50 protein-coding genes and 1 tRNA gene (1 of these 51 running past the window's edge) are annotated in these 56,897 nt (G+C 72.3%); 32 read left to right on the top strand and 19 right to left on the bottom strand.

Annotated features, from left to right (window positions below; all coding sequences use genetic code 11):
- The 3 genes in view from MKK69_RS03390 to MKK69_RS03380 are tightly spaced (each overlapping or abutting the next) and all read left to right on the top strand, a layout consistent with a single transcriptional unit that may run on beyond the window.
- A protein-coding gene (locus tag MKK69_RS03390; RefSeq protein WP_243965458.1) for a DUF3489 domain-containing protein crosses the window boundary here: on the top strand, positions 1-151 show its 3' portion. The gene continues 464 nt to the left of window position 1, outside the view; the window shows 151 of its 615 coding nt (coding positions 465-615); its start codon lies beyond the left edge, outside the window; its stop codon occupies positions 149-151.
- On the top strand, positions 151-753 hold the full coding sequence (locus MKK69_RS03385) for a DUF2924 domain-containing protein (protein WP_243965457.1): 603 nt from the start codon (positions 151-153) through the stop codon (positions 751-753). The genes MKK69_RS03390 and MKK69_RS03385 overlap by 1 nt, the downstream gene beginning before the upstream one ends.
- A complete protein-coding gene (locus MKK69_RS03380; protein ID WP_243965455.1) occupies positions 750-2,375 on the top strand; it encodes a recombinase family protein in 1,626 nt (541 codons plus the stop codon). Before MKK69_RS03385 ends, MKK69_RS03380 begins: the two co-directional genes overlap by 4 nt.
- Before the next feature lie 331 nt (positions 2,376-2,706).
- Here the strand turns inward: MKK69_RS03380 and MKK69_RS03375 are convergent.
- Positions 2,707-2,782: transfer RNA gene (locus tag MKK69_RS03375), tRNA-Ala, on the bottom strand.
- Between the two features lie 122 nt (positions 2,783-2,904).
- Here MKK69_RS03375 and MKK69_RS03370 point away from each other — a divergent pair.
- Genes MKK69_RS03370 through MKK69_RS03360 form a run of 3 tightly spaced genes read left to right on the top strand, consistent with a single transcriptional unit; the run spans position 2,905 to position 4,901 of the window.
- Entirely contained in the window at positions 2,905-3,207 is a 303-nt protein-coding gene (locus tag MKK69_RS03370; protein WP_243965451.1) for a YggT family protein, read from the top strand.
- A gap of 12 nt (positions 3,208-3,219) precedes the next feature.
- A complete protein-coding gene (locus MKK69_RS03365) occupies positions 3,220-4,263 on the top strand; it encodes a MaoC family dehydratase (protein WP_243965448.1) in 1,044 nt (347 codons plus the stop codon).
- A 35-nt stretch (positions 4,264-4,298) separates the two neighbouring features.
- Complete coding sequence (locus tag MKK69_RS03360) at positions 4,299-4,901, top strand: GNAT family N-acetyltransferase (protein ID WP_243965446.1); 603 nt, start codon at positions 4,299-4,301, stop codon at positions 4,899-4,901.
- 7 nt (positions 4,902-4,908) lie between these two features.
- Here the strand turns inward: MKK69_RS03360 and MKK69_RS03355 are convergent, their stop codons facing one another.
- Complete coding sequence (locus tag MKK69_RS03355) at positions 4,909-5,541, bottom strand: outer membrane protein (protein WP_243965445.1); 633 nt, start codon at positions 5,539-5,541, stop codon at positions 4,909-4,911.
- Between the two features lie 304 nt (positions 5,542-5,845).
- The gene (locus tag MKK69_RS03350) at positions 5,846-6,784 is read right to left on the bottom strand and encodes an AraC family transcriptional regulator (protein WP_243965443.1); all 939 of its coding nucleotides are present in this window, start codon (positions 6,782-6,784) and stop codon (positions 5,846-5,848) included.
- A gap of 365 nt (positions 6,785-7,149) precedes the next feature.
- Between MKK69_RS03350 and MKK69_RS03345 the strand changes: the two genes are divergently transcribed.
- The 3 genes from MKK69_RS03345 to MKK69_RS03335 are packed head-to-tail and all read left to right on the top strand — an operon-like array spanning position 7,150 to position 10,962.
- Positions 7,150-9,393: a TonB-dependent receptor gene (locus tag MKK69_RS03345; protein ID WP_243965442.1), complete on the top strand. Its 2,244-nt coding sequence runs from the start codon at positions 7,150-7,152 to the stop codon at positions 9,391-9,393.
- Between the two features lie 4 nt (positions 9,394-9,397).
- A complete protein-coding gene (locus tag MKK69_RS03340; RefSeq protein ID WP_243965439.1) occupies positions 9,398-9,760 on the top strand; it encodes a hypothetical protein in 363 nt (120 codons plus the stop codon).
- A complete protein-coding gene (locus MKK69_RS03335; RefSeq protein ID WP_243965438.1) occupies positions 9,757-10,962 on the top strand; it encodes an MFS transporter in 1,206 nt (401 codons plus the stop codon). Before MKK69_RS03340 ends, MKK69_RS03335 begins: the two co-directional genes overlap by 4 nt.
- On the opposite strand, the gene MKK69_RS03330 is transcribed toward MKK69_RS03335, so the two are convergent.
- Positions 10,869-12,134, bottom strand: a complete 1,266-nt coding sequence (locus MKK69_RS03330; protein WP_243965437.1) for an MFS transporter — start codon at positions 12,132-12,134, stop codon at positions 10,869-10,871. The two genes, MKK69_RS03335 and MKK69_RS03330, sit on opposite strands and share 94 nt — an antisense overlap.
- Positions 12,135-12,309: 175 nt before the next feature.
- Between MKK69_RS03330 and MKK69_RS03325 the strand changes: the two genes are divergently transcribed.
- From MKK69_RS03325 to MKK69_RS03310, 4 genes are read left to right on the top strand one after another with little or no spacing between them, the layout of a single operon-like run.
- Complete coding sequence (locus MKK69_RS03325; protein ID WP_243965436.1) at positions 12,310-14,100, top strand: IucA/IucC family protein; 1,791 nt, start codon at positions 12,310-12,312, stop codon at positions 14,098-14,100.
- Complete coding sequence (locus tag MKK69_RS03320) at positions 14,097-15,293, top strand: GNAT family N-acetyltransferase (protein ID WP_243965435.1); 1,197 nt, start codon at positions 14,097-14,099, stop codon at positions 15,291-15,293. The genes MKK69_RS03325 and MKK69_RS03320 overlap by 4 nt, the downstream gene beginning before the upstream one ends.
- Entirely contained in the window at positions 15,290-17,146 is a 1,857-nt protein-coding gene (locus MKK69_RS03315) for an IucA/IucC family protein (RefSeq protein ID WP_243965434.1), read from the top strand. The genes MKK69_RS03320 and MKK69_RS03315 overlap by 4 nt, the downstream gene beginning before the upstream one ends.
- Positions 17,143-18,504 carry a lysine N(6)-hydroxylase/L-ornithine N(5)-oxygenase family protein gene (locus MKK69_RS03310; protein WP_243965432.1) on the top strand — a complete coding sequence of 454 codons (1,362 nt, stop codon included), beginning with the start codon at positions 17,143-17,145 and terminating at the stop codon, positions 18,502-18,504. Before MKK69_RS03315 ends, MKK69_RS03310 begins: the two co-directional genes overlap by 4 nt.
- Before the next feature lie 343 nt (positions 18,505-18,847).
- Here the strand turns inward: MKK69_RS03310 and MKK69_RS03305 are convergent, their stop codons facing one another.
- Positions 18,848-19,408, bottom strand: a complete 561-nt coding sequence (locus MKK69_RS03305) for a L,D-transpeptidase (protein WP_243965431.1) — start codon at positions 19,406-19,408, stop codon at positions 18,848-18,850.
- 219 nt (positions 19,409-19,627) lie between these two features.
- Here MKK69_RS03305 and MKK69_RS03300 point away from each other — a divergent pair, with 219 nt between their 5' ends.
- The 4 genes from MKK69_RS03300 (at position 19,628) to MKK69_RS03285 (ending at position 26,400) form a co-directional block, all read left to right on the top strand.
- The gene (locus MKK69_RS03300) at positions 19,628-20,038 is read left to right on the top strand and encodes a hypothetical protein (protein ID WP_243965430.1); all 411 of its coding nucleotides are present in this window, start codon (positions 19,628-19,630) and stop codon (positions 20,036-20,038) included.
- A gap of 155 nt (positions 20,039-20,193) precedes the next feature.
- Positions 20,194-21,486 carry an efflux RND transporter periplasmic adaptor subunit gene (locus tag MKK69_RS03295; protein WP_243965428.1) on the top strand — a complete coding sequence of 431 codons (1,293 nt, stop codon included), beginning with the start codon at positions 20,194-20,196 and terminating at the stop codon, positions 21,484-21,486.
- Positions 21,487-21,504: 18 nt separating this feature from the next.
- The gene (locus MKK69_RS03290) at positions 21,505-24,657 is read left to right on the top strand and encodes a multidrug efflux RND transporter permease subunit (protein WP_243965426.1); all 3,153 of its coding nucleotides are present in this window, start codon (positions 21,505-21,507) and stop codon (positions 24,655-24,657) included.
- A gap of 816 nt (positions 24,658-25,473) precedes the next feature.
- Positions 25,474-26,400, top strand: a complete 927-nt coding sequence (locus MKK69_RS03285) for a dihydrodipicolinate synthase family protein (protein WP_243965424.1) — start codon at positions 25,474-25,476, stop codon at positions 26,398-26,400.
- Between the two features lie 416 nt (positions 26,401-26,816).
- Here the strand turns inward: MKK69_RS03285 and MKK69_RS03280 are convergent, their stop codons facing one another.
- Positions 26,817-28,046 carry a pyridoxal phosphate-dependent aminotransferase gene (locus MKK69_RS03280; protein ID WP_243965423.1) on the bottom strand — a complete coding sequence of 410 codons (1,230 nt, stop codon included), beginning with the start codon at positions 28,044-28,046 and terminating at the stop codon, positions 26,817-26,819.
- Between the two features lie 245 nt (positions 28,047-28,291).
- On the opposite strand from MKK69_RS03280, the gene MKK69_RS03275 reads away from it, so the two are divergent.
- The 4 genes from MKK69_RS03275 to MKK69_RS03260 are packed head-to-tail and all read left to right on the top strand — an operon-like array spanning position 28,292 to position 31,470.
- Positions 28,292-29,710 (top strand): cytochrome ubiquinol oxidase subunit I, encoded by a 1,419-nt coding sequence (locus tag MKK69_RS03275; protein ID WP_243965422.1) that lies wholly within the window; start codon positions 28,292-28,294, stop codon positions 29,708-29,710.
- A gap of 7 nt (positions 29,711-29,717) precedes the next feature.
- Entirely contained in the window at positions 29,718-30,725 is a 1,008-nt protein-coding gene (cydB, locus tag MKK69_RS03270; protein ID WP_243965421.1) for a cytochrome d ubiquinol oxidase subunit II, read from the top strand.
- Positions 30,725-30,847 (top strand): DUF2474 family protein, encoded by a 123-nt coding sequence (locus MKK69_RS03265; protein WP_243965419.1) that lies wholly within the window; start codon positions 30,725-30,727, stop codon positions 30,845-30,847. Before cydB ends, MKK69_RS03265 begins: the two co-directional genes overlap by 1 nt.
- A 56-nt stretch (positions 30,848-30,903) precedes the next feature.
- Positions 30,904-31,470, top strand: a complete 567-nt coding sequence (locus tag MKK69_RS03260) for a GbsR/MarR family transcriptional regulator (RefSeq protein WP_243965418.1) — start codon at positions 30,904-30,906, stop codon at positions 31,468-31,470.
- 30 nt (positions 31,471-31,500) lie between these two features.
- On the opposite strand, the gene MKK69_RS03255 is transcribed toward MKK69_RS03260, so the two are convergent.
- Positions 31,501-32,169 (bottom strand): GntR family transcriptional regulator, encoded by a 669-nt coding sequence (locus tag MKK69_RS03255; protein WP_243965417.1) that lies wholly within the window; start codon positions 32,167-32,169, stop codon positions 31,501-31,503.
- Positions 32,170-32,522: 353 nt separating this feature from the next.
- Positions 32,523-33,479 (bottom strand): LysR family transcriptional regulator, encoded by a 957-nt coding sequence (locus MKK69_RS03250; RefSeq protein ID WP_243965416.1) that lies wholly within the window; start codon positions 33,477-33,479, stop codon positions 32,523-32,525.
- A gap of 120 nt (positions 33,480-33,599) precedes the next feature.
- Between MKK69_RS03250 and MKK69_RS03245 the strand changes: the two genes are divergently transcribed.
- The 4 genes from MKK69_RS03245 (at position 33,600) to MKK69_RS03230 (ending at position 36,800) form a co-directional block, all read left to right on the top strand.
- Positions 33,600-34,523: a VOC family protein gene (locus MKK69_RS03245; protein WP_243965414.1), complete on the top strand. Its 924-nt coding sequence runs from the start codon at positions 33,600-33,602 to the stop codon at positions 34,521-34,523.
- Positions 34,524-34,583: 60 nt separating this feature from the next.
- Positions 34,584-35,216: an alpha/beta hydrolase gene (locus tag MKK69_RS03240; protein WP_243965411.1), complete on the top strand. Its 633-nt coding sequence runs from the start codon at positions 34,584-34,586 to the stop codon at positions 35,214-35,216.
- Positions 35,217-35,254: 38 nt separating this feature from the next.
- Entirely contained in the window at positions 35,255-35,686 is a 432-nt protein-coding gene (locus tag MKK69_RS03235; RefSeq protein ID WP_243965410.1) for a DoxX family protein, read from the top strand.
- Between the two features lie 136 nt (positions 35,687-35,822).
- Positions 35,823-36,800: a Gfo/Idh/MocA family protein gene (locus tag MKK69_RS03230; protein WP_243965409.1), complete on the top strand. Its 978-nt coding sequence runs from the start codon at positions 35,823-35,825 to the stop codon at positions 36,798-36,800.
- A gap of 10 nt (positions 36,801-36,810) precedes the next feature.
- On the opposite strand, the gene MKK69_RS03225 is transcribed toward MKK69_RS03230, so the two are convergent.
- From MKK69_RS03225 to argJ, 3 genes are read right to left on the bottom strand one after another with little or no spacing between them, the layout of a single operon-like run.
- Positions 36,811-37,239, bottom strand: coding sequence for a (deoxy)nucleoside triphosphate pyrophosphohydrolase (locus MKK69_RS03225; protein ID WP_243965407.1), 429 nt, complete (start codon positions 37,237-37,239; stop codon positions 36,811-36,813).
- Positions 37,236-37,949, bottom strand: coding sequence for an SIMPL domain-containing protein (locus MKK69_RS03220; protein WP_243965405.1), 714 nt, complete (start codon positions 37,947-37,949; stop codon positions 37,236-37,238). The genes MKK69_RS03225 and MKK69_RS03220 overlap by 4 nt, the downstream gene beginning before the upstream one ends.
- Positions 37,946-39,196: a bifunctional glutamate N-acetyltransferase/amino-acid acetyltransferase ArgJ gene (gene argJ / locus MKK69_RS03215; RefSeq protein ID WP_243965403.1), complete on the bottom strand. Its 1,251-nt coding sequence runs from the start codon at positions 39,194-39,196 to the stop codon at positions 37,946-37,948. Before argJ ends, MKK69_RS03220 begins: the two co-directional genes overlap by 4 nt.
- A 228-nt stretch (positions 39,197-39,424) precedes the next feature.
- On the opposite strand from argJ, the gene MKK69_RS03210 reads away from it, so the two are divergent.
- The 5 genes from MKK69_RS03210 (at position 39,425) to MKK69_RS03190 (ending at position 45,282) form a co-directional block, all read left to right on the top strand.
- The gene (locus MKK69_RS03210; RefSeq protein WP_243965402.1) at positions 39,425-39,859 is read left to right on the top strand and encodes a histidine kinase; all 435 of its coding nucleotides are present in this window, start codon (positions 39,425-39,427) and stop codon (positions 39,857-39,859) included.
- 237 nt (positions 39,860-40,096) lie between these two features.
- Positions 40,097-40,246, top strand: a complete 150-nt coding sequence (locus MKK69_RS03205) for a hypothetical protein (RefSeq protein ID WP_243965401.1) — start codon at positions 40,097-40,099, stop codon at positions 40,244-40,246.
- Positions 40,247-40,402: 156 nt separating this feature from the next.
- Positions 40,403-42,400, top strand: coding sequence for a methyl-accepting chemotaxis protein (locus MKK69_RS03200; protein ID WP_243965400.1), 1,998 nt, complete (start codon positions 40,403-40,405; stop codon positions 42,398-42,400).
- Positions 42,401-42,896: 496 nt separating this feature from the next.
- On the top strand, positions 42,897-44,933 hold the full coding sequence (locus MKK69_RS03195) for a molybdopterin-dependent oxidoreductase (RefSeq protein ID WP_243965398.1): 2,037 nt from the start codon (positions 42,897-42,899) through the stop codon (positions 44,931-44,933).
- 130 nt (positions 44,934-45,063) lie between these two features.
- A complete protein-coding gene (locus MKK69_RS03190) occupies positions 45,064-45,282 on the top strand; it encodes a hypothetical protein (RefSeq protein WP_243965396.1) in 219 nt (72 codons plus the stop codon).
- Positions 45,283-45,320: 38 nt separating this feature from the next.
- Here the strand turns inward: MKK69_RS03190 and wrbA are convergent, their stop codons facing one another.
- The 3 genes from wrbA to MKK69_RS03175 form a co-directional block, all read right to left on the bottom strand.
- The gene (gene wrbA, locus MKK69_RS03185; RefSeq protein ID WP_243965394.1) at positions 45,321-45,986 is read right to left on the bottom strand and encodes an NAD(P)H:quinone oxidoreductase; all 666 of its coding nucleotides are present in this window, start codon (positions 45,984-45,986) and stop codon (positions 45,321-45,323) included.
- Positions 45,987-45,995: 9 nt separating this feature from the next.
- The gene (locus MKK69_RS03180; RefSeq protein WP_243965392.1) at positions 45,996-46,289 is read right to left on the bottom strand and encodes a hypothetical protein; all 294 of its coding nucleotides are present in this window, start codon (positions 46,287-46,289) and stop codon (positions 45,996-45,998) included.
- A gap of 96 nt (positions 46,290-46,385) precedes the next feature.
- A complete protein-coding gene (locus tag MKK69_RS03175) occupies positions 46,386-47,579 on the bottom strand; it encodes an alpha/beta hydrolase (RefSeq protein ID WP_243965390.1) in 1,194 nt (397 codons plus the stop codon).
- 370 nt (positions 47,580-47,949) lie between these two features.
- Between MKK69_RS03175 and MKK69_RS03170 the strand changes: the two genes are divergently transcribed.
- Positions 47,950-48,159, top strand: coding sequence for a cold-shock protein (locus MKK69_RS03170; RefSeq protein WP_243965387.1), 210 nt, complete (start codon positions 47,950-47,952; stop codon positions 48,157-48,159).
- Positions 48,160-48,343: 184 nt separating this feature from the next.
- Here the strand turns inward: MKK69_RS03170 and MKK69_RS03165 are convergent, their stop codons facing one another.
- From MKK69_RS03165 to tauA, 5 genes are all read right to left on the bottom strand, one after another.
- Positions 48,344-50,752 carry a GAF domain-containing protein gene (locus MKK69_RS03165; RefSeq protein ID WP_243965386.1) on the bottom strand — a complete coding sequence of 803 codons (2,409 nt, stop codon included), beginning with the start codon at positions 50,750-50,752 and terminating at the stop codon, positions 48,344-48,346.
- Positions 50,752-51,600: a Crp/Fnr family transcriptional regulator gene (locus tag MKK69_RS03160; RefSeq protein WP_409564769.1), complete on the bottom strand. Its 849-nt coding sequence runs from the start codon at positions 51,598-51,600 to the stop codon at positions 50,752-50,754. Before MKK69_RS03160 ends, MKK69_RS03165 begins: the two co-directional genes overlap by 1 nt.
- 240 nt (positions 51,601-51,840) lie before the next feature.
- Positions 51,841-52,641: an ABC transporter permease subunit gene (locus tag MKK69_RS03155; protein WP_243965385.1), complete on the bottom strand. Its 801-nt coding sequence runs from the start codon at positions 52,639-52,641 to the stop codon at positions 51,841-51,843.
- Positions 52,638-53,429, bottom strand: coding sequence for a taurine ABC transporter ATP-binding protein (locus MKK69_RS03150; protein ID WP_243965382.1), 792 nt, complete (start codon positions 53,427-53,429; stop codon positions 52,638-52,640). Before MKK69_RS03150 ends, MKK69_RS03155 begins: the two co-directional genes overlap by 4 nt.
- Positions 53,430-53,453: 24 nt before the next feature.
- A complete protein-coding gene (gene tauA, locus MKK69_RS03145) occupies positions 53,454-54,476 on the bottom strand; it encodes a taurine ABC transporter substrate-binding protein (protein WP_243965381.1) in 1,023 nt (340 codons plus the stop codon).
- 633 nt (positions 54,477-55,109) lie between these two features.
- Between tauA and MKK69_RS03140 the strand changes: the two genes are divergently transcribed.
- Positions 55,110-56,114, top strand: a complete 1,005-nt coding sequence (locus MKK69_RS03140) for a DUF2891 domain-containing protein (protein WP_243965380.1) — start codon at positions 55,110-55,112, stop codon at positions 56,112-56,114.
- Positions 56,115-56,897: the final 783 nt, after the last annotated feature.

Below are 56,897 nucleotides of genomic sequence, written 5' to 3'. Positions count from 1 at the left end.
GCAAGCGCTGCTCAAGGCCGCCCGCCCCGACGCCGCCACCGCCTACCGCATTCCTGCGCCTGTGACCCCGGTCCCCGCCCCGCCCCGGGCGCGCAAGCCCCGACGCACGCCGGCGGCCGAGGCCGCTGGCGCAACCCCGGCGGCAGCCTGATGGGCGGGGAGCGCACGCCCGCCGCGGCGCAGTCGATGGCGGCGGTGGTCGGGACGGGGGCTGCCCCCGCCGCCGACCGGCTCGCCGCCGCGCTCGACGAGCTGGCCGGCCTCGACGCCGCCAGCCTCACCCGGCGCTGGCGGCGGGACTTCGGTTCCGCCGCTCCGCCCGGCCTCTCCCCCGCCCTGCGCGCCCGTATCCTCGCCCACCGTCTCCAGATTCGCGCGTTGGGCGGCCTCGACCGCGACACCGCGCAAGCTCTCGGCCGTTTCGCGGCCGGGCGGGGGACGGGGGCCGGACGTGTCACGTCTGAACCTGGCGCCGCGGTCACCCCGACCGCCATCGCCGTCCCGGTGCCGGACCGGCGCGGGCACACCCCCGGCGTACAGCTGTCGCGCGAGTGGCGCGGGCGGATGCACACCGTCACCGTGCTCGACGTCGGCTACGCCTGGGATGGGGCGACCTACCCCAGCCTGTCCCGCGTCGCCCACGCCATCACCGGCACCAAGTGGAACGGCCCCCGCTTCTTCGGCCTGCGCGAGCGGGCCGAGGCGGCGACGGAGGCCGGGCGAGAAAGGGTTGAGGGGAGGGCCCCAGCGTGAGCGCTAAATTGCGTCGTTCGGCGAACGCTGCACAGCATACCCCCTCAGGCTCCCGCCCGGCGCTGCGCTGCGCGATCTACACTCGGGTCTCGACCGAGCACGGGCTGGAGCAGGAGTTCAACTCGCTGGACAACCAGCGCGAGGCTGCCGAAGCCTACGTGAGAAGCCAGGCCCACGAGGGCTGGCGTCTCCTGCCCGAACGCTACGACGACGGCGGCTACTCCGGCGGCACTCTCGACCGTCCCGCGCTGCAGCGCCTTCTCGACGCCGTGCGCGGCCACCGGGTCGATGTCATCGTCGTGTACAAGGTCGACCGCCTCACCCGCGCGCTGGCCGACTTCGCCAAGCTCGTCGAGCTGTTCGACGCGCATGGCACCTCGTTCGTGTCGGTGACCCAGGCGTTCAACACCACCACCAGCATGGGGCGCCTCACCCTCAACGTCCTCCTCTCGTTCGCCCAGTTCGAGCGCGAGGTCACCGGCGAGCGCATCCGCGACAAGATCGCCGCGTCCAAGCGCAAGGGCATCTGGATGGGCGGGGTGGTGCCGCTGGGCTACCGCGTCGAGGCGCGCGCGCTGCACATCGTCGAGGACCAGGCCGAGGTCGTGCGCGCGATCTTCGCCCGCTACCGCGCGCTCGGCACGGTCAGCGCGCTGCACGCCGAACTGGAGGCCACCGGCATCCGCGTGCCCGAGCGCCGAGACGGCAAGGGTAAGTCGGTCGGGGGCGGGACGTTCACCCGCGGGCACCTGTATAAGATCCTCGCCAACCCGATCTACGTCGGCCGGCTTGGTCACCGGGGCCACGTGCACGAGGGCCAGCACGTTGGCCTCGTCGAACCGGCGGCGTTCGACGCGGTGCAGGCGCAGCTGGCAGCCAACCATCACGCACATACCGCCCGGCGGCGGGAGGGCGCGCACCTGCTTTTTGGGCGCATCCGGGACGAGCATGGCCAAGCGATGACCCCAAGCCACACGGCCAAGGGCGCGCGGCGCTACCGGTACTACGTCAGCCGGGCGGCGGTCCGGGGACGGCCAGCCTGCGCGGTCCAGCGCATCGCCGCCCACGCGCTCGAGGCCAGCGTAGTCCAGGCGCTGCGCGCGACGCTTCTCTCGACCGCCGCGTCCGCATCGCCATCCGCTCCGGCCTCCGAGAGCCTCAGTGACGCCGAGGTGATCGCGACCCACCTCGCGCGGGTGACGGTCCATCCCGACGCGCTGCTGATCGAGCTGGTCGATGGGCACGAGAGTGATCCGATCCGCATCCCCTGGTCGCCGGCGGGGTATCGCCGGCGCCGGGAGATCGTCGTGCCCCCGGGGGTTGAGCGAGATGGCTTGCGACCGATGAAGGTCGAGGACCGCGCGCGCATCCTCACGGCCATCGCTCGCAGCCGCAGCTGGGTCGACGACCTCGTCGCGGCGCAGGCGGCAGGTACCGCGGCCATCGCCCTACGCGAGGGCTGCAGCGAGCGCGCGGTGCGAATGGTGTTGCCGCTCGCCCATCTCGCCCCGCGGATCGTGCGGGCCATCGTCGACGGGCGCTTGCCGCGCGGCATCGGCGTCCGGCATCTGGCCGAGCTGCCGGCATCCTGGGCGGAGCAGGAGCGCGCCCTGGGCTTGTGAGCGCATCACCGCGTCGGCGCGCTCCGGGGCCATCGCCGGGCGATCCAATCCCCTGCCATCTGAGCCGAACTTCAGCGCCACCATCCTTGCGTCGTCGTCGGCCGCTCGCGCTCGCATCGCCGTGCGCCCGCGGCGAACGACCTATGTATCCGTCATCAATCCTGTGCGCGGAAACGGGTTTGACACCAGCGGAGACGGCGGTCTCGTTCAGCAGCCAATCCGAGGTCTGGCGGGGCAGAGACTGGCATATCGTCGTGGAGACGCGGCTAAGTCGCGGACACCGCGGCGCTTTTCGTATCGACCACCAGGCACGCAGTTTCTCAAAACTGCCTGGTGGAGCTGAGGGGAATCGAACCCCTGACCTCCGCAGTGCGATTGCGGCGCTCTCCCATCTGAGCTACAGCCCCGTCGAGGCGCCGGCCTTGTAGGCGCGGGCGGCTCAGCCTGTCAATTCCTGTTTCACCGTCGCCCGCCGCGCGCCGATCCGGCGCTGGGACGCGGGTGCCCCGAGGATAGTACGCGGACCCGCATGAACGCCCTGATCTGGCTCTTCGACACGGTCGTCCAGCTCTTCATCTACGTCCTCATCGCCAGCGCGGTCCTGAGCTGGCTCGTGGCGTTCAACGTGGTGAACGTGCGCAATCCCATCGTCGCCCAGGTCGGCGAGGTGCTCTACCGGATCACCGAGCCGGTGCTGCGGCCGATCCGCAACCTGCTGCCCAATCTCGGCGGCGTCGACATCTCGCCGATCATCCTGATCCTGCTGCTGCTGTTCATCAGCCGCCTGCTGCACGAATACGCCGTGCCCGCAACCTACGTTTACGCGCAGTAGGACTGCCCGCCCGTGAAGACGAATCCCGGCCGCTTCTTCGAGGATTTCCGCCTCGGCGAGACCATCCGCCATGCCACCCCGCGCACCGTGACGGTGGGCGACGTGGCGCTCTACACCGGCCTCTACGGCCCGCGCTTCGCGGTGCAATCCTCTGACGCCTTCGCCCGCGCCCTCGGGTATCCGAAGAGCCCGCTCGACGACCTGCTCACCTTCCACATGGTGTTCGGCAAGACCGTGCCGGACGTCTCCCTCAACGCGCTCGCCAATCTCGGCTACGCGGAGGGCGGCTTCCGCCGGCCGGTCTATCCGGGGGAGACCCTCTCCACCGTCTCCGAGGTGATCGGCCTCAAGGAGAGTTCGAACCGCCAGACCGGCGTGGTCTACGTGCGCTCGGTCGGGTCCGACGAGGCCGGCGAGACCGTGCTGAGCTATTGCCGCTGGGTGCTGGTGCGCAAGCGCGACCCCGCGGCCGCGATCGCCGAGGCGCACGTGCCGACCCTCGCCAAGGTCGTCGACCCGCGGGATCTCGCCGGCGCCCTGCCGCCCCTCTCGGCCGCCGCCTACGATTCGGAACTCGCCGGCAGCCCGCACCGATTCGCCGACTATGCGGTCGGGGAGAAGATCGACCACGTCGACGGCATGACCGTCGAGGAGGCCGAGCACCAGATCGCCACGCGGCTGTTCCAGAACACCGCCAAGGTGCATTTTGACGGGCTGGCCGCGAAGGACACCCGGTTCGGCCGGCGCCTGATCTATGGCGGCCACGTCATCTCGCTGGCCCGGGCGCTCAGCTTCAACGGGCTGGCCAACGCCTTCGCGCTCGCCGGCATCAATGCCGGCCGCCACGTGGCGCCGCTGTTTGCCGGCGATACGGTCTATGCCTGGAGCGAGGTGCTGGCGGCGGCCGATGTCGGCCGCGCCGATGTCGGGCTCCTGCGCCTGCGCACGGTCGCCACCAAGAACCAGCCCTGCGGCGCCTTCCCGGACCGCGCCGGGGACGGCTACGACCCCGCCGTGATCCTCGATCTCGACTACTGGGCGTTCGTGCCGAAGTAGCGGGGCCGGGAGGCCGTGCGATCGGACCTGAGCGTATGGCCACGATCCGGATCCCGACGACGAGCGGCGTGGTCGTGAGGCCCGCGCGGCCGGAGGACGCGGCCGCCCTCGCGGCGATCCACGTGACGACCTGGCACGAGGCCTATGGTGGCCTCCTGCCCGCCGAGATGATCGCCGCCCTCACGGTCGCGGTGCGGCAGGCCTGGTGGGCGCAGGTTCTCAGCGGCCTGGAGCCGGGCCCCGGCGAGGCGGTCTATCTGGCCGAGACGGGTGGCAAGCCGGTCGGTTTCGGCGCCGGCAACGCCCAGCGCGCGGAGACCCTGAAGGCGGCGGGCTTCGACGGCGAGATCCGGGATCTCTACGTCCTGCGGGCCGCCCAGGGGCGCGGAGCGGGCCGGGCCCTGGTCGCCGCGACGGCGGCGGGGCTCCGGCAGGCCGGGTACCGTGCCGCCAGCGCCTGGGTGCTGCGCACGAACGCGCCGGGCCGCCGCTTCCTCGAAGGTCTCGACGGCACCGCGCTCGACGCGCCCGAAGCGTCCCGCGGGCATGGCCGTTTCACGGAGATCGCCTACGGGTGGCGCGACCTCGCCGCCCTGGCAGCGTCCTGCCGCCCGCGCGCGGGGCGGGACGGACGCTGAACGCCCCTCAGCGGATCCCCGCCCCGACCACCCCCGCCTCGACGGCCAGCGTCAGGCGATCCGTGACCGCCCACTCGACCCCGACGCCCGCCACCGGCCGCACCGCGATGTCCTGGCGGCTGAACGGAAGCGCCCCCGGCCGCGGCCCGACGCGCAGCGTCTCGTGGACGGCCACCGCGCCGGTCTTGGCGTAGACCAGGACATCCGGCGACAGCAGGGTCCCGACCTTCATCTCCAGGGTGCCGGCGAAGTCCTGCGCATAGGCGAGCCGCCCGTAGCCCGGGGTCAGGGTCCCGTCGAGCCCGGCCAGGTAGTCGAGGCCGCCGCTGATGCCGTAGAGGATCGGGCCGGCCTGCCACATCCTGCCGCCCTCGAAGCCGAGGGTGGGACCCCCATAGCTGCCGAAGTGCCGGGACGACGCGACCGCGTAGCCGGTCGACAGCCGGGCGTAGCTGCCCGTCCAGCGGCTGTCCGTATCCTGGACCGGCCCGGGCCAGGCGAAGGACGGCAAGGGCGCGAAGCCGACCGCCGGCCACAGCAGCGCCTGGGCCGCGGCGGGGCCGGCCGGCAGCAACCCGGCGCCGAGCACCAGACCCGCCGCGATCCGGCGGAGCGAACGGGAATCGGCGCGTCTGCTCATGCGGCCAGGATAGCCGAAGGCGCCGGACCGGGACAGGGTCCGGCCGACGCGACGGATCCTATCTGTGGCCCGCGATGGTTTCGAGAGGTCCGAGACCTGTCGCGGGTGCGGGGCGCAAGCCCTGCGAAAGCCCCGGGGCTCTGCGCCAAGGACCCCGCCAAAGGGAGGATCCCTTTGGAATCCACCTTTGCCGGTTGGAGCACAGCACCCACACGCCTCTGGAGTGACGGGCGCGCGGCGTTCGGAGCGCTTGGCCCGCCATGCCGGGCGGAGATCGCCGTCTGGCCGTGATCGAGACCAGGCCCTACACGTGCTCCGCAGCGAGGGCCTGGACCCGGTCCGCCCTCCGCGGCAACCGTCGCGCCTGCGAGGGGGTGAGGCCGAAGCGTCTGCGGAAGGTCCGGTTGAAGTAGGACAGGTCGCCGAAGCCGACATCGAAGGCGATGGCGCCGATCGGCCGCGCCTCGTCGCCAGCCGTGAGGTGCTGCATCGCCCGGTCGAGGCGGCGGGCGAGGACGAAGCCCGAGAAGGTCTCGCCCTCCGCCTGGAACAGCGCCTGGATCAGCCGGCTCGAGATCCCCTGGGCCTGGGCCACGGCGTCCAGGCTCAGGTCCGGGCTGCCGAGGCGCTGCTCGACCTCGGCCTTGAGCACCTGGATCCGCAGGTCGCGCCGGGTAGGGACGGGCGCGTTCGCCTGAAGGTCGGGCTCGCGCACGATGAGGGCGAGGAGCTCGGCCAGGTGCGCCCGGGCGAGTTCCGCGAGCCCCGCGGTGGCGGCCGGGATCAGCCCGCGCAGCAGGCCCGCGGCATAGGCGGTCAGGGTCTGCAGGCCCGGATGGTCCCGCCCGATCCGCCGGAGGACGCCGGCGTCGAGGGCGGCGAGGGGGGCCGCGAGCCGGGTCCGCTCGATCGCCAGGACGTCGATCCGCTCGACGCCGGTCGCGGCGAACACGGCCCCCCGGCTCGCCGCGACGAGCAGCGCATCGCGCGAGCAGCAGGCGAGGGTGCGCCCGCCCTGCGTCACCTGGAGACGCCCGGCCGCGGGCCGCACCAGGAGGAGGCGCTCGACCGGGGCCTCGTCGCACCAGGTCCGGGACGGGCCGAACACCGAGGCGATGCCGAGATCGGGGTCCAGGCGGATCGCGGTCCGTCCCCGGAAGGGGAGCGCATCCGGCTCCGCGATCATCCGCGGGGGCGCGCTGCCGACCGGCTCGGCCGGGCTGTGATCGGGCAGGGCCCGCAATCCCCGGTCCGACGCGCGCGCCTGCGCCGAACCGGTCTCCCCTTCGGCGGAGCACGCGCCCGCCGGATCCGTCCGCTTCGTCATCATACGCCCAATGCGGCCGGATCCTGCGCAGCAGTCCGAACTCTTGCTCGCCTGAGTCCAAGCGGGCGGGCAGTCATCATGCTAGAGGCCCAAGACGATGTCGAGAGGATTTGCGATTTTCTACTTTCGATCCCGGATCGATGATCTCGTATTTTTCAAATTAGACGAATTTTAAACTGCGATCCGTGCCGGTCTGGCGTCCGCGTTACACGGGCGGCTACGGCGGGGGCGGCGGCAACGGGGCGCCTCGACCAAGGCGCACAGGGGTGGGTGTGAGCGTCATGCGGTATGTCGGTCTCGTCGCGATCCTCGGTGCGGGGACGATCCTGGCCGGTCCGGCCCAGGCGCAGACCGCCGCGCAGACCTCCGCGCAGACGGCCGGGCCGACCGTCGCCCTCGACGAGATCTCGGTGACCGCCACCCGCGCCCCGCGGCGGATCGAGGACGTGCCGCAGAGCGTCCAGGTGGTCGACCGGGAGCAGATCCGCCAGCAGCTCGCCCTGACGTCGAGCCCCTCTTCCGTGCTGGCGAAGCTGGTCCCGGGCTTCTCGGCGCCGAACGGCACGATCTCCAGCGCGTCCGAGAGTTTTCGCGGGCGCAACCTCCTGGTCCTGATCGACGGCGTGCCGGTGAACACGCCCCTGCGCGACGTCTCGCGCATCCTCAACCTGATCGACCTCAACAGCGTGGAGCGGATCGAGGTGGTGGCGGGCGCCTCCAGCCTCTACAGCGCGGGCGCCACCGGCGGCACGGTCAACTTCATCACCCGGCGCCCCACCGACGGGAAGCCGGTCGTCACCGTCAACACCGCCCTGCGGACCTTCACGGCCGATCCCGTCCACGGGCTCGCGCCGGAGACCTCGATCAGCGTGACCGGCAAGGTGCCGGACGGGGTCGACTACGCCTTCACCGGATCGGGCCGCTTCGCCGGCCGCACCTACGACGGCAAGGGCCGGGAGATGCCCTCCGACGGGCAGCTCGGCCAGGGCGGCGGCGACCGCTTCCAGCTCGGCAACATCAACCTGCGGCTCGGCTACGACCTCGACCTCGCCAAGCGCCTGGAGTTCGGCCTCACCCAGATCCTGCTCAACCAGGACCCGCGCTATCTCACGGATTACACCGGCGCTTACGCGCGCCCGAACTACGCGCGGCTCTACCCCGGGCTGCCGGTGGCCGAGGACACCCGGTCGCTGTACCTGCGCTACACCGACCGCGACACCCCGCTCGGGTCGCTGTCGCTGCTCGGATTCTTCAACGACATCAACAAGCGCTTCAACTATACGGAATTCGCCTATCCGGCGAACCCGTTCGTGACCTACTCGTTGAGGCCCACCGCGCCCACGAGCCTCGCCAACCAGTCCGCGCTGGCGACCGAGCGCGGCGGCATCAACCTGACCCTCGACACGGACCTGAGCGTCCTCCTCCCCGGGATGAAGCTGACCTGGGGCACCGACGTGATCGCGGAATCCACGCGTCAGCGGTCCCGCGACGGCGCGGACGTGTTCACGCCGCTCCAGCAGAACAGCTATGCCGGCTTCGCCCTGCTGCAGCTGCCCCTGGGCGAGCGGCTGACCCTGCGGGCCGGCATGCGCTACGAGCACTTCGACCTCGACGTGGCGGGCTACACGCGGCCGACCACCTTCGCGGCGACCGCCGCCCGCAACGCCCTCGGCTACTCGACCTTCGTGCTGCCGGCCCTCGCCGTCACGGGCGGGCGCTTCTCCTACGCGGCCCCGACCTTCAACGCGGGCGCGACCTTCAACCTCCTGCCCGGCATCGATCTCTACGGCGGCTTCAGCCAGGGCTACGCGCTCGCCGATATCGGCGCCTTCACCCGGCGGGCCGGCCTGTCGCTCGCCTATGCCTGCCCGGTGGCGCGGCCCTTCTGCCTGCCGGCGGGCACCACCATCGCGTATTCCAGCATCGCCCCGCAGGCGCAGATCGTGAACTCCTACGATTTCGGCGTCCGCGGCCGGGTAGGGATTTTTTCCGGCTCCCTCGGCGGCTTCGTCTCGACCTCGGACGAGGGTACGACCTTCGATCCGCTGACCAGCCGGCTCAGCCAGCAGAAGGAGATGATCTACGGCGTCGAGTTCACCGGCAACGCACAGGTGACCGAGCAGCTCAGCCTCGGCACCGTGCTGGGCTACCGCGAGGGCCGCTACGACACCAACAAGGACGGGCGCCTCGACAGCTCTCTGCCCAACAACCGCATCGGCGCACCCTTCCGCGCCACGGTCTCGGGCACCTACCTGTTCGCGAACGGCGTCTCGGTCCGCCTCGAGGGGGAGGGCTTCAGCGGCCGCGACGCCCGCATCGACCTCGTGGGCACCCGCTACCGCCTCAAGGACGCCTTCACGGTGAACGCCTCCGTCGGCGCGCCCCTGGCCGGCGGCGAGCTCTACGCCTCCGTCAACAACCTGTTCGACGCCGCCTACTGGAACCCCACCGCGACCTCGGTGCGCAACCTGACCGTCTACGGGCTCGGGCGCACCGTCACGGTCGGCTACCGCAAGACGTTCTGAGCCGATGGTCGCCGTGGAGGAGACGGACGGCCTCGTCGTCCTGCGCTGGCTCGGGCCGCCGCAACCCGGCGACGAGGCCGCCTATCTCGACGCCCTGGAGCGGATCGGCGCGCAGGCCCGGCCCTTCGCGCTGATCCTGGTGCTCGGCGGAATCGGCAAGCTCTCGACCGCCGGGGAACGCGCGCAGAACCTGTGGTTCAAGCGCACCCGCGCCGACCTCGACCGGCTCTGCCGCGGCCTCGTCCTCGTGCGGCCCGGCTTCACCGAAGCAGGCGCGGACGTGTTCCGCCGGCTCTGGCGCTTCCCGATCCGGATCGCGCCCGACGAGGCGGTCGCCCGGGTGACGGTAAAGGACTTCCGCACGTGAGCGCCGCCCGGTCCGAGCGGCTGCGGCTCTTCGCCGTGCTGGCCGCGCTCTACATGGCGCAGGCGATCCCCTCCTACCTGATCGCGGCCGCGCTGCCGCCGATCCTGCGCGAGGCCGGCGTCTCGCGGGCGGCGATCGGCTACCTCAGCCTGCTGTTCCTGCCGCTGGTGCTGAAGTTCCTCTGGGCGCCGGTGGTCGACCGGGTCCGGCCCTTCGCGCGGGCGCACCGGGCGGGCTGGGTGATCGTCACCCAGGTCGGCGTGATCGGCTGCATCCTGGCGATGCTGCCGCTCGGCCCCACCGACGTGGCCGGCCTGATCGGCATCGGCTTCGTCGCCGCGCTCCTGATCGCCACGCAGGACATCGCCACCGACGGCTACGCCGTGACGCGGCTGCGGCCCGAGGACCGCGCCATCGGCAACGCCATCCAGGGCGGCTCGGTCGCCCTGGGCGTGGTGGTGGGCGGGACGCTGAGCCTCGTGCTCTACCACCATGCCGGCTGGGCGGTGATGCTGCTCACCGCCGCCGCCTTCTGCCTGCCGCCGCTCGCCGCCGCCTTCTGCATGCGCGAGGGCGATCCCGCGCCCGGCCGGAGCGCGCCGCGCCCCTCGATCCGCGCCTTCCTGCGGCGGCCGGAGGTGCGCACCATCCTGTGGGTCGCCCTGACCTACCGGGTCAGCGAGGGTCTCGTGAAGGCGATGGAGGGGGCCTACCTCGTCGATGCCGGCGTGCCGCTCGACCGGATCGGCTACCTGTCGGGCCTCTCGGCGGCGACGGCGGGGCTCGCCGGATCGGGCATCGCCGCGCTGCTGGTGCGCCGCTGCGGCACCGCCGCCACGCTCGGCCTGCTCGGGGCGGCGCGCACCCTGTGCTTCGCCCTGTTCGCGGCCCACGCCTTCGGCACCGTGGTCGGCCTGTGGCCGCTCTTCGGCGCGGCCGGGTTCCAGACGCTGATCCGCTACATGGAGATCGTGGCGCTCTACAGCCTGTTCATGGCGGTCTCCTCGACCGACCAGCCCGGCACCGACTTCACGATCCTCGCCTGCGCGCAGCTCATCGTCTACTTCGTCGGCGCGCTGATCTCGGGCAAGCTCGCCGACCTCCTCGGCTACGGGGCCCTGTTCGGGCTCGCCACGCTGCTCTCGGGCGCCGCCACGGTGGCGACCGTGCGGCTGCTCGGCACCGGCCGGGGGCCGTCCTGATGGCCCGGTCCCCTGCCGAGCCGCAGGGCCGCGGGGATCAGCGCGAGGCCGAGCGCCGCGCAGAGCCAGGGCGGCAGGGTCGGGGCGATCCGGAAGGCCGCGCCGCCGCTCAGGGCGCCGATCCCCTGACCCAGCACGTGCGCGCTCGCCAGCCAGCCCGCCGCTGCGGCCTGCGCGCCCTCCGGCACCCGGGCCACCAGGGCCGCGGTGTAGGTCGGCGTCGCGACGGCGAGGCAGGCGCCCGCCAGGACCGCGCCGAGCCCGGCGAGCCACGGGGCCGGCGCCAGGGCGATCAGGCCGCAGCCGGCCGTGAACCCGGCGAGCCCGAGGGCCAGGTTGCGCCCCAGATTCGGGCCGAGACGGGGCACCACGAGGAGCTGCGTCAGGATCGTCGCGACCGCCACCAGCGCGAAGATCACCCCGGCGAGCCCGGCGGCGGCCTCGGCGCCGAGACCGAAGCGCCGCTGCAGGAACAGGCCGAGCACAATCTGGATCTGCCCGAGGCCGACGGTCAGCGCGAAGCCGATCGCCAGGAGCGGCGCCGCGGCGCGCAGGAAGCTCGGCCCCGCCCCGCCCCGCTCAGGCCGGGGCCCGCCGGCGAGGTCCGGCGCCGCGAGCAGCAGGAGCGGACTCAGGGCCAGCGCGAGGAGCGGCGCGACCGCCCCGAACAGGCCGGCCGCCATCACCAGCGCGCCGAGGATGCGGCCGACCGAGAGGCCGGCGCCGAGCCGCCCGAGGGCCGCCGGGCGCAGCGCCTCCGGCAGGCCGCGGACCAGCGCGGCCTGGGCATGGGGCATCACCCCGGCCGCGCCCGCCCCGTAGGCGATCCGCGACGCGGCGAGCAGGCTCAGCGCCGCGGCCGCGGGCAGGCCCGGCAGCACCAGCGCCAGACCGAACAGGCCGTGGCCGAGCACCATCAGCGCCGCGAGGCCCCCGAACAGGCGCCGCAGGCGCCACGCGCCGCCGCAATGCCCCCAGGCCGGTGCGCAGACGAGGAACACCACCGATCCGAGCAGGGCGACGCCCCCGATCGCGGCCGGGTCGAGCCCGGTGCGCGCGGCGGTCACCGGCACCAGCGCCAGGACGGCCGACTGACCGAAGCCCACGGAGGCCGCCGCGAGGGAGAGCCGCGCCGCCGCGCGTCCGGACGTGCCGATCGGGTGTGGGACCATGGGCGCCTCGTCGAGAGGCGCCGTCTTAGCGCATCGGCCGGCAGGATTGCAAAACGTGTTATGTAGTTTTGAAATAATTACATAGTATAAAAACGGGATTGCTTCGCAATCTGTCTTCATCTATCGACATAAATCGCGGGATGGAGGTGGACGTATGGTCGATCCGAGCATCTGCTTGGCCGACGTTGCTTGCGAGATCTCGGCGCGCGGCTTCCTGAACAGCCTTCTGCGGGAGTGGACGGGCTGGTCGCTCGCCCCGGCCGCCGAGGCGGAGATGGAGGCCGGCCCCGGCGATGGGCGGCTGCGCATCCCGCTGCCGAGCCGCGGCTCCGTGGTGGAGATCGCGGTCGTTCACCGCTCCTCGGTCGGCCTGCACGTGTTCCGTCTCCCGTTCCGGGAGCACCGCGCCGGCGCGCCCGCCCGGATCATGGCCTTCGCGGAATTCGCCGCGGCGGTCGCCCACGAGCCGGCCATCGTCGGCCCGGAGGCGGCGCGGGCCGCGCCGGCCTTCCTGGGCCGGGTCTTCCAGAGCCTGTCCGCCATCGAGGACGCGCTCGCCCGCGCCCCCGCGCCCGGCCTCGGCCTGCATGCCGACCCGAGCTTCCAGGAGGCCGAGCGGGCCCTGCGCTTCGGCCATGCGGTGCACCCGACCCCGCGCAGCCGGGACGGGTTCACGCCCGAGGATGCGCGCACCTTCGCGCCCGAATACGGACGGGGCTTTCCCCTGCGCTGGTGGTCGGCCGCGCCCGACGCGATCGTGCAGGGCACCTCGCGGGCGGAGACCGCGGCGGATCTCAGCGCCGGCCTGGCCGCGGAGGATCCCGCCCTCGACCGGCGGATCCCGGCGGCGGCGGAGGGCCGCGTCCTCCTGCCGATGCATCCCTGGCAGGCGGCCCGGCTCACCCTCGATCCGGCGGTCGACGCCCTATTCCGGTCAAGCCAACTGATCGACCACGGGTCCGGCGGCAGCCCGTGGTTCGCCACGACCTCCTTGCGCAGCCTCTATGCGCCGCACGCGCGCGTCATGCTGAAGCATTCGCTGAGCCTCCGGCTCACCAACTCCCTGCGCCTGATCAAGCCGGTCGAGTGCGCGCGCGGCCTCGCGGTCGACGCGCTGCTGCAGGGGTCGGTCGGGGCGGCGATCGCCGCGCGCTGGCCGCGTTTCCACATCCTCGGCGAGCCGGGCTACCTCGCCCTGCGCGGCGCCGACGGCGCGGTGCTGCCGCAGACGATCGTCGCGCTGCGCGACAACCCCTTCCGCGGATCGGGGCAGCGCCCGGCGGCGGTCCTGGCCGCCCTGTGCGAGATCGATCCGGACGGCCGGGGCAGCGCGCTCGCCGACACGATCCTGCGCATCGCCGAGCGGGAGGGCGGCGGCGCGCAGGGGGCCGAGACCGTGGCCCTGCGCTGGTTCGGAAGCTTCCTCGACCTCGTGGTCGGGCCGCTCCTCGGCATGCAATGCGCGTTCGGCCTGCTGTTCGGCGCGCACCAGCAGAACCTCGTCCTCGGCCTCGACGACGGCTGGCCGGCCGAGGCCTTCTTCCGCGACTGCCAGGGCACGGGCTTCGTGCGCGAATTCCTGCCCGTCCTGGCCGAGGCCGCGCCGGGGCTCGACCTCGGATCCGGCCACCGCTTCACCGCCGCGGAGGCCGCACGGATCATGGCCTATTACCTCATCGTCAACAGCGTCTTCGCGGTGATCGGCGCGATCGCCATCGCGGGACTGGCGCGCGAGGCCGTGCTCATCCGGCAGCTGCGCCGCTTCGTCGAGGCGCTGGCCGGGACGGATCTCCCCGACAAGACCTGCCTGCGCCTCCTGCTCGACGCTCCCACCCTCGGGAGCAAGGGCAACTTCATGATCTGCTTCCGCAACATCAACGAGAACACGGACGTGACCGATCCCCTGGCGCACTATGCCGGCCTGCCCAACCCGCTCGCCGTCGCCCCCGCGGAGGTCCGCCCATGACCCTGCGCGCCCGCGCCGACAGCTTCGTCGGCATCCCCCTCGACGGCTGGACGGGAACGAGCCGGCACTGGCCTGTCGCCGGCGAGAGTCTCACGGTGGAGAGCCTGCCCCGCGACGCCCACACCGCCCGGCTCCAGGCGATGCGCAACGGCGCGACGGTCGCCGAGGCGGAGCTGCGCAGGCCGGCCGGCGCCGACACGGCGATCCTGGACATCCTGCACCCGGACGGCCGGCATCCCGGCGAGACCGCGATCGTGGCCGCCCTGGTCGAGGCCGCGTTCCAGCGCTGCCCGGACGTGCCGCGCCTGCGCGTCGCCGGTCTCGGGGGCGCCCCGGCGCTGCTCGCCCTGGAGTCGTTCCCGATCGCACCGCAATCGGGAACGACTCCAGGCCTTTGTTGTGACGCGCTCTCTTGCGCCGAGCCGGCGTCCACCTCGGCGGAGAGCGCTCGAGCCGGCGAGACTCACTCCAAGCCGGGCGCCGCGCCCGACGCGCTGATCGAGCGTGCGCAGTTCCACCAGCTCCCCCTGCTCTGGCTGAGCCCGGGGACGCGGGCCGCCTACCCGCTTACCCGGTCGCGCGTCGGGCCGCAGGACCGCCTTCCGCCCCTGCGGCCGCCCCAACCGAACGGCACGCTGTACCGGCGCTGGCTGCCCCATCTCGGCACGACCCTGTCGTTCCGCTCCATCGACCGGCGGCGCGACCTCCCGCTGTTCCACGAATGGATGAACCAGCCCCGGGTCGCCTACTACTGGGAGTTGGCACAGGGCGCGGCGGAGCTCGACCGCTACCTCGCCGACCAGGAGGCCGACCCGCACCTGTTCGGGGTGATCGGCAGCTTCGACGACGTGCCGGTCGGCTATTTCGAGTTCTACTGGGCCAAGGAGGACCGGCTCGGGCCCTATTACGACGCGGAGGATTTCGACCGCGGCTGGCACGGGCTCATCGGCAACGCCGCCCATCTCGGCCGGCCGAAGACGCTGGCGTGGTTCAAGGCCGTGACCCACTACCTGTTCCTGGACGAGCCCCGCACCCGGCGGATCATGGGCGAGCCGCGGGCCTCGCACCGCAAGATGCTGAGCTACTGCGCGGACGCGGCCTACGAGACGCTCAAGGAATTCGACTTCCCCCACAAGCGCGCGGCCCTCGTCTGCTGCGAGCGCGAACGCTTCTTCCGCGCGGTGACCCTGTGAGCGCCGGACCGCTGCCGGGGGGCGGCCCGGTGACCGCGCCGCTCTGGCTCGACCTGAACCGCGCGCTCATCGCCAAGACCATCGCCGAACTCGCCTTCGAGGAGGCGCTCGCGCCCGAGCCGACGGATCGCGACGGGACGCAGTGGCTGCTGCGCCTCGACGACGGGGTCGCCTACCGCTTCCGGGCCGAGCGCCGGATCTGGGGCAATCTCGCGATCGATCCCGCAAGCCTGGTCCGCGTCGCCGGCGATCGCGCCGGCCCGGCCGGCGACGCCGCCGGCTTCCTGGTCGACGCGAGCCGGGTGCTGGCAATCGCGCCCGCGACGCTCTGCACCTACATCGCCGAGCTGATGAGCACCCTGACGGCCGATGCCCGGATCGCGGCGATCGCCCGGGATAGGGCGGGGCCGGCGCTCCTGGCCCTGAGCGACAGGATCCTGCAGGCCTATCTCGACGGCCACCCCAAGGCACCGGCGAGCAAGGGCCGGATCGGCTGGGGGCTTTCCGATTTCGAGGCCTATGCGCCGGAATTCCAGCCGGAGATCCGGCTGTTCTGGGTCGCGGCCGACCGGGCCGCCTGCCGCTTCGACCGCGAGCCCGGCCTTGCGGAGGACGATCTCCTCGCCGACGCCCTCGACGAGCCCGAGCGGTCCCGCCTGAAGGCGACCTGTCGCGCGCGCGGCGTCGATCCGGCGCGGTTCCTGCTGATGCCGGTCCATCCCTGGCAGTGGCAGAACCGGATCGCCCTCCATTTTGCGGGCGAGATCGCGGCCGGGCGCCTCGTCCCGCTCGGGACCTTCGGCCGGGCCTACACGCCCCTACAATCCCTGCGCACCCTGGCGTGCGCAGACTCCGGCGGCCGCCTCGACGTGAAGCTCGCGCTGACGATCCTCAACACCTCCGCGTGGCGGGGCGTGCCCGGCCAGTACATGGCGATCGGGCCGGCCTTCTCGGCTTGGCTCGCCGACACGGCCGCCCACGATCCCGCGCTCGCCGGCACCGTGATCCTGCGGGAGCGGGCCGGCGCCTTCTACCCGCACCCCGTCTACGAGCGGATCGCCGACGCCCCCTACCAGTATCGCGAGATGCTGGGCGTGATCTGGCGCGACGGCGTCGAGGGCCGGCTCGAACCCGGCACCTCCGCCCTGATGATGGGTGCGCTCCTGAAGGCGGACGCGCAGGGCCATCCCCTCGTCGGCACCCTGGTCGCCCGCTCGGGCCTCGGCGCCGAGGCGTGGCTGGAGCGGCTCTTCGACCACGTGGCGGTGCCGCTCTACCACTTCCTCTGCCGCTACGGTGTCGGCTTCATCGCCCACGGCCAGAACGTCACCCTGATCCTGCGGGACGGCGTGCCCTGCGGCGTGGCGCTCAAGGATTTCCAGGGCGATGCCGACCTCGTCGACCAGGATTTCCCGGAGAGCCGCGACCTGCCGGCGGGCGTGCGGGAGACGCTGCTGCGCCGCCCGGCCGCCCATCTCCTGCAGCATCTCCAGACCGGCCATTTCGCGAGCCTGCTGCGCTTCGTCTCGGACGCGCTGCTGCGCGACCAGGGCGTGCCGGAGATCGCCTTCTACGGCGCGCTGGCGCGGGCCCTGCGCGGCTACCAGTCCCGGCATCCCGAACTGGCCGACCGCTTCCGCCTGTTCGATCTGTTCGCGCCGACCGTGCCGCGGGTCTGCATCAACCGCGTCCGCCTCGCCCTCGGCTACGGCGATTCGAACCTGCGGCCGGTGCCGCGGCTCGGCAGCGACCTGATCAACCCCCTCCACCGCGCAGACATCGCCGCGACGGCTCAGGCGACACCTGGGGCCGCCTCCCGGACAGGCTCCCAGGCAGGGCTTCTCGCATCATGACGGACCACCCGCTCGATCTGGCCGGCATCGGAATCGGCCCCTTCAACCTGAGCCTCGCGGCGCAGCTCGACGCGGTCGCGGACATCGACGCACGGTTCTTCGACCGGGCCCCGGCCTTCGACTGGCATCCCGGCATGATGCTGCCGGAGGTCGCGCTCCAGACCTCCTGCCTCAAGGATCTCGTCACGGCGGTGAACCCGACGAGCCCCTGGAGCTTCATGGCCTATCTGGTGGCGCAGAAGCGCTTCTATGAGTTCCTCAACGCCGACTTCGGGGCGGTGCCGCGGCAGGAATTCGCGCGCTACCTCGCCTGGGTGGCGGCCCGGCTCCCGAGCCTGCGCTTCGGCACGGCGATCCACGAGGTCCGCTTCGCGGCGGACGGGTTCCGCCTGCGCGGCGATGGCGGGACGGTCCGGGCGCGCACCATCGCCGTCGGCGTCGGCCTGCAGCCGAACCTGCCGGCCTTCGCGGGCAAGCTCGACCCGCGCGATCACGTCCACAGCGCCCAGGCCGCCTCATGCCTCGACCGCACCGCCGGCCGGCGGGTCGCGGTGATCGGCGGCGGCCAGAGCGGCGCCGAGATCGTCCTGACCCTGCTGAACCGAAGCCGGGACGCGCCGGCCTCCGTGGACTGGATCAGCCGTCGCCCGAACTTCCAGCCGATCGACGCGACGCCGTTCACCAACGAGCTGTTCACGCCCGGCTATGTCGAACGCTTCCACGCCCTCCCGGAGGCGCGCCGCCGCTCGACCGTGGCGCACCAGAAGCTCGCGGGCGACGGCATCTCGCCCGCGACCCTGCAGGCCCTCTACCAGCGCCTCTACACCGTGCGGCATCTCGCCGGGCACGCTTCCGACGCGCCGGTCGCGGCGCGCCTGATGCCGCATCGCGAGGTCATGGACGTCGAGCGGGCGGGCGGATCCTACCGCCTCCTGATGCGCAACGGCTTCGACGGGCGCATCGATGTCGTCCAGGCCGACATCGTGATCCTGGCGACCGGCTACCGCTTCGCGCTGCCGCCCTGCCTCGACCCGCTGCGCGACCGTCTCAGGCTCGACGCGACCGGGCGCCCGCAGATCGGTCCCGACTTCGCCGCGGCCTGGGATGGGCCGGCGCGGAACCGCGTCTTCGTGCTCAATGGCGGCCTGATCAGCCACGGCATCGCGGAGCCGCAGCTCAGCCTGATGGCCTGGCGAAGCGCCGTCATCGTCAACGCCGTGGCGGGGCGCGCCGTCTTCGAGACGGACCTGCCGCCATCGCCCATAACCTGGTCGAGCGCCGAGTGCGGACGACCCGCCCACGACGGTGGCGGACGCCTGGACGCCGCCGAATCGCTCTCCCCGTTCGAGATGGTGTGAGGACCCTCGCGGAGATCCGGAGCGTCCCGTCGAAGGCTCGCGAACCCGTTTCGTGGGGTCTTTGGAGCAGGAAGGATGCCACGGGCGATGTGGAGGATGGCCGACACAGCCGCCCATGGCGATGGTGCCGGAGCCCCCGCGGGCCGTCCGCTGGCCCGGTCGTGAACGGGCGCCTGAACCTCACGCTTGGACAAAGCGGGTTCGATGCCGGGCGCGAGGAGCCCCCTCACGCATGCGGGATCGGAACGCGGTGATCGGGCTGGCCTGGACGCGCGCCGATAACCTTCGCGCGGCCAAGCCGACACACCACCCGCTCCTGCCGGCAAACGTCCCGCTCGCGGACTCAGTCCCGCACCACCACCTTGGTGCCGACCCGGACGCGGTCGTAGAGATCGACCACGTCCTTGTTGGTCATGCGGATGCAGCCCGAGGAGACCGCAGCGCCCATCGTGTCGGGCTCGTTCGAGCCGTGGATCCGGTAGAGCGAGGAGCCGAGATAGAGGGCGCGGGCGCCCAGCGGGTTGTCCTGTCCGCCGGCCATGAAGCGCGGCAGGTCCGGGCGGCGGGCCAGCATCTGCTGCGGCGGGCGCCAGGCCGGCCATTCCTTCTTCATGGTCACGGTCTTGGTGCCGGACCAGGAGAACCCCTGCCGGCCGACGCCGACGCCGTAGCGGATCGCCTCGCTGTTCCCGAGGATGTAATAGAGCCGGCGCTGGCGGGTCGAGACCACGATCGTGCCGGGCTTCTCGGTGCTGTTCCAGCCGATCGTCTCCCGCGGGATCGCCTGGCTGCGGAAGACGTTGAGGAAATCCGCGAGCGGCCCGCTGTCCAGCGGGTTGGCGGAGGCGGGGGCGCTCGCGAGCAGAAGCCCCGCGATCCCGAGCAGCGCGATCCGTCTCGACATGGTGTCAGGTCCTCTCCGGCCGGTTCTTGCCGATGGCGTCGGTCGTCGCGGCGGTGCCGCGACCCTGCGGCGAGCCGGCCCGGACTTCGCGGCGAGGGTGAGGCCGGCCGGGGGGAGGGGATGAATCCGGGGCGCCGTGTGGGCTTCGGGCAACACCGACCGCATGGCGCGGCGCCGTGGGTGATTGCGCCGGGGGACGGCCATGCTTATCTCGGATCCGTGATCCGATCCGCCGCCCTCCTGGCCCGCCGTGTCGCGGGCCTGCCGGACCGCCTCGCCCGGGGCTTCGCCGTGCTGGCGCTGCTCGTCCTGGCGGCGGCCGGCGCCACGGCATCCGTGCCCGCCCAGGCCGTGACGGTCGCGGGCCCGGCCTGCGCCGTCGAGAGCCCGCGGATGGCGGTCCTGTCGGGTGCGCAGGATGCGGCCCAGGAGGCCGAGCGGTCGGCCTTCGACCGCACCGATCTCCGCCCCGCCGACAGCGAGATCCTCACCGAACTGGGCCTTCCCCGCGCGCCGGTCGAGGCGCCGCGGCCCCGTCACACCCTGTCCGCAGCGTTCGCCTACAGGTCCGACACCGTGCCGGCCGCCGTGCCGCACGGCTCGCCGCACCGGCCGCCCCGGTCGGCCTGACGCGCGCCCGGCCGTGACGGCCGGCTGGAACGCGCACCTCTCCCGATCCCTGTCCGGCCGGCCCGTGGGCCGGTCCGAGATCCGACCCGTCGATGCGCGGCTTTCTGCGTCGCGTAAGCCTCATCAGACGCATGCTTCCAGGAGCGTCGGTAGCCGTGACCCGCACTCTGTCCGCCAGAACCCTGTCCGTTATCCGGGCGCCGCGCCGCGCGACCGCAGCTTTGCCCGCGGCGCTGCTCCTGCTCGCCCTCGGGGCCTGCAATCCGAAGCAGGCCGCCGCGCCGACGCCCCCCGTGCCGGAGGTCGGCTTCGTGACGGTGACGCCGCAGGCGATCCCTTATCTGCGCGACCTGCCCGGACGCGTCGCCCCGATGCGCATCGCCGAGGTCCGCTCGCGGGTGTCCGGCCTCGTGGTCAAGCGCCTGTTCGAGCAGGGCAGCCAGGTCAAGGAGGGCGACATCCTCTACAAGATCGACCCGGCCCCCTTCCAGGTCGATCTGGCCAGCGCGGAAGCCGTGCTGGCCCGCCACGAGGCCGCCCTGGTGCTCGCCCGGCAGCAGGCCGACCGGCTCGAGCAGTTGCTGTCCCGCGCCACCGCCAGCCAGGCCCAGTACGACGCCGCCTTCGCGGGCAAGAAGCAGGCGGAGGCCGAGGTCGCCGGCGCCAAGGCGGCCCGGGACCGGGCGCAGCTCAACCTCGGCTGGACCGACGTGCGCGCCCCGATCACCGGCCGGATCGGCCGGGCGCTGCTCACCGAGGGCACCCTGATCGAGCCGGGCTCGACGGGGGCGCTGGCCACGATCCAGCAGCTCGACCCGATCTACGTCGACATCACCCAGTCGGTGGGCGAATTGAACCGCCTGCGCCGGGATCTGGCCAGCGGCGAGCTCGCCCGGCTGGAGGAGAACACCGCCAACGTCCACCTGATCATGGACGACAATTCCCTCTACCCCCTGGCGGGCCGCCTGCTGTTCTCGGACGTCACCGCCGATCCGAGCACCGGCCAGGTGACCCTGCGGGTGCAGTTCCCCAACCCGCATGACGAGCTGTTCCCGGGCATGTACGTGCGGGCCCGGATCAAGCAGGGCATCGATTCCGACGCCATCGCGGTGCCCCAGCAGGCGATCCAGCGCACCGAGGACGGCCGCGCCGAGGTCTGGGTGGTGCGCGCCGACGACACGGTGATGCGCCAGCCCGTCGAGGTCGGGCCGGTGGTCGGCCAGAACTGGCTGATCCGCGAGGGGCTCAAGGGCGGCGAGAAGGTCGTGATCGACGGCGTCCAGAAGATCACCGCGGGGGCGACGGTGAAGCCCCTGGATCAGACCCCGGCCCATGGCGAGGCCGGCCCGAGGCACGATGCCGACGAGGCCCCGGACGCTCCGGGCGCCAAGAATGCGGGCGACCCGGCGGAGGCCGCGCAGCGGGCGGCCGCCGCCCAGCGTCACTGACCGCGGAAGAACCCGATCATGGCACGCTTCTTCATCGACCGCCCGGTCTTCGCCTGGGTGGTGGCCCTGTTCATCTGCCTCGGCGGGGCGCTGGCCATCCCGAACCTGCCGGTGGCGCAGTATCCGGTGATCGCCCCGCCCTCCATCGCCCTGTCGACGGCCTATCCCGGGGCCTCGGTGGAGAGCCTCTACATTGGCACGACCCGGCTGATCGAGGACGAGCTGAACGGCGCGGCCAACATCATGAACTTCGAGTCGACCACCGACTCGTTCGGCTCGGTCAACATCACCGCGACCTTCCAGCCCGGCACCGATCCGGCGCTGGCCTCCGTCGAGGTGCAGAACCGCCTGAAGCGCGTGGAGGCGCGCCTGCCCGCGGAGGTGCGCCAGCAGGGCATCCTGGTCGAGGAGGCCTCGGCCGCGACGCTCAACATCATCACCCTCGTCTCCACGGACGGGTCGATGGACGAGATCGGGCTCGGCGATTTCATGAATCGCACGATCATCAACGAGATCCGGCGCATCCCCGGGGTCGGGCGCGCGACGCTCTACTCCACCGAGCGCTCGCTGCGGGTCTGGGTCGATCCCGACAAGCTGCGCGGCCTCTCGCTCAGCGCCTCGGACGTGACCGACGCGATCCGCAACCAGAACGTCCAGGTCGCCTCCGGCTCGGTCGGCGCGCAGCCGAGCCCGATCAAGCAGGCCGTGACCGTGCCGATCATCGTGAAGGGCCAGCTCGGCACGATCGAGGAGTTCGGCGCCGTTGTGCTGCGGGCCAATCCCGACGGCTCCAACGTGCGCCTGCGCGACGTCGCCCGGATCGAGCTCGGCGGCGACGCCTACCAGTTCTCGACGCGGCTGAACGGCGGCCCGGCCGCCGGCATCTCGGTGACGCTCGCCCCCGACGGCAACGCCCTGGAGACCGCCAAGGCGATCCGCGCCAAGATGGTCGAGCTGTCCCAGTTCTTCCCGCCGGACCTGAAGTGGGACATCCCCTACGACATCACCCCGGCGGTGGAGGCCTCCATCGAGAAGGTGCTGCACACCCTGGTCGAGGCGGTGGTGCTGGTCTTCCTGGTGATGTTCCTGTTCCTGCAGAACATCCGCTACACCCTGATCCCCACCATCGTGGTGCCGATCGCCCTGATGGGCACGGTCACGGTGATGTGGATCGCGGGCTTCTCGGTGAACGTGCTGACCATGTTCGGCATGGTGCTGGCCATCGGCATCCTGGTCGACGACGCCATCGTGGTGGTGGAGAACGTCGAGCGGATCATGAACGCGGAGGGGCTGCCCCCCAAGGAGGCCACCAAGAAGGCCATGGAGCAGATCACCGGGGCGATCATCGGCATCACCCTGGTGCTGATGGCCGTGTTCATCCCGATGGCGTTCTTCCCGGGCTCGGTGGGCATCATCTACCGGCAGTTCTCGATCGCCATGGTGACCTCCATCGCGTTCTCGGCGCTGCTCGCCCTGTCGCTGACGCCGGCCCTCTGCGCGACCTTCCTGAAGCCGGTGGCCCGGGGCCACGGCCACGCGAAGGGCGGCGTGTTCGGGCTGTTCAACCGCTTCGTCGACCGGGAGACCGCTCGCTACGGCCGCGGCACCCAGGCGTTCATCCGGAAATCCGGCCGGGTGATGCTGGTCTACCTCGCCCTGGTGGCGGGCACCGCCTACGCCTTCGTCAACCTGCCCGAGGGCTTCCTGCCGGTGGAGGACCAGGGCTTCTTCACGGTGGACATCCAGGCGCCGCCGGGGGCCTCCTACAACCGCACCCAGGAGGCCAACCGCCGGGTCGAGGAGCACCTGCTGGCGCAGCCCGGCGTCGCCACCGTGACGATGCTCAACGGCTTCTCGTTCTCCGGCCAGGCGCCGAGCACCAGCCAGGCCTTCGTCACCCTCAAGCCCTGGGGCGAGCGCGACGCGAAGAACACGGCCGCCGCCCTGGTCGCCGGCACCAACGCGGCGCTCGCCAGCTACCGCGACGCCACCGTGGACGCCCAGGAGCCGCCGCCGGTGGACAACCTCGGCAACGCCGCGGGCTTCTCGTTCCGCCTCCAGGACCGGGCCAACCGCGGCTACGCATCCCTGCTCTCGGCCCAGGCGCAGCTCCTGAAGCTCGCGCAGGCGAGCCCGGTCCTCCAGAAGGTCAAGATCGAGGGCCTGCCCCCGACCCCGCAGGCGGAGCTGGTGATCGACCGCGAGAAGGCGGCGGCGCTCGGCGTGAAGTTCGAGGACATCAACGCCACGATCCAGCTCAACCTCGGCTCGGTCTACCCCAACGACTTCCCCAACCGGGGCAAGATGCAGCGGGTCTACGTCCAGGCCGAGCAACTCCAGCGCATGAACGCGTCCGACATCCTCAACTACGCGGTGAAGAACGCTGGCGGAACGATGGTGCCGATGTCGTCCTTCGCGGAGCTGAAATGGGGCATGGGGCCGAGCCAGATCGTCGGCTTCAACGGCTATCAGTCGGTGCGCTTCACCGGTGAGCCGAACCCCGGCTACACGTCGGGCGACGCGATCACCAAGATGGAGCGGCTGATGCTCCAATTGCCCAAGGGGTTCGGCTACGCCTGGACCGGGCAATCCTACCAGGAGAAGCAGGCGGGCAGCCAGGCGAGCCTGCTGCTGGCGCTGTCGGTGCTGATCGTGTTCCTGTGCCTCGCCGCGCTCTACGAGAGCTGGGCGATCCCGGTCTCGGTGCTGCTGGTGATCCCGCTCGGCGTGATCGGCGCGGTGGCGGCGGTGTCCTTACGCGGCATGCCCAACGACGTCTACTTCAAGATCGGGCTGATCACGATCATCGGCCTCTCGGCCAAGAACGCGATCCTGATCGTCGAGTTCGCACGCGACCTCTGGAAGCCCGGGACCTCCGTGGTGCGGGCGGCGATCGAGGCGGCGACCCTCCGGTTCCGGCCGATCGTGATGACCTCGCTCGCCTTCATCTTCGGCGTGGTGCCGCTGGCCATCGCCACCGGCGCCGCCTCGAAGAGCCAGCAGGCGATCGGCACCGGCGTGATGGGCGGCATGATCACCGCGACCGTGCTGGCGGTGTTCTTCGTGCCGGTGTTCTTCGTCGTGGTGATGCGGGTCTTCCGCCGCGGGGCTGTCGCGGAGGGCGAGCGGGCGGAGGCGCGGCCCGAGCCGGCGCGGGTGGCGGCCGAGTGAGGCCGCCTGCCTCTCGGCTTCACCTGGCGGCCACCCGCGCGTCCTCCCCCTCTGGAGCCCCCCCGGATTCGCGCGACGTTTGGCCTGGCCGGGACTCTGGCACCACGTTCCGCGGCCTGGGAGCGGCGCGATCCGGCGCGCATGACGGTGGGGCCGGCTTTTCCGTAGCCGTCTGTCCCGACGTCTCAGCGGCGCGGGTCCGCGGCCTCGCCCCGCAGCGTCCGGACGAAGCGCCGGGCGCGCGGGTCGGCCGGCCGAACGGGGCGGCGGGCGGTCCCTGCGCCACGATCGCGCCCGCTTCGAGGAAGGCCACCCCGTCCGGCGCCGCGCCCGGGGTATCGGCCGGGCGCAGGGTTTTCCAACGCGCCGCGGGTTGCCCGCGGATCCGGCCTCCCGGTCCTGGCGGCGGCCCGGCATCCCGCTGTGCCGTGGGCGGATCCGGATCCACGCCCGGTGCAAATCCTTGACCGGCTGGTGTTTCCCGAGGCGCAGTTCCGCTTCTCGACCCTGGGGGGGACGGGGTCGATGATCAGGCGTTGATCAAACAGTCCAGTTCACGGGCGGGGATAAGATTTTTCCCCGCGATCTTTGATGATCCCCGCGGATCAAGGCTTGCGGCGGCTGCCCAGGCTCGGCGCAAACACAGCGCGGCTTTTGTCGAGCCGGCGCCGGAGCGGCTGTTGATCTTGGATGATCCTTCGGCACAGTGCCGGCGTGGCGCCGATCCGGGGACGCGTCCCTGTCCCCTGGCCGGCGCGGAACGGCATTGTCTGTGACGGACCGGGGCGCGTTGCCCGCCTCGGCGGAGGATCGCGCATGAGCTCGACGGCCCAGATCTACCGGGGTGTCTTCCCGGTCGCCCCCACGGTGTTCGACGCGGCGGGCGCCCTCGACCTCGACGGGCAGCGCCGGGCGATCGACTTCATGATCGACGCCGGCAGCCACGGGATCTGCATCCTGGCGAATTTTTCCGAGCAGTTCGTCCTCACCGACGCCGAGCGCGAGACCGTGATGGACGCGGTGCTCGACCATGTGGCCGGCCGGGTGCCGGTGATCGTGACGACCACGCACTTCGCCACGCAGGTCTGTGTCGAGCGCTCCCGCCGGGCTGAGGCAGCCGGGGCCGCCATGGTGATGGTCATGCCGCCCTATCACGGGGCCACGATCCGGGTGCCGGACCTCGGCGTCTACGACTTCTTCCGCGGGGTCTCGGACGCGATCTCGATCCCGATCATGATCCAGGACGCGCCGGTGGCCGGCACGCCGCTCCCGGCCGCGTTCCTGGCGCGGATGGCCCGGGAGATCGCGAACGTCGCCTATTTCAAGATCGAGACCGCGGGCGCCGCGGCCAAGCTGCGCGAGCTGATCGCGCTCGGCGGCGACGCCGTGGTCGGCCCCTGGGACGGCGAGGAGGCGATCACCCTGATGGCCGACCTCGATGCCGGCGCCACCGGGGCGATGACCGGCGGCGCCTACCCGGACGGCATCCGCCAGATCACCGACGCCTACACGGCGGGGCGCCGGACCGACGCCCTGGACGCCTACGCGCGCTGGCTGCCGCTGATCAACTACGAGAACCGGCAATGCGGGCTGCTCGCCTGCAAGGCGCTGATGGCCGAGGGCGGCGTGATCGCCCACGAGACCGCCCGCCTGCCGCTCCAGCCGCTGCACCCGGCGACCCGGGCCGGCCTGATCGAACTGGCGCGGCGCAACGATGCGCTGGTGCTGCGCTGGGGGCGGTGAGGTTGATCGACGGAGGGGACTGTCTGAACCCCGCGCTCTTTCCGTCCACTGTGAGCCTGCGACAGTCTCTCCTCCCCTGGCGATTCCGGGCTTGCCCGGGATCGCTCGAGCTTGCGGGGAGGCGTTGGAGGTGGGGGTGGTGCAGGATTGAGTTCGGCGGTGCCTTCTGAGCCACCCCCACCCCTAACCCCTCCCCGCAAGGGGGAGGGGAAAAGCGCCCTTTTTTCCAGAGTGTCGGTGTCAGACTGAGACGTGTGAAGCCGCTAGCCCACAGAGGGGGAGGGCGCGCGCCGTCGCTGGCGAAGCCTTACTTCTCAGCAGCGAAAATCCGGATCTCGATCCCGGATCCGGTCGCTCGCGAGCGGGGCGGGGGGATTCCCGCTTGAGCATCGGAGCTGAAGTGCCGGTTGCCGCGATCAGTGTGAGGCCCCCGCCGAACTCCGGCCCAACACCCCCGACAGCCGCGCCACCGCCTCCCGCGCCAGCCCCGGGCTGATGGCGAAGCAGATCCGCACCAGGCCCTCGCCCTCCGGCCCGAAGGCGGTGCCGGGCGCCACCCCGACCTTCGCCTCCCGCAGCAGGCGGAACGCAAGCGCGAGGCTCGGCTCGCCGCCGGCGATCCGGGCCATGAGGTAGAAGGCGCCGTCCGGCGGGGCGACCGTCACGCCCGGCAGCCGGGAGAGACCCTCCACCAGGATCGCCCGGGCCTCGGCGCAGCGGTCGACCATGGTGCGGATGAAGCCGTCGCCCTCGTCCAAGGCCGCGATGCAGGCGTGCTGGACGAAGGTCGGGATCGAGGTCGTGCTGTATTGCCCGAGCTTGGCGAAGGTCGGCGCCAGGCCGCGGGGAAAGATCAGCCAGCCGGCCCGCCAACCGGTCATCGCCCAGTTCTTCGAGAAGGTGTTGGTCACGATCAGCCGGTCGTCCTCGGTGCAGATCTGCAGGAAGGACGGGGCGATCCGGTTGCCGTAGGTGAAATGCGCGTAGACCTCGTCCGACAGGATCCACAGGCCGCGCGCCCGGGCGAGGTCGCGCAAAGCCGTCATCTCGGCGAGCGGCATGGTCCAGCCGGTGGGGTTCGAGGGCGAGTTGATCATGATCACCCGGGTGCGCGGCGTCAGCGCCGCCGCGATATCGGCGAGCGGCAGCGAGAAGCGCCCGTCCGGCCCGATCCGGTAGGGCACTGGCACCGGCACCCCGCCGGTGATGCGGACCGCCTCGGCGAGGTTCGGCCAGGCGGGGGCGGGGATGAGGATCTCGTCGCCCGGCTCCAGCAGCGCCTGGGCCGCCTGCATGATCGCGTTCATGCCGCCGGCCGTGACGGCGAACCGGTCGGGCGGGATCTCCACCCCCCAGTGGCGGGCGTGATAGGCGCCGAGCGCCGCCCGCAGGGCCGGCAGGCCGAGGGACGTGGTGTAGCGGGTATGCCCGGCCAGCATCGCCCGGTGGGCCGCCTCGACGATGAAGGGCGGCGTCGCCAGGTCGCCCTCGCCGATCCACAGCTTCACCACCTCCGGATCGTCCCGCCCGCGATCCGCCACAAGGCCGATCTGGCTCGTGCCGATGCCGCGGATGCGCTCCGACAGCGCGGCGGCGAGGTCGAGGGAGGGGGCAGGATCGAGGGACGCGGCTGCGGGTTCGGCCATGGGGCGCGGCTACTCTCGGGGTGTCCGGGCGGGGCCGATCGCGGCGCGGCGGCGGGCGCCGTGCCTGCGCGGTCCCGGTCTCTGGGGGATTCGGCGCAAACCTGCCGCGTCCGGGCCCGCGCGTCCAGGCCCTGCGGGACGGGCTGCCCGGCATGGGCGTCGCGGCGGCCGGCGCATTATCGACTTTTCAGAAATTACTGAAATTGCTATAAGCCGAGTCGCAGATCCCGCACGGGAGACCCGTCGTGCTCGCCAACCTCGATCCCCTGATCCTCGCCCGCATGCAATTCGGGTTCACGGTGGCGTTCCACATCGTGTTCCCGGCCTTCTCGATCGGGCTGGCGAGCTTCCTCGCCGTGCTGGAGGGCCTGTTTCTCGCCACCGGACGGCAGGTCTACATGGACCTGTTCAAGTACTGGATTAAGATCTTCGCCATCGCGTTCGCCATGGGCGTCGTCTCCGGCCTGGTGATGTCCTACCAGTTCGGCACCAATTGGTCGGTTTTCTCCGACAAGACCGGCCCGGTGCTCGGCCCGATGATGGCCTACGAGGTGCTCTCGGCCTTCTTCCTGGAGGCGGGCTTCCTCGGGGTGATGCTGTTCGGGATGCGCAAGGTCGGGCCGCGGCTCCACTACGCCGCGACGCTGATGGTGGCGTTCGGGACCTTCTTCTCGGCGTTCTGGATCCTGTCGGTGAATTCCTGGATGCAGACGCCGGCCGGCTACGGCACCAACGCCGAGGGGCAGTTCGTGCCGCTGGACTGGTGGGCGATCGTGTTCAACCCGTCCTTCCCGTACCGCCTCGTGCACATGGTGCTGGCGGCCTACCTGACCACCGCCCTGGTGGTCGGCGCGGTCGGCGCCTGGCACCTGCTGCGCGACCGGGCCAACCCGGCCGCCCGGACGATGTTCTCGATGGCGATGTGGATGGCCGCCCTGGTGGCGCCGGTCCAGATTTTTGCGGGCGACGCCCACGGGCTCAACACCCTGGAGCACCAGCCCGCCAAGGTCATGGCCATGGAGGGCCATTACCAGAGCCATCCGGACGGGGCGCCCCTGGTGCTGTTCGGCCTGCCCGACCAGGAGGCCGGCACGGTCCGCTACGCCGTGGAGATCCCGAAGCTGTCCTCGCTCGTGCTGAAGCACAGCCTCGACGCGCCGCTGGCCGGCCTCGACAGCCTGCCCCGGACGGACTGGCCGCCGGTGCCGATCGTGTTCTGGTCGTTCCGCATCATGGTCGGGCTCGGCCTGCTGATGCTGCTCCTCGGCGCGCTCAGCCTGCTCGCCCGCTGGCGCGGGGCGCTCTACCGGTGGCGCCCGCTGCACCGCTTCGCGGTGGCCATGGGCCCCGCCGGCTTCGTGGCGGTGCTCGCCGGCTGGATCACCACCGAGGTCGGGCGCCAGCCCTACACGGTCTACGGCCTGCTGCGGACCGCGCAATCCGCCTCGCCGCTCCACGCCCCGGCGGTGGCCGCCTCGCTCACCGCCTTCGTGGTGATCTACTTCTCCGTGTTCGCCATGGGGGTGCTCTACATCCTGCGCCTGATGGCCCAGCCGCCGCATGCGGGCGAATCCGGGATCGAGCCCGGCGCGCCGATCCGGACGGCGGGCATCACCCCCGCCCCGTCGGTCGATCCCGACCGCCACCTCCAGCCGGCCGCGTGAGGCAGCCATGCTCGACAGCGTCGATCTCACCGTGGTCTGGGCGTTCGTGATCGCCTTCGCGGTCTTCGCCTACATCGTCATGGACGGCTTCGATCTCGGCATCGGCATCCTGTTCCCGACCCTGCGTCCGGGGCCGGAGCGCGACACCGCGATGAACTCGGTCGCCCCGGTCTGGGACGGCAACGAGACCTGGCTGGTGCTGGGCGGCGGGGGGCTGTTCGCGGCCTTCCCGCTGGCCTACGCGGTGATCCTGCCGGCGCTCTACGCGCCGATCATCGCGATGCTGCTCGGGCTGATCTTTCGCGGCGTCGCCTTCGAGTTCCGCTGGCGCGATCCCCGTCACCGGGCCGCCTGGGATATCGCCTTCACGGGCGGTTCCGTGGTGGCGGCCCTGGCGCAGGGGATCGCGCTGGGGGCGCTGCTCCAGGGCATCGCGGTCGAGGGCCGGGCCTATGCCGGCGGCTGGTGGGACTGGCTGACCCCGTTCAGCCTGCTGGTCGGCGTCAGCCTCGTGGTGGCCTACGCGCTGCTCGGGGCGACCTGGCTGGTGATGCGCACGGACGGGCTGCTCCAGCTCCAGGCGCGCCGCCTCGCCCTGCGGCTGACCGTGGCCACGGTGGCGGCCATCGCGCTCGTCAGCGCCGCGACGCCGTTCCTGCAGGGCCGCTACTTCGAGCGCTGGCTGGCGATGCCGAACGTGCTGCTCGCCGCGCAGGTGCCGCTGCTCGTGGCGCTCGCCGCCGTCGCCCTGTGGCGGACCCTGCGGGCCGGGGGCGAGCGGGCCCCGTTCCTGATCGCGCTCGGCCTATTCGCCCTGTCGTTCCTGGGGCTGGGGATCAGCATCTTCCCCGACGTGGTGCCGGGGCGGATCACCATCTGGCAGGCCGCCGCCCCCGCGGCCAGCCAGATCTTCCTGCTGGTCGGCGCCGCGGTACTGGTCCCGATCATCCTGATCTACACCGCGTATTCCTACTGGGTGTTCCGCGGCAAGGTCGACGCGCACGGGTATCACTGATGGCCCCCGCAACCCCGCTCCCGCTCTGGAAGCGCCTCGCCTGGTTCGCGGCGATCTGGGCCGGAAGCATCGTCGGCCTCGGCTGCGTCGCGACGCTCCTCCGCCTCTGGCTGAAGAGCTGATAAGCCGCCAACACCCCCGGCTTTCCCGGGGGCCCACCGTTCGACGGATCGCCCCCTTGCAGCTTCCTCCCCTGGTCCAGACCTTCGTGCTGCATTTCGGCGAGATGGGCTCGCGCTGGGGCATCAACCGGACGGTGGGGCAGATCTACGCCCTGCTGTTCGTGGCCGAGCGGCCGCTCAACGCCGACGCGATCGTCGAGCGGCTCGGCCTCTCCCGCTCCAACGTCAGCATGGGCCTCAAGGAGCTGCAGGCCTGGAACCTCGTCCGTCTCCAGCACGTGCCCGGGGACAGGCGGGACTACTTCGCCACCCCCGAGGATCTCTGGCAGATCGTCCGCACCCTGGTCGAGGAGCGCAAGAAGCGGGAGATCGACCCGACACTGACCCTGCTGCGCGAGTTGCTGATGCAGGAGGCCGGGACCGACGCGGAGCGTCACGCCCAGGCACGGCTCGGCGAGATGCACGACCTGTTCGAGCTCTTCGCCGGCTGGTACGCCGACGTGCGCCGCCTGGACACCGAGCGCTTGGTCCAGCTCCTCACCCTCGGCGCGAAGGTCCAGAAGGTGCTGGCGATGAAGGATCGGCTGACCCGCCTCGGCGGCCGGGCCGACAAGCAGGGCTGATCCCCCGTGACGGGGCCGGCGCGGCCGCGCTCAGGAGCGGGCCAGCCCGTCCCGGTAGATCGCCACGAGGCAGACCCCGACGGTCTCGATGTGGGCCCGCAGGACCTCCACCGCCTCGTCGACCCTGCCCGCCTCGCACAGGCGGAGGATCAGCGTGTGTTCCTGTTCGGCGCGGGCGACATCCCCGGTCGCCGACAGCTGAAGGCAGGTCGGACGGTCGCAATCCTGCAGCAGGCGCGACACGATATCCAGCGAGCGCGGGCGGCCCGCATGCCGCAGGAGGTCGAAGTGGAAGCGCCGGTTCAGTTCGCCCCAGCGGAACACCTCGCCCCGTTTCAGGGCGTCGCTGTACGTCTTCGACAGGGCGTAAAGATCCTGAAAATCCTCCGCCGTCAGGCGCGGCGCCGAGAGCACCAGCAGGTCCGGTTCCAGCTGGGCGCGCAGCTTGAAGATGTCCTCCACCTCCGCGAGGGAGAGGCTCACCACTACCGCCCCGCGATGCGGCACGATCTTGACCAGATTGACCGCCTCGAGCTGCAGGAGCGCCTCCCGGATCGGGATCCGGCTGATCCCGAACTCCTCGGCCAGGGCATCCTGACGAAGCTGAAGACCCGGGCGCAGCTCCCCGTTCAGGATCCGCCGCCGCAGCGAATCCGCCACGGCCGCCGACACCGTCTTATGCTGCAGCCGTTCGGGCACATGGCGTTCGGGGACCGCTGTCAACGTCGAAGCCTCGGCGTGAGGGTAGATACGCAGATATAGCATCCCGAAAGGCCGGAGTCTTTTCGCTGCGGCCTGAAATCTAGTCCTCGCGCATGTCGGGTTTCATCGCGAGATGAATTCGATATTCTGAGATTACTCCCCTTTTGTCGAACAGTTCTTTCGGCTCTTGAATCGTCTCTCCGCGTGATCGCGCGCGTCGTTGGGCCTCTTCACAGGGGGCGTCACCGGAATTTAATATACAACACCGTGCCGCGCGCTCGCGTGCCGGATCCGAAACCTGTCCACCGCCGGCGTGGAGCCCACAGGCGGGCGTGCTGAATTGCCGGACGTCAGTTTGGATCCGGGGTGCGGATGTCCCGCTGCTCCGCGGGATGGTGCGGATCCGCCCAGGGCGCATGGGCGAGGCGCTGGCCGAGGAACGCCAGCAGGGCGGTCACGCGCGCGGGGCGGGGGTCGCCGGGGGGCGTCACCAGATGCAGGGCGATCGGGGGCGGTGACCAGTCGGGCAGGACCCGCTCCAGGCGTCCGGCCTCGAGGTCGTCCCAGATCATGAAATCCGGCTGCAGGGCGAGGCCGAGGCCGGCCCGGAGCGCCGGCGCCAGCGCCTCGGCGTTGTTCGCCCGCAGGGGGCCGCCGGGCACGACCACCGCCTCCGTGCCGGCCGCATCCCTGAACCGCCAGCGGTCGGGGGTCGGCAGGTAGGCGTAGCCGAGGCAGGTGTGGCGGGCGAGATCGTCCGGATGCTGCGGGCGGCCGTGCCGGTCGAGATAGGCGGGCGTGGCCACCAGGGAGCGGCGGATCCCGCAGAGCCGGCGGGCGCGCAGGGAGGAATCCGGCAGCGCCGCGATGCGCAGGCCGATGTCGAACCCGCCACCCACGAGATCGACGACCGCGTCGGAGAGGTGCAGGTCCACCGCGACGGCCGGGTGCTCCCGGAGAAAATCCGGCAGCAGCGCCGCCACGTGCATCACCCCGAATGTCATCGGCGCGGCGAGCCGCACCAGACCGCGCGGCTCCGCGGCGCCCGCGCTGGCCAGCGCCTCGGCCGCCTCGCCCTCCGCCAGGATCCGCGCCGCGCTCGCCTTGGCGGCCTGCCCCGCCTCGGTGAGGGCGAGCTTGCGCGACGTGCGGTTGAACAGCCGGGCCCCGATCCGGACTTCCAGCCGGCCGACCGCCTTGGAGACCGTGCCCTTCGAGAGGCCGAGATCCGCGGCGGCCCGGCCGAAGGAGCCGGTCTCCACCACCTTGGCGAACACCGCCCAGGCCTCGAAATCGGGGAGCCGCATGGGTCAATTCCGGAAACGATGGGTTTCCATCGTTTCGGTTTTCCGGACAGACGGCAAGGGGCATAGTGCCGTCATCGCGAACGCGCCGCGCCCCTGCGGCGCCCGCCAGGAGACAGCGCCATGGTTCAGGCCGGCCTCCACCACGTCACGGCCTTCTCCGGGCCGGCCCTGCGCAACCTCGACTTCCACACCCGCGTGCTCGGGCTGCGGCTGGTCAAGAAGACCGTCAACTTCGACGATCCGGGCACCTACCACCTTTATTACGGCGACGCGGCCGGGCGCCCCGGCACGATCCTGACCTTCTTCCCGGTCGAGCGCGCCGCGCCCGGCCGGGTCGGGGTCGGGGAGGCCCAGGAGACCGCCTTCCGGATCCCCCGGGCCTCCATCGGCTGGTGGACCCATCGCCTGATCGAGAAGGGCGTCGCCCACGAGCCGCTGGTCCAGGTCTTCGGCGCGCCGACCCTGCGCTTCCGCGATCCGGACGGCATGCTGCTCGCCCTCGTGGGTGTCGACGGCGACGACACGGCCGGGTGGGCCTCGGGCGAGGTGCCGGCCGAGCACGCGATCCGCGGCCTGCACGGGGTGACGCTGCTCCTCGACGCGGCCGCGCCGACGGCCGCGATCCTCACGGAGGTGCTGGGCCTCGCCGAGGCCGGCCGCGAGGGCAACCTGATCCGCTTCGCGGGCAGCGCCGCGATCGGCGGCTTCGTGACCCTGCGGGCCGTCGGGGGCTTCCTCCCCGGCCGGCCGGGCGCCGGCTCGGTCCACCACATCGCGTTCCGGGCGGCGGACGATGCCGCCCAGGCCGCGATGGGCGCGGCGCTCGCCGCCCGGGGCCTCCAGGTCACCGAGCAGCGCGACCGCCAGTATTTCCGCTCGATCTACTTCCGCGAGCCCGGCGGCGTGCTGTTCGAGATCGCCACGGACGCGCCCGGCTTCGCGGTCGACGAGCCGGTCGAGGCCCTGGGCCAGGCCCTGAAGCTGCCCGCCGGGCTGGAGCCGCACCGGGCCGCCATCGAGGCGGTGCTGCCCAAGGTCGCCTGAACCCCGATCCCGCCCCGCGCCCGCGGGGCGGGACCCCCAACGCATCGCCAGGAGCTTGCCATGACCCGGGACGCCCTCGGTTTCGTCCATTGCTTCGAGCCCGGCGCGGAGGCCGCGCGCCCGCTGCTGCTGCTCCACGGGACCGGCGGCGACGAGCGCGATCTCCTGCCCCTCGGCCGGGCGGTCGCGCCGGACGCCGCGCGCCTCGCCCCGCGCGGCCCGGTCCTCGAGAACGGCATGCCGCGCTTCTTCCGGCGCCTCGCGGAGGGGGTGTTCGACGAGGCGGACCTGCGCCGCCGCACCGGCGACCTCGCCGCCTTCGTGGCCGAGGCCCGGGCGCGCTACGGTCTCGGCGCGCCCCTGGCGCTGGGCTTCTCCAACGGCGCCAACATCGCGGCCGCGCTCCTGATGCTGCGGCCGGAGGCCCTGGCCGGCGCCGTGCTGATCCGCCCGATGGTGCCCTTCGCCGAGCCCCCCGCGTCCGATCTCGCGGGCCGGCCGGTCCTGATCCTCTCCGGGGCGATGGACCCGATCGTGCCGGTGGAGAATGCCCGCCGCCTCGCGGCGCAGCTCGCCGCATCCGGCGCGCGCGTCGAGCACCGGGTCCTGCCCGCCGGCCACGGCCTGTCGCAGGCCGAGATCGGCCTCACGGCGGACTGGATCCACGACCGCGCACACCCGCAAGCGGCCTGAGCCGCCTAGCCCCCCACCGCACAGGACGGACTGGTCCCATGGCCGCCTCGATCTCCCCCGCACCGGCCGCCGCCGGCCCCGCATTCGCAACCCTGCTGCCGGTCACCGGCCGGGTCCTGATGAGCGCGATCTTCCTGGTGAGCGGGGCCGGCAAGCTCGCCGCCCCCGCCGCGACGCGCGCCGCCATCGCGGCCGCCGGCCTGCCGCTGCCCCCGATCTCCTACGGGGCGGCGACGCTGGTGGAGATCGGCGGCGGGCTGCTGCTGATCGCCGGGTACCGGACCCGCCTCGTCGCCCTCGTCCTCGCCGTCTTCGCGGTCGCCACCGCCGTGACCTTCCACGCGGCCCTCAGTGACCAGAACCAGATGTTCCACTTCCTGAAGAACCTCGCCATGGCCGGCGGGCTGCTTCAGGTGGCGGCCTTCGGCGCGGGCCCGTTCAGCCTCGACGCCCGCCGGGGCCGGGCCTGACCCCGCCCGCGTCCCCGGGGGCGGCCCGGCTGGCCTTTATCCAGGGTTGAGGAAGCCGGCGGCCTTTCCCGTGCCATTCCGGATCCGTAAAGGCGGCGGGTCGCGCCGCCCGGCCGTCCGCCACACGGGAATCCCCATGCCGACCACCGACGCCACGCTCGCCCTGGGGATCATCGGCGCGGGGATCATGGGTGAGCGCCTGCTCGGCGCCATCCATGGGGCCCCGGACGCGCCCGTCCGGGTCGCGGCGATCTGGGACCCGGCCCCGGAGGCCCTGGCCCGGATCGGGGCGGCGTTCCCGGCTGTGCCGCGCGTCGCCGACGCCGCCGCCGTCGTGGCGGCGGGCGCCTGCGTCTACGTCGCCTCGCCGCCGGCCTCCCATCTCGGCCACGCCCGGGCGGCGCTGGCGGCCGGGCGGAGCGTCTTCTGCGAGAAGCCGCTCGCCATCGATCTCACCGAGGCCCGCGCCTTCGTGGCGGAAGCCGGCAGCGCCGGCGCGGTCAACTTCCCGTTCGCCTCGTCGCCCGGCGTGGCAACGCTCGAGCGCTGGATCGGCGCGGGCGTGGTCGGGACGCCGCGGCGGCTCGCCATCGCGGTGGAATTCGCCCGCTGGCCGCGTCCCTGGCAGGCCGATGCGGCGCGCTGGCTCGACGCCCGGGCGGAGGGCGGCTTCACCCGCGAGGTGGTCTCGCACTTCCTGTTCCTCGCCCGCCGCCTGCTCGGCCCCCTGAGCGGGATCCGCGGCCGGGTCGACCTCCCGGAGGCCGGCCGGTCCGAGCGGGCGATCGCCGTGACGCTCACGGCGGGGGCGGTCCCCGTGACCCTGACCGGGCGGGTCGGCGGCACCGAGGCCGACGATCACAACACCTGGACGCTGGAGGGCGATGCCGGCGCCGTCCGGCTGCGGGACTGGGCCATCGCCGAGCGCCGGGCGCCGGACGGGCGCTTCGCGCCGGAGCCCGACGCGATCCCCAACGCGCGGCTGCGCCCGATCACCCTGCGGCGCCAGCTCGCGGGCGTCGTCCGGATGGCGCGGGGCGAGCCCCACGCCCTCGCCACCTTCGCGGAGGCCCTCGACGTGCAGGAGGCGGTCGAGACGATCCTGGCCCTGTGAGGGGGCGCCCTCAGACCTCCAGCAGATCGATCAGGAACGGGATTAGCGGCGCGTCCGCGGGCGGCATCGCCAGATCGCGCAGCGCCTTCGGCCGGACCCATTTCAGCGCCTGCCCCTCCATCGGGCGCGGCGTGCCCGTCCAGCGTCGGCAAACGTAGAGCGGCATCAGGAGGTGGAAGTCCGGATAGGCGTGGCTGGCGAAGGTCAGGGGCGCGAGACACGGCTCCTCGACCCGGATGCCGAGCTCCTCGGACAGTTCCCGGATCAGGGTCGCCTCCGGCCGCTCGCCGGGCTCGACCTTGCCGCCGGGGAATTCCCACAATCCGGCGAGCTGCTTGCCCGCCGGGCGCTCGCTCACCAGCACGCGGCCGTCGACGTCGACGAGGGCCACCGCGACCACCAGGAGCAGGCGCAGGGCGGCATTCCCGGGGGCGCTCACGGCGCCACCGCGAAGGTGGCCGCGACCTCGGAGGACATCTGGATCGTGCCGGCCTCGATCGGGACGCGCGGCCCCTTCGCGGGCATCGGCGCCGCCAGGGCGCGGCTCGCGAGCGGGTAGGGCGCGCCGCCCGCGGGCGCCAGCGTGCAGAGCGGGCCGAGCCGGGTGCCGAGGGCGTCGGCGAGGGCCGCGGCCCGGCTGCGGGCGTCCCGGGCCGCGGCGACCTGGAGGGCGGCCTCGACCGTGTCGGGATCGCGCAGGCCGAAGCTCACGCCGTCGATCCGGTTCGCCCCGGCGTCGAGGGCCTGGCGCAGCAGGTCGCCGAGCCGGTCCATGGCGGCGAGGCGGACCCTCACGAGGTTGCCGGCCCTGTAGCCGTCGGGCTCCTCGGTGACGCCGCCCCCCGGCCGGGTCACCGACCGGGTCGCCGCCTGCAGGGTGACGGCGGCGGTGCCGAGATCGGCCGGCGGGACGCCGAGGGCGCGGGCCTGCGCCGTGACGCCCGCCACCGCCTTCGACGCCGCGTCGAGGGCCGCCGCCGCATTGGCGCCGCGCGCCTCGATGCCGACCGTCACCTCGGCGAAGTCCGGGGCCCGCGCGTCCGCGGCGCGGCCGACCACGCTGATGTGGCGGGTGCAGTCCGCATCGTCCGCGTGCGCCCGGGCGGCCAGCGCGACGACCAGGACGGCGCCGGATAGGACAGCCCTCACGAGCGGTAATCCCCGTTGATCTCGATGTAGCCCTTGGTCAGGTCGCAGGTCCACACGCGCGCCTGACCGTCGCCCAGGCCCAGATCGACCCGGATCCCGATCTCGGCCTCGCGCATCACGGCGCTGGCGGCGGCCTCGCTGTAATCCGGGTCGCGGGCACCCTGGACGGCCACGCGCACGTCGCCGAACCAGATCGCCAGCCGGTCCCGGTCGGCGGGCTCGCCGGCCTTGCCCACCGCCATCACCACCCGGCCCCAATTGGCGTCCTCGCCCGCCACCGCGGTCTTCACCAGCGGCGAGTTGGCGATCGATAGGGCGATGCGGTGCGCGGAGGCATCGCCCTCGGCGCCCGTGACCCGGACGGTGACGAATTTGCGCGCACCCTCGCCGTCCTTGGCGACGAGCTGCGCCAGCTCGATCAGCAGGCTCTCCAGCGCCTCCCGGAAGCCGGCGAGCCGCGGGTCGGCCGGGTCGGAGATCCCGGCATGGCCGGCTTTGCCGGTCGCGAACAGCATCAGGGTGTCGGAGGTGGAGGTGTCGCCGTCCACCGTCACGCAGTTGAAGCTGGTCCGCGCCCCCGCGGACAGCAGCGGCTGGAGCACCCCCTGGGGCAGGGCGGCGTCCGTGAAGACGAAGGCCAGCATCGTCGCCATGTCGGGGGCGATCATGCCGGCGCCCTTGGCGATGCCGTTGATCGTCACCGGCACGCCGTCGATCGTGGCGGTCCGGGTCGCGCGCTTCGGGAAGGTGTCGGTGGTCATGATCGCCTGCGCCGCCTCGGCCCAGGCGGCGGACCCGTCCGTGGCCCGGACGGCGCAATCGGCCAGCACACCCTCGAAGCGCTCGGCCGGCAGCGGCTCGCCGATCACGCCGGTCGAGGCGACGTAGACCTCGCGCGGGCCGCAGGACGCCGCCTGCGCGGCGATCTCCACGGTGCGCGCCACCGCCTCCCGGCCGAGTCGGCCGGTGAAGGCGTTGGCGTTGCCGGAATTGACCACCAGCGCCCGTGCGGCGCCGTCCGCCAGGGCCTCCCGGCACCAATCCACCGGCGCCGAGGGGCATTTCGACCGGGTGAACACGCCGGCCGCCCGGGTCCCGGCCTCGAGGGCCACGTAGAGCACGTCGGTGCGGCCGCTGTAGCGGATCCCGGCCTGGGCGGTGGCGATTCGCACCCCCGGCAGGGGTGGCAGATCCGGCATCGTGGCGGGCGCCAGGGGGGAGACGGGCGGGGATTTCGCGGACGACATCGGCTCGGGCTCCGGCAGGGCGCGGCGGTGGTCCGCGGCGGCCCGGTGTTGCCCGCGGGACCCTGCCTGCGTCAACCATATGCCCGCGCTATGGTCAGACGTGCCGCTGCCCGTGCGTTGGGCAGCGGCGGCGCGGAATGCGGCGCCTTCGCGGCGAGAGGCTTGCGTCGGGCTCGCCTCCCGGCATAGCATGGTGCGTTGCAAAGCCAGTGCGAAGTCGAGTGCGGAATGTCCACAGCCGACGTCGGGACTGCCTCCGGCACGATGCCCCAGGGCGGATGCTACCGGATCCAGGTTCTGGTGGTCGGCCGCCACAAGCGCTGGCGGGACGAGGCGGCCGCCCAGGTCCGCCTGCTGGGTTATCAGGTCACCGCCTGCGATCGGGGGGTCGACGCCATGACGGTGCTGGCCCTCGGGCTGCCGGTGGACGTGATGGTGGTGGATTCGGGGCTGCAGGGCGGCCTGTGCTGCACACAGCTGGCCGTCGAGGCGCGGAGCCTGCGCCCGGGCCTGCGTATCGTCGTGGCCGGCGATTCCCTCGATGCTCCGGAGACGGAGACCCCCGCCCAGGTCCCCGACGCGCTGCGCGTCCGGCGCGACCAGTTCCAGAACGGGATGGTGGCGTCCCTGATGCGCGAAGCGCTGGCCGACCGCGCCGCCTGACCCGCCGACCCGATCGAGATTCTGCGCGGCGCACACGGTCGATGGACGGCCGCACCGGGCGAATCGGTGCGCGCCCGCCTCGGTCGCCGCGGGGCCGGATCGGCGTCGCGCGGGCCGGGTCCAGGACAGATCTCGTCGAACCCCGAAACTGATCGACCGATCCCGGTTCGGTATCGCGCGGCGACGGGGCGATGCTGTGGTCCGGTACGACGGGCTGTCGCGCAGTCGAAGGACGCCGTGACCGCGATCTCGCAGTCCCGTGATCTCTGCAACGCTCAGGTGTTGTCAGCCGAAGGCCGGGACGCTTCGGGCATGTCTGTGCGCAACGATGAACGCAGTATCTTCGGTGACGGTATCGCGGTTTCGATTGCGCTGAGTTCGGATTGAAATTTTTATTGTAATAATAATCTTTGCCAATGCACTGTACTGGTAGGTAATAAATCCTAGGTTTATCGCGGGTTTTGTTATCCTTATGTCACGATATATTACCTTTCTGTCGCAGATGGCCGTTGTGGCAATCGCATTTGCGAAGGTCGTACTCCTGTGAAGATCGGAATTCGTGGCCGTCTCTACGGCGGATTTGTTCTCCTCGTGGCGATGAACGCCATCGTCATTCTGTTCTCCATCTATCAGCAGGGCGTGATCAATCTGGAGTACGAGACAGGGAGCGCCATCGAGCAGGGCGCTCAGGAGATTCTCATCCTGGACGGACTCTCCGCGCGGCTCTCCGCCCAGGCCGCGTATTACCGGGTGGCACCGGGTCCCGAGCAGATCGCCACCATGGAGGAGGCGCGGCGGCAGATCGAGGCGATATCCACGAGACGGATGGCGCTCGTCCGGACGGAGGAAGGGCGCGACCTGCATCGGCGGATCGTCGAGGGCGCCATCGCGCTGAAGCCGCAGCTGGACTATCTCGTGGCGGGGGGGACCCAGCTGCTCGACGCCAGACGGAGCATGTTCAGATCGGGAGGCTCCCTCACCAGCCTGCTGGCGGCCATGAGCGTCGAGATCCGTGGGCGGGCCGACCAGGGAACGCTGCTGCACGCTCAGGACGTCGAGACGGCGGTTCTGAGGGTCCGCCTCGCGGGCGCCCGGTATCTGATCGCCGTCGAGCCCGAGGATCGGACGAAGTTCCTGGCGCAGGTCGAGCAGGCCCGGACCGCGATCCAGACCTTCAGGAACGGGGCGGGCGCCGGGGCCTTCGCCGAGCGGATCGACGCCCTCGAGACCGCGCTCGCCGACTACGCCACCGAATTGGACGTCTTCTACAAGGCGAACATCGCCACGAAGGCGACGCTGGAGACCGGCATCAAGCCGCACATCGACGCCATCGAGAAGGCTTGCACCGCCCTGCGCGGGCGGATCCTGCAATCGGTCGAGCGGATCAAGGCGAGCACCGCCGACATGGCCCTGCGCACCTGGCGCATCGAGGTCGGCCTGGGCGCATTGGCCCTCGTCGTCGGCATCGCGCTGGCGTCCGTGATCGGGCGCAGCATCATCCGGCCGATCGACGGCATGCGGGACGCGATGGCGCGCCTGGCGAACGGCGACACCGCCGTGGCGGTGCCGTCGCAGGATGCTGCGGGCGAGATCGGCGCCATGGCCAAGGCCGTGGACGTGTTCCGGCAGAACGCCATCGCCCGGGCCGAGCTGGAGGCCGCCCAGGCCGCCGAGCAGGAGGCCCGCCAGAACCGGATCGAGCGGCGGGAGGCCCTGGTCCGCGGCTTCGAGCAGACCATGTCCGGCGCGCTGGAGATCGTCACCGCAGCCACCACCGAGCTCGACGCCACGGCCCGCGCGATGACCCGGGTCGCCGACGACACCAGCAGCCAGGCGGTCGCCTCCAGCAGTGCCGCCGAGCAGACCGCGTCCAACGTCCAGACGGTGGCGGCGGCGGCCGAAGAGATGGTGTCCTCGCTCCAGGAGATCGAGCGGCAGGTGGTGCGCTCCAACGCGGTGGCCGGTCAGGCCGCCCACGAGGCCGAGGCGACCAACGCCGCCATGGCGAGCCTGCGCGCGGCCGCCGAGCAGATCGGCGCGGCGGTGACGACGATCTCGGGGATCGCCGGGCAGACCAACCTGCTGGCGCTCACCGCCACGATCGAGGCGGCCCGCGCCGGCGCGGCGGGCCGGGGCTTCGCGGTGGTCGCCTCGGAGGTGAAGGCGCTGGCCGAGCAGACCGCCAAGGCCACCGGGGAGATCTCCGGTCAGATCGGCCGGGTCCAGGCGTCCACGGGTCAGGCGGTCACCGCGATCCGCACGATCACCGTGCGCATCCGCGAGATCGACACCGTGGCGACCTCGATCGCGGCGGCGGTGGAGGAGCAGGGCGCGGCCACGCAGGAGATCGTGCGCAACGTCGGCCAGGCCGCCCAGGGCACCGGCGCGGTGACCAGCAACATCGCGGGCGTGGCCGGAGCGGCGGAGGAAACCGGGGCGGCGGCGGGCCAGGTCCTCGACGCCGCCTCGGAGCTGTCGCGCCAGTCCGAGTACCTCACCGCCGAGATCGGCCGCTTCCTGGCCAACATCCGGGCCGCCTGAATAGACAGATCGCCGCCGAAGGAAGGCAATGGCCGGCCCCGGGCGTCTCCCCCCCGTGGGCTCCGATGTTCACGTATCGCCTCCTGCAAGGGGCGACGCGCGCTCCTCCCCTGGCGATCCCGGGCTTGCCGGGGATCGCTCGCGCCTGCGGGGAGGGGAAAAGCGCCTTCCTCTCAAGATGTTGGGGTCAGCCTGAGGCGTGTGAATCCGGGAACCCCGCAGAGCAGGGAGGGAGGGCGTGTGGCCGTTTCGGACGGCCTACCCATCAACCCGACGACGATCTCGAACGCGATCTCTGAATCCGCGAGCCCGCACGGCAGCGGCGGCCCGGACCTCGTTCCGCGAAGCCGGCATCACCGTCGCGCGAGTCAGATCGGCGCGAACGGGGCCGATTGCACGATCCCCGGAAGCCTCCAGGACCCCGTCCGCCCGCGCCGGCGCCTCAAAAACGCACGGCCTTTGCATCATCCTGGCCGGCGCCACGGGAGTTCGTCGCTTGGTCCGCACCGTCTGCCCACACGATTGCCCCTCCGCCTGCAGCCTCGACGTGCAGGTGGCGGACGGCCGCGTCGTCTCGGTCCGCGGGGGCGACAACCCCTACACGGCGGGGGTGATCTGCGCGAAGGTCAGCCGCTACGGGGCGCGCGTCCACCACCCGGACCGGATCCTCTACCCGCTGGAGCGGGTCGGCCCGAAGGGCGGCGGACAATGGCGGCGGATCGCCTGGGACGCGGCCCTCGACCGGGTGGCCGCGTCCTTCTCGGAGGCGGCGGAGCGCTGGGGCCCGGAGGCGGTCTGGCCGTACAATTCGGGCGGGACCATGGGCCTCGTCCAGCGCGACGGCATCCACCGCCTGACGCACGTGATGGGCTACTCCCGGCGCGCGCGCACCATCTGCACGGCGGTGGCGACCGCCGGCTGGAGCGCCGGGGTCGGCCGGATCGCCGGGCCGGATCCCCGCGAGATGGCGCTCTCCGACCTGATCGTGGTCTGGGGCGGCAACCCGGTGAGCACCCAGGTTAACGCGATGGGCCATATCAGCCGTGCCCGGAAGACGCGGGGCGCCAAGCTGGTGGTGATCGACCCCTACCGGACCGGCACCGCGGCGGCGGCCGACCTGCACCTCGCGCCCCGGCCGGGCACCGACGGGGCCCTGGCCTGCGCCGTCCTCCACGTCCTGTTCCGCGACGGCCACGCGGACCGGGCCTATCTCGCCGCGCACGCCGAGGACACGGCGGCGCTGGAGGCCCATCTCGCGGCGCGCACCCCGGACTGGGCGGCGGCGATCACCGGCCTCGACCCCGCTTCGATCGAGGCTTTCGCGACCCTCTACGGCACGACGGCGCGCAGCTACATCCGCTGCGGCTTCGGCTTCACCCGCACCCGCAACGGCGCCGTCAATCTCCACGCGGTCACCTGCCTGCCGACCGTCACCGGCGCCTGGCAGCACGAGGGCGGCGGCGCCCTCTGGCAGCACGCGGCGATCTTCAACTGGGACAAGACCTTGACGGAGGGGCTCGACGCCAGGGCGCCGGGGGTGCGTGCCCTCGACATGAGCCGGATCGGCGCCGTGCTCGCCGACGATCCCGACGCCCTGCAGGGCGGGCCGCCGGTCCGCGCCATGCTGATCCAGTCGGCCAATCCCGCCGTCTCCGCCCCCGACAGCACCCGGGTGCGCGCCGGCCTGGCGCGGCCGGACGTGTTCGTGGCGGTCCATGAGCAGTTCATGACCGAGACCGCCGCCCTCGCCGATATCGTGCTGCCGGCCACCACCTTCCTGGAGCACGACGACATCTACGGGGCCGGCGGCCACAGCCACATCCAGGCGGGGCCCGCGATCCTGGAGCCGCCGGGGGAATGCCGGTCGAACCACGCGCTGCTCGGGGCCCTCGCCGGCCGCCTCGGCGCCGACCATGCGGGCTTCCGCCTGAGCGCCCGGGAACTGGCCGACGCCACCCTGGCCCGCTCGGGCTGGGGCGGCCTCGACCGGCTGGAGGCCGCGGGCTGGATCGACGCGCAGCCGGACTTCGCCGAGAGCCACTTCCTGAACGGGTTCGGCCATCCGGACGGGCGCTTCCGCTTCGCCCCCGATTGGGCGTCGCTCGGCCCCCGCGCGGCCGGGATGCCGGGCCTGCCCGACCATTGGCCGGTGGCCGAGCCGGCTGCGGCGGAGCACCCGTTCCGCATGATCGCCCCGCCGGCCCGCCAGTTCCTGAACACGACCTTCAACAACCAGCCCGAGTCGCTCCGCCGCGAGGGGCGGCCGACCTGCCTGATTCATCCGGCGGACGGGGCCCGGCTCGGGATCGGCACCGGCGATGCGGTGGAGATCGGGAACGACCGCGGCCGGGTGCGGCTGCACGCCCACCTCGCCGAGGGGCAGCAGCGGGGCGTCGTCGTGGTCGAGGGGCTGTGGCCGAGCGCGGCGTTCGGCGGCGGCCAGGGGATCAACGCGCTGATCGGCGCCGCGCCGGCGGCGCCCAACGGTGGCGCCGCCTTCCACGACACCGCGGTGTGGGTGCGGGCCGCCTAGGACTCGCCCCTGCACCGGACCGCCCCCGCCCGGCCGCGCGCGGTGCGGTCCTCCATTCGCGGGATGCACCGCCGGCGGGCGGGCTCTAGCCTTCCCACCGGCGCCCCCCGCGCCGCTCGGGAGAATACCGATGGCCGCTGCCCTGCTCCCCGCGCTCCGGCGCAACCTCGGGCTTTTCGTTCTCGCCCTCGCCGCCGCCGGCCTGGCGTTCGGCACCGTCATGCTGACGGCGCCACCGACCAGCCAGGCCGCCGGCCCGAGCCTCACGGATGACGGCATCCTCCCGCCGGTCACCGATTGCGAGGTCCTGCCGACCGGCGACGTCAACAGCTGCACCGTCTACCGGTGAGCGCGCGGCCCAGCCGCACCGAGCCGGGCCGCCGGGGGTCATCCCGCCACGGCCGCGGCCTTCCTCCGGCTCGGCATCTCGCCGGCCGCGATCAGGGCGCCGGCGATGGCCACCATCCGCCGGCCCTGATGGCGCGCCGCGTCGAGATCCTCCGTCCGCGGCGGCCGGTTCTCCGCCCCGACGATCGCGGACGCCCCATAGGGTGAGCCCGCTTCGAGCATCGCGGGATCGGTGTAGCCGGTCGGCAGGATCACCATGCCCAGATGCGCCATCGGGGCATACAGCGCGAGCGTGACGACCTCGGAGCCGCCATGGGGCCAGGACGCCGTCGCGAAGGCGCCGCCGACCTTGCCCGCCAGGGCGCCCCGCTTCCACTGCGGACCGAGCTGGTCGACGAAGTTCTTCAGCTCGGTCGCCATGGCGCCGAAATAGCAGGGCGTGCCGAACAGGATCGCGTCGGCCCATTCCGCGTCGTCGTGCGAGGGCGCCGCGTACAGGGCGTTCTGCCGGGCCGCGCCCTCGGTCCAGCCCTCGACCTTCGCCATGGCGGCGGCGTCGACGACCTCGCGGGGCCGGCGCATCCGGACCTCCGCGCCCGCCTCCCGGGCGGCCTCGGCGGCGGCACCCGCGAGGCGTTCGACGCTGCCGCTGCGCGAGTAGTAGACGATCAGCAGGCGGGTCGGATCGGATGTGCGGTCGGCCACGGCGTCCCCCTACGGATTGGCGCTGCGGGCCGCCGGCTGCGGATAGGACGGGTTGCCGCCCGGGACGGCGGTGCTGTTGGACGACGACGTCGCGCCGCCCTGACCGCTCTCGGTTCCCGTGATCTGCTTGCGCGATGCGGCCTGGCTCTGGCTCGCGTAATCGGGCGGCGCGCTTCCGCCCTGCCAGACCATCAGCCCAGCGAACGCGGCCAGCATCAGGCCGACGCTGACAATGAGGACGTAGAGCGCCGGCTTGCCGCGCTTGCCTTGCCGGCCGTCCTGCCCGGAGAGTTGTTCCGCCACCGCTAAACCTCGCTCGCCCGCGGGTGCGGACGTGAACCGGCAACGGGCTGTCGGTCCGATCGCTCCAGCCCTGTGGCGCTATGGCTCTCGGGTCCTTCACCGCGGCGCGGCGCGCGTCGTCGCTTCGATCCAGGCGATGATCGCATCGGCGACCTGAGCGTTGTTCGCCTCCAGCATCATCATGTGGCCGTTGCCGTGGATGCCGTGCTCGGCCAGCCTCAACCGGTCGGGCTTGGCCCCGGCCTGGTCCAGGAAGGCGCCGGTGCAATCGTCCATGGTGGCCCGGAACGAGGCCTCGCCGGTGACGATCACCGCGGGCACCCGGGCGAGGTTCGGGAGCTTGCGCGCCGGTTCGGCCTGAAGCCAGCAGCGGATCTGGCCCTCCCGCAGCGGCTTGTCGGCCTGGGCCACGGTCAGGTCGGCGGGCGTCGCCACCGGCGGCTCGAAATGCAGCGGCACCCGGGTGAGACCGTAGGGCCGGGCCCGCGCCTCGCCGACGCGCTCGTACCAGTCGGCGCCGCCCTTGAAGCGGATGTCGTAGAACGTCGGTCCGTTCGGCTCCACGGCGACATGGGCCTTCACGAGGTCGGGGCGCTGGTCCGACACCGCCCAGCCGAACACGCCGGCCTGCGAGTGCGTCAGCAGGATCGCGGGCCCGATCTTCTCCAGGAGGGCGACCAGCGCCGGGTCGACGAGTTCCTCGGTCCGGACCCCGCTGGCGATGTAGGGCACCTGCGAGAGGTAGAACTGATCGAAGGCGGCATTGCCGCGGACACCCGGTCCCCCCGGCCATTGCATGTGCAGTTTCGCCTCGGGATAGAGCCCGGCGGTCTCCTGCCCCGTATAGACGGTCTCCAGCTCCCCCGGGGTGATCCGCGCGTAGGGGCCGTAGGCCTCCGGATCCGGCCCGGAGCGTCCCCGCCCGACCTGATCGACGACGTAGACGACGAAGCCCTTCTCGACGAAGCGGGCGGCCCAGCCCGGACGGCCGTCGGGGGTGCCGAGGAAGTTGGTGCCGGTCTGCGCGGTGCCGTGCACCATCACGACGGGATAGGGCTGGGTGACCGTGGCGGGGGCCCGATACGCGACGAACATCTGCCCGGCGGCGGCCTCCTTCCCGGCCACGGTCGCGTAGCCGCCGCCGACGAAGAAGTAGCCCTCGGGCCGCGCGGGCCTGAAGACGGCCGGCGCTTCGCTGGCGGCCGGGGGCGTTTCCCCGGCGGCCGGGGGCGCCGCGCCCGCGATCAGACACAGGAGCGCGCAAGCGCCGGTCCCGCCGAGCTTCGTCATGGTCGTCCTCCCGAACAGCGTCTGGTGCGCTTGATCGGGAGCGTAGCGCATCGTCCCAGGAACCGGAATCGGCACGCCGTCACGAGCGCACCGATGCGCATCGCCCTTTTTCGAAGGCCGGCCGCCCCCGTTCGGGACGATGCGCGCGACCGGATTGCGGACGCCCGTCCGGTCGGGGACATCCGCCTGCGCGGTGCCGGGGCCGTCCCCGGCGCCGGGCGCGCCGCATCCGAATCGGGCCGCGTCAGGCCCCTCCGGGCGACCGGCTCGGATCGGGTTGAGCGGCTTTTTTGGAACAGCTGGCTGTGTTCCCCGTTCGAGCTGGGCGGCTCGCCGTTTCAGCGATGCCGGCTACGTTCGGGACATTCCTATGGCTACAGGTACTGTGAAGTGGTTCAACGAGACCAAGGGTTACGGCTTCATCCAGCCGGATGACGGCGGCAAGGACGTGTTCGTCCACATCTCGGCCGTCGAGCGCGCCGGGATGCGCAACCTCGTCGAGGGGCAGAAGATCTCCTACGACGTCGAGGCCGACCGCCGCAGCGGCAAGGAGAGCGCCGGCAATCTGAAGGGCGCCTGAGCCTCTTTCAGGGCCGAGGCGGGCGCGCGTCGTCCTGCCTCGGCGCAGGGTACCGGCGCCCCGGCGTCGGCGCCCCTCCGCAGGGCAGAGGGCTGCCCCGGCCCGCCCGCGCGACGGCGCGGCGGCCTTCGCCCGCCGGACCTCGCCGATCGCGACCATGGGTCGGGGTCGGCGGGACATGGTCCTACGCGGGAACCTCGAACCCTTTGAGGGGCGCGATCAGCTCGCAGACCGCCCCCTCGACCGGGTAGCCCAGCCGAACCGCGCCGCCGACCGCGCCGGCCAGGCCCCGTTCGATCAGGCGTGAGCCGAATCCCTTCCGGCTCGGCGCGGCCACCGGCGGTCCGCCGCTCTCGCGCCACCCCAATCGGACGGTCTCGGCCCCGGCGGCGCCCGTGATCGACCAATCGATCCGCACCGTCCCGTGCGGCGTGCTCAGGGCGCCGTACTTGATGGCGTTGGTCGCCAGCTCGTGCACCATCAGCGACAGCGACAGGGCCGCCTTCTCGTTGATGCGCAGGGGCGGACCGTCCAGGTGGAACCGCCGCTGCTGCTGATCCTCGTGCAGCTGCAGGGCCCCGTCCACGACGGCGCGCAGGTCGGCGCTCTCCCCCTGTCCGGTCAGCAGGATGTCGTGCGCCTTGCCGAGGGCGATCAGCCGCGCGCTGAGCGCCTCCTTGGCGGCCTCGATGTCGGGCGCGTTGCGCATGGTCTGCGTGGCGATGGCCTGGACGATCGCCAGGGTGTTCTTCATCCGGTGGCTGAGCTCCCGGTTGAGGATCGCCTGATGCTCGGCGGCCCGGACCCGCTCGGTGATGTTGTTGAGCAGGATGGCCACCTGTCGCCGCTCGACGGGCTCGACCCGGTTGGCGGTGACCTCGATGTATCCGCCCGCGCGGCCGAACGCGCGCTCCACGTGGACCGGCTGCCCCGTGCGCAGCACCTCCCCGTAGAGCGCCACCCAACCGTCCGCCTCGTCGGGGGCCACCGCGCGGATCGTCCGCCCGACGACGTCCGCGAGGCCGGTCTGGCGCGCGTAGGCCGGGTTGGCCTCGACGTGCCGATAGTCGCTGAGCGGACCCTCCGGCCCGTCGAAGAACTCGATGACGCAGAAGCCCTCGTCGATGGTCTCGAACAGGGAGCGGTAGCGCGCCTCGCTCTCGGCCAGCCGCTCGCCCGCCACGCGCTGCTCGGTGCGGTCGCGCAGGATCTTCACGAAGCCGATGACCCCGCCCGCATCCCCGCGCAGGGCCATCATCTCGCCGTTGGCCCAGAAGTGCTCGCCGCTCTTGCGCAGGTGCCAGCGCTCGTCGACCCCCCGCCCCGCGGTCAGGGCGCCGCGCATTTCCTGCGCCGGGATCGCCGCGGCGCGGTCCGCGGCCGTGAAGAACATGTCGGCCGGCTTGCCGATCACCTCGTCGGGCGTCCAGCCGAGGATGCGCGTGGCCCCCGCGTTCCAGTTCGTGATCAGGCCGCCGAGATCCATCACCACGATGGCGTAGTCGGTCGCGCTCTCGAAGATCGCCCGGTAGCGGATCTCGCTCGTCTGGATGGCGCGCTGGGCGGCGGCCTCGCGGGCCTCGGTCAGACCGGTCGAGGCGGCGCCCGCGAACAGGCGCGCCGCCTGCAGGTTCATCTCGGTGAACGCGCCGGGCCGGCTCGATTGCAGCTTCAGCACGCCGATGGTCCGGCGGCCGCGGAAGACCGGGACGGTCACGCACGCGCGCAGCTTCATCCGCGCGGCGAGGGCCTGGTTGACGCGCCTGTCGCCCCGCACGTCCGACACCATCATCGGCGCGCCGGACCGGAAGCACGCGCCCGACAGGCTTCCCTTGAGGGCGACCCGCCGTCCGGCGAAGGCGTCCAGGGTGCCGGCGACCGCCCGGTATTCCAGCTCCCCGTCGGCGATCAGCTCGATGGCGCAGCCGTCCGCCTCCGGCGTCGCCTCCATGGCCCCGGCCACGATGGTGTTCAGGATGACGCCGAGGTCGCCCTCGGCCTCCGAGATCGCGCCCTGGACCCGGTGGAGCGCGTCGCGGGCGCGCTGCATCCCGTCCTGATCGGCCAGCAGCGCGTCGCGCCCGGCCAGGGCCCGCTTGAGTTCGAGCTGGCTCATCACCTGGCGGGCGAGCGCCCGCAGGTTGGCGGCCTGCTCGGCCGTCAGACCCTCGGGCCGCGGCACCAGATCGATGACGCACAGGCTGCCGATGACCTCCGCCCCGGACGTGCGCAGCGGCGCACCGGCATAGAAGCGGATATGGGGATCGCCCGTGACGAGCGGGTTCGCCCGGGTGCGGGGATCGGCCGTGAGATCCGGGATGACCAGCAGGTCCGACGCCGACAGGGCGTGGGCGCAGATCGAGGCGTTCAGATCGGTCGCGCAGAGCGGAAACCCGATCCGCGCCTTGAACCACTGGCGGTCGGCGGTCACGAGGCTGATCAGCGCCACCGGCGCCCGACACAGCTGGGACGCCAGCAGCACGATGTCGTCGAAGCCCTCTTCGGGGGGCGTATCGAGGATCCCGTAGCGCTCGAGGGCCGCGAGCCGGTGCGCGTCGGCCGCCGCGGCCGGGATGTCGGAGGGCTTGCGCATCACGGCTCGGGGATCTTGGGAGACGGCGCCGCCTTCAGGGACGCCGCGAGGGTGGGCGGCTGCAGGCTCCCCGGGCGCCCTGCGCCGAGCGCCACGATCTCGCCCGAGCGCCCGTAGACGGCCCCCAGCACCTCTTGGAAATGCCGCCGCACGCTGGCGTGGCACTCGCAGGCGGCCCGTTCGGCGCGGGTGCGATCGATGAACTTGAGCCGACCGCGGCCGATGCGGATCAGCCCGTCGCGCTGCATCTCGCCCAGCACCTTGGTCAGGTAGGCGCGGCGCACGCCCATCATCTCGGCGAGCATCTCGTGCGTGACCGGCAGATCGTCGGTTCCCAGGCGATCCTGCATCGTCAGCAGCCAGCGCAGGCAGCGCTGCTCGATCGGATGGACCGCGTTGCAGGCGACCGATTGCAGCAATTGCGCGATCAGGCAATCGGCATAGCGCACGAAGAGATCGTGGATCGCGGGCGACGCCTGCTTGGCCTCGTTCAGGCGCTCCGCCTCGATGCGCAGGACGGATCCGCCGACCTGGACCACCGCCTGGCTGAAGGCGGGCAGGTAGCCGTGGCTGACCACGCCGCCGATCGCGCCCTCGTGGCCGACGGTGGCGGTCTCGACCGATTTGCCCTCGCGCAGGGGCAGAACGAAGGTGATGACGGTCCGGCTCAGGGGAAAGGTGACGTGCGAGACGTCGTCGCCGACACGGAACAGGATGTCGCCGCGCAGGAACGCGGCGGGCTGGAGATACGGGGCGACGCGCGCGCGGTCGCTTTCAGTCAGGGCCTGGAGCAGCAGATTACTGGCGAACGGAACCTGCGCGGCCAGCGCAGGAGCTGGCATGGTCATCGCGGCCTCCTGACGGAAACTGCTTAGCCTACAGACCGGCGAATGTCAGTCCATTAGCTGACAGAGACAGCGATTTCTGCGGTTCTTGCAGCAGGTTGATGAGCGTGCGCCGGATCCTGGGTTTCCGGAGGGCTCTGCCCTTTGGCGGGGTCCGGGGGCGGCGCCCCTGAGACGCGGCAGGGGTCCATCCTGCACCCGCACACGGTCCCGGACCTTTTGAAGCACCGTCGATCAGTAACGCTACTGTTTGCCCTTCCAGGGCACCAGCGCGCGTTCGAGCCGGCGCAGGGCGAACTCGAACAGGGTCGCGAACAGGCCGATCAGCAGGATTCCCATCACCACCACGTCGGTGCGCAGGAAGTTGGAGGCGTTGAGGACGAGCTGGCCAAGCCCGGCCTGGGCCGCCACCATCTCGGCGGCCACCAGGGTGGTCCAGCCCACGCCCATGCCGATCCGCAGGCCGATCAGGATCTCCGGCAGTGCCGCCGGCAGAACCACGTAGCGGAGCACCTGCCCGCGGCTCGCCCCGAGGGCGCGGGCCGCGTTGATCTGGTCGGCGGAGGCCGAAAGCACCCCCGAGCGGGTCGCCAGCGCCACCGGGGCGAAGCAGGCGAGGACGATCAGCAGCACCTTCGACAGCTCGCCGATCCCGAACCAGATGATCATCAGCGGCAGGTAGGCCAAAGGCGGCAGCGGCCGGTAGAACTCGATCAGCGGGTCGAGGATGCCGCGGGCGATCCGGCTGGTCCCCATGGCGAGCCCCGCCGGGATCCCGGCGGCGGCGGCCAGGAGGAAGGCGCCCAGCACCCGCAGGAGGCTGTCCCGGACGTGGATGCCCAGGGGGGCGCCGTCGAGCTCGCCGGTCCAGGCCTGCCCGAAGGCGGTCAGGATCGCCTCGGGCGGCGGCAGGAACAGCGGCTTGATCCAGCCGCTCCGGGTCGCGGCCGCCCAGAGGCCGAGGCAGGCCAGGACGGTCGCGGCGCTGACGACCGGCACCAGGGCCCCGCCGCGGCGCGACCTGGCGCGGGGGCGGCCGCTCATCGGAGCGCCCCGGGGGCCGGTTCGGAGCGGTGATGGATCCGCCCGAGCACGCGCTCGCGCACGGCGATGAAGGCGGGATCCGACTTGACCGCGCGGGCCTCGCGCCCGGCCACGACCGCGCGCGAGAACGGCAGGTCGATCGCCTCGACGATGCGGCCCGGGCGCGGGCTCATGATCAGGAGCCGGGTGGCGAGGAACACCGCCTCCTCGACGTCGTGGGTGATGAAGAAGGCCATCTTGCCGGTCCGGTGCCAGATCCGGAGGATCAGCTCCTGGACCTGCGCGCGGGTGAAGGCGTCGAGGGCGCCCAGCGGCTCGTCCATCAGCAGGGCGCGCGGGTCGCCGGCCAGCGCCCGGGCGAGGCCGACCCGCTGCTGCATGCCGCCGGAGAGCTCGTAGACCTTCCGGTCGGCGAACTCGGCGAGGCCGACGAGGTCCAGCATGTCCAGGGCGATCCGGCGCCGCTCCGCCCGGGGGACGCCGCGCATCTTGGGGCCGAAGGCCACGTTCTCGGCGACATCCAGCCAGGGCATCAGGGCGTGGCGCTGGAACACCACCCCCCTGTCGGCCCCCGGCCCCCGGACCGGCGCCCCGTCCAGCAGGATGCTGCCCTCGGTCGGTTCGAGGAAGCCCGCAATGGCCGAGAGCAGGGTGGTTTTGCCGCAGCCGGAGGCGCCGAGCGCCACCACGAACTCCCCGGGCCGGATCGTCAGGTTCACCTGCGACAGGGCGACGATCCCGGCCTCGCCCTCCCCGTAATGGACGCTGAGGTTGCGGATCTCGATCATGGGCCTCTCCGAAGGCGCCGCCGGCTATTTCCGAGCCGCCGCCACGTAATCCCCGGTGACGAAGCGGCCGTAATCCGGCGCCAGTGCCTGCACCCGCCCCTGCGCCTTCAGGAAGTCGGCGGTCTCGGTCAGGGCCTTGGCGGCGCCGCCGCCGAGCCAGGCCGGGGAGGCCTGCGCGTCGAGGGTCGGGAAGCGGTAGGCCGCCAGGCTCGCCGGCACCTCCGCGGGGGCCGAACCGGTGATCCGGGCCACCGCCGTCACCTCCGGCGCATCGGGCGCCCAGGGCCTGGCCGCGTAGGCGGCGTCCTGGGCGGCGATCAGCTTCACCAGCGTGACCAGGAAATCCCGGTTCTGCGCCGCCCAGGCCCGGTCCACCACGAGGCCGTCGAAGGTCGCCTTGCCCTGGCGGGCGATGTCGCCGGCCGAGATCACCACCGTGCCGGACTTCTTCACCCGGGCCAGCACCGGATCCCAGATGAAGGTCGCGTCGATGTCGCCGCGCTCCCAGGCGGCGGCGATCTCAGGCGGCCGCATGTTGAGGATGGTCACGTCCCTCTGGCTCAGCCCGGCCGCCGCCAGGGCGGCGATCAGCTGGTAATGCGACGTCGAGACGAACGGCACCGCCACGGTCTTGCCGCGCAGGTCGGCCACGCTTTTGATGCCGCTGCCGTTGCGGGCGACGAGCTGCTCGGCATCGGCGATCGCGTCGAGGATCCAGAACAGCTGGATGTCGAGCCCCTGCGAGGCCGCCGCGGCGATCGGGCTCGAGCCCGCCTCCCCGATCTGGACGTTGCCCGACGCCATGGCGCGGATCACGTCGCCGCCGCCGCCGAACTTGCGCCAGGTCACCGTATAGCCGGTGGCCTTCTCGATCGCCCCCGAGGCCATCAGCGCCCGGAACGGCACCACCATGTCCTGGTGGGCGAAGGTGACCGACCTCTCGGCGGCGCGGACCCGGCCGGGCGCGGGGATTCCGAGGACGAGCGGCGCCAGGGCGGCCAGCGTCGCCAGGGCGGTCCGCCGAGACCGTGATCGGGATCCTGTCATGATTCTCGTCCCCCTCCGGCATCCCGAATCGGTTCCGATCGGCGTGCCGGTGCCATGGTCCGACACGGCACGCGCCCTGCACAAGGGGGCAGGCCGGGACGAACCGGTCCGGCCGGCTCCGCTGGGATCCCGGGGGCTACGGCCGAATGCAGGGGCGCGTCCCTGCAGAGACGATCATGTTCACCGATCTCCGGACGCAGCGCGGGTCCCGTCTGCCCGCAGGCGGGGCGGGGGGATGCCCGCATCAACGCACGAACCGGAGCCTAGCGCATCGTACCGGATACCGGGACCGGCACGATGCGCTCGCTGTCGGATCAGCCTCGTCTTTTTCCGAGAGCCGGAGGCCACGTTTCGGGACGATGCCCTAGGCCGCCGCCTAGAAGGTCCGAAGGCGATCCGTGAATCCGCCGGCCCCTGCGGGGGAGGGCGCGTGGCCGCACTGGAGCGGGCCCCCTAGCCGCGGACGATCTGGAGATCGATGTGGGAATCCGGTAGCCCGCAGAGGGGGAGGGATGCGCTCGTCCCGGACAGTCCCGTCCCCTCACCCTCGCCCTCCAGGAGCGGGGAGCCGAGCCACGTCCTGCGAAGCCGGCATCCGTGGCGTATCCTAGGTCTCGGAACCGGAGCCCCGCGATGGCGCCCGCACTCACCCCGGACATGGCCGCCCGTTTCGCGGCGGTCGCCCTCGGTCACGTCACCCGCCCATACCCGAACAAGCCGGGGCACGTGCTGGCGGGGCCGGAGGACGCCCGCACCCCCGTCGACCTGCATCCGGTCTTCCACGGCAGTTACGATTGGCATTCCTGCGTCCACGCCTACTGGCTGCTCGCCCGGATCCTGCGGTCGTTCCCGGACGGCCGGGAGGCCGGGGCGATCCGCGCCCGGTTCGACGCGCAGCTGACGCCCGGGAAGGTCGCGGGGGAATGCGCCTATTTCCGCCAGCCGACCGCCCGGGGCTTCGAGCGGCCCTACGGCTGGGGCTGGCTCCTGAAGCTCGCCGACGAGCTCGCCCGCCTGCCGGAGCCCCGCTGGTCCGAGGCCCTGGCGCCGCTCGCCGGGATCGTGGTCCGGCGGTTCCGGGACTTCCTGCCCCTGGCCGCCTATCCCGTGCGGGTCGGGACCCATTTCAACACTGCCTTCGCGCTGCGGCTCGCGACCGACTACGCCGAGGGGGCGAGGGATGCGGCGCTCCGGGCCCTGCTGCAGCAGAAGGCGGAGCGCTGGTACGAGGCGGATGCGGATTGTCCCGCCTGGGGCGAGCCGGGCGGGGACGACTTCCTGTCCTCCACGCTGATCGAGGCCGAGTGCATGCGCCGCCTCCTGCCGCCGGAGCGGTTCCGGCCCTGGTTCGACCGGTTCCTGCCCGATCTCGCCGCGGGCCGGCCCGCCACCCTGTTCCGCCCCGCCGCGGTCACCGATCGCAGCGACGGCAAGATCGCCCATCTCGACGGCCTGAACCTCAGCCGCGCCTGGTGCTTCCGGGCGCTCGCCGCCGCCCTCGGTCCGGCCGACCCCCGCCGGCCGCTCCTCGTGGCGGCCGCGGAAGTCCACCTCGCCGCCGGGCTCCCGCACGTGACCGGCGACTACATGGGCGAGCACTGGCTCGCGACTTTCGCCCTGCTCGCCCTCGACGCGTGAGCCGGGTCTCGGCGTCCCAAGACGAATAAGCGTCTTCCGAGAACGTGTCGGCGCGGGCCGCGTTGACCGCGGCAGGCCAAAAAAAAGGACCGCCCTCAGGGAGCGGTCCGAAGTCTTGGGAGGAAACGCCCACGAAGGGCATGCCGCACAGCGACGCCGTCGCCGTGCTGCACTGCATCAACCCGAGCGGGTGGACCTTGTTCCGGGAACTCCACGGGGCGGCGGCGCGGTCATGCCGTGGGTGCAGGAGGCGAGCGCCGCCTGTCCCGGGCGGGCTTGCGGATGCACAGCTCGCGGTGTGATCCCTCGCCCGGCCGACGGGTCCGGCTGTCCAGAACGGCCATGCGCCCCCCCACCCCCCTCTGCGGGCTCCGAATGTTCACACATCTCCTGCTGCACGGGGCGACGCGCGCTCCGCCCCTGGCGCTCCCGGGCTGGCCCGGGAGCGCTCGCGCTTGCGGGGCGGCGTTGCAGGTGGTGCAGGATCGAACGGTGCGGTGCCGTCTGCACCACCCCCACCCCTTTCCCCTCCCCGCAAGGGGGGGGGGAAAGCGCCTCCCTTTCAATGAGGTTGGGTTAGCCCGGGGCGTGGGAATCCCGGAGCCGCTGCGGGGGGGGGGGACGGGCGCCCTCGCGGGGGGGGGCAGGCCGGCCAAAACAGCTCCGATCCGGGTTCCGGGCGTCCGATCGGGGGCCGTCAATCCAGGACCGCACCATAGTCCGCCCGGCCGCGCCGCTTGGCCGTCTCGTAGAGCACCTGGGCGAGCTGCTCGGCCGAGTAGG

Origin of the sequence: Methylobacterium sp. J-026 (genome assembly GCF_022829585.1) — a bacterium.
Classification (GTDB): Bacteria; Pseudomonadota; Alphaproteobacteria; order Rhizobiales; family Beijerinckiaceae; genus Methylobacterium.
The sequence above is the reverse complement of the archived record's forward strand: the minus strand, read 5'-3'. Positions and strand labels throughout refer to the sequence as shown.

Coding starts and splice junctions, on each gene's coding strand:
- MKK69_RS03385 (WP_243965457.1), top strand. CDS start 151: ATGGGCGGGGAGCGCACGCCCGCCGCGGCGCAGTCGATGGCGGCGGTG.
- MKK69_RS03370 (WP_243965451.1), top strand. CDS start 2,905: ATGAACGCCCTGATCTGGCTCTTCGACACGGTCGTCCAGCTCTTCATC.
- MKK69_RS03360 (WP_243965446.1), top strand. CDS start 4,299: ATGGCCACGATCCGGATCCCGACGACGAGCGGCGTGGTCGTGAGGCCC.
- MKK69_RS03355 (WP_243965445.1), bottom strand. CDS start 5,541: ATGAGCAGACGCGCCGATTCCCGTTCGCTCCGCCGGATCGCGGCGGGT.
- MKK69_RS03345 (WP_243965442.1), top strand. CDS start 7,150: ATGCGGTATGTCGGTCTCGTCGCGATCCTCGGTGCGGGGACGATCCTG.
- MKK69_RS03340 (WP_243965439.1), top strand. CDS start 9,398: ATGGTCGCCGTGGAGGAGACGGACGGCCTCGTCGTCCTGCGCTGGCTC.
- MKK69_RS03330 (WP_243965437.1), bottom strand. CDS start 12,134: ATGGTCCCACACCCGATCGGCACGTCCGGACGCGCGGCGGCGCGGCTC.
- MKK69_RS03320 (WP_243965435.1), top strand. CDS start 14,097: ATGACCCTGCGCGCCCGCGCCGACAGCTTCGTCGGCATCCCCCTCGAC.
- MKK69_RS03310 (WP_243965432.1), top strand. CDS start 17,143: ATGACGGACCACCCGCTCGATCTGGCCGGCATCGGAATCGGCCCCTTC.
- MKK69_RS03305 (WP_243965431.1), bottom strand. CDS start 19,408: ATGTCGAGACGGATCGCGCTGCTCGGGATCGCGGGGCTTCTGCTCGCG.
- MKK69_RS03290 (WP_243965426.1), top strand. CDS start 21,505: ATGGCACGCTTCTTCATCGACCGCCCGGTCTTCGCCTGGGTGGTGGCC.
- MKK69_RS03285 (WP_243965424.1), top strand. CDS start 25,474: ATGAGCTCGACGGCCCAGATCTACCGGGGTGTCTTCCCGGTCGCCCCC.
- MKK69_RS03280 (WP_243965423.1), bottom strand. CDS start 28,046: ATGGCCGAACCCGCAGCCGCGTCCCTCGATCCTGCCCCCTCCCTCGAC.
- cydB (WP_243965421.1), top strand. CDS start 29,718: ATGCTCGACAGCGTCGATCTCACCGTGGTCTGGGCGTTCGTGATCGCC.
- MKK69_RS03265 (WP_243965419.1), top strand. CDS start 30,725: ATGGCCCCCGCAACCCCGCTCCCGCTCTGGAAGCGCCTCGCCTGGTTC.
- MKK69_RS03250 (WP_243965416.1), bottom strand. CDS start 33,479: ATGCGGCTCCCCGATTTCGAGGCCTGGGCGGTGTTCGCCAAGGTGGTG.
- MKK69_RS03245 (WP_243965414.1), top strand. CDS start 33,600: ATGGTTCAGGCCGGCCTCCACCACGTCACGGCCTTCTCCGGGCCGGCC.
- MKK69_RS03240 (WP_243965411.1), top strand. CDS start 34,584: ATGACCCGGGACGCCCTCGGTTTCGTCCATTGCTTCGAGCCCGGCGCG.
- MKK69_RS03235 (WP_243965410.1), top strand. CDS start 35,255: ATGGCCGCCTCGATCTCCCCCGCACCGGCCGCCGCCGGCCCCGCATTC.
- MKK69_RS03230 (WP_243965409.1), top strand. CDS start 35,823: ATGCCGACCACCGACGCCACGCTCGCCCTGGGGATCATCGGCGCGGGG.
- argJ (WP_243965403.1), bottom strand. CDS start 39,196: ATGTCGTCCGCGAAATCCCCGCCCGTCTCCCCCCTGGCGCCCGCCACG.
- MKK69_RS03210 (WP_243965402.1), top strand. CDS start 39,425: ATGTCCACAGCCGACGTCGGGACTGCCTCCGGCACGATGCCCCAGGGC.
- MKK69_RS03190 (WP_243965396.1), top strand. CDS start 45,064: ATGGCCGCTGCCCTGCTCCCCGCGCTCCGGCGCAACCTCGGGCTTTTC.
- MKK69_RS03175 (WP_243965390.1), bottom strand. CDS start 47,579: ATGACGAAGCTCGGCGGGACCGGCGCTTGCGCGCTCCTGTGTCTGATC.
- MKK69_RS03170 (WP_243965387.1), top strand. CDS start 47,950: ATGGCTACAGGTACTGTGAAGTGGTTCAACGAGACCAAGGGTTACGGC.
- MKK69_RS03165 (WP_243965386.1), bottom strand. CDS start 50,752: ATGCGCAAGCCCTCCGACATCCCGGCCGCGGCGGCCGACGCGCACCGG.
- MKK69_RS03160 (WP_409564769.1), bottom strand. CDS start 51,600: ATGACCATGCCAGCTCCTGCGCTGGCCGCGCAGGTTCCGTTCGCCAGT.
- MKK69_RS03155 (WP_243965385.1), bottom strand. CDS start 52,641: ATGAGCGGCCGCCCCCGCGCCAGGTCGCGCCGCGGCGGGGCCCTGGTG.
- MKK69_RS03150 (WP_243965382.1), bottom strand. CDS start 53,429: ATGATCGAGATCCGCAACCTCAGCGTCCATTACGGGGAGGGCGAGGCC.
- tauA (WP_243965381.1), bottom strand. CDS start 54,476: ATGACAGGATCCCGATCACGGTCTCGGCGGACCGCCCTGGCGACGCTG.
- MKK69_RS03140 (WP_243965380.1), top strand. CDS start 55,110: ATGGCGCCCGCACTCACCCCGGACATGGCCGCCCGTTTCGCGGCGGTC.